Source organism: Rheinheimera sp. SA_1 (assembly GCF_001669775.1).
Classification (GTDB): domain Bacteria; phylum Pseudomonadota; class Gammaproteobacteria; order Enterobacterales; family Alteromonadaceae; genus Pararheinheimera.
The window spans coordinates 576,509-634,179 of the sequence record NZ_LXWK01000015.1 but is presented as its reverse complement, the minus strand read 5'-3'; the positions used below and the strand labels follow the sequence as shown (position 1 = coordinate 634,179).

The 57,671-nt window shown below is 47.6% G+C and carries 51 protein-coding genes and 1 tRNA gene (1 of these 52 cut by a window edge); 41 read left to right on the top strand and 11 right to left on the bottom strand.

Annotated features, from left to right (window positions below; all coding sequences use genetic code 11):
* The 3 genes in view from A5320_RS10145 to A5320_RS10135 are tightly spaced (at most 12 nt apart) and all read left to right on the top strand, a layout consistent with a single transcriptional unit that may run on beyond the window.
* On the top strand, positions 1-1,578 hold the 3' portion of the coding sequence (locus A5320_RS10145; protein ID WP_068064012.1) for an intermembrane phospholipid transport protein YdbH family protein. The gene continues 591 nt to the left of window position 1, outside the view; the window shows 1,578 of its 2,169 coding nt (coding positions 592-2,169); its start codon lies off the left edge, out of view; it ends in the stop codon at positions 1,576-1,578.
* An 11-nt stretch (positions 1,579-1,589) separates the two neighbouring features.
* Entirely contained in the window at positions 1,590-1,781 is a 192-nt protein-coding gene (locus tag A5320_RS10140) for a YnbE family lipoprotein (RefSeq protein ID WP_068064010.1), read from the top strand.
* 12 nt (positions 1,782-1,793) lie between these two features.
* A complete protein-coding gene (locus tag A5320_RS10135) occupies positions 1,794-2,132 on the top strand; it encodes a YdbL family protein (RefSeq protein WP_068064008.1) in 339 nt (112 codons plus the stop codon).
* A 187-nt stretch (positions 2,133-2,319) separates the two neighbouring features.
* On the opposite strand, the gene A5320_RS10130 is transcribed toward A5320_RS10135, so the two are convergent.
* On the bottom strand, positions 2,320-3,918 hold the full coding sequence (locus A5320_RS10130; RefSeq protein WP_068064007.1) for a S8 family serine peptidase: 1,599 nt from the start codon (positions 3,916-3,918) through the stop codon (positions 2,320-2,322).
* Between the two features lie 490 nt (positions 3,919-4,408).
* On the opposite strand from A5320_RS10130, the gene A5320_RS10125 reads away from it, so the two are divergent.
* The 9 genes from A5320_RS10125 to A5320_RS10085 all read left to right on the top strand — a co-directional run bounded on the left by A5320_RS10125 (position 4,409) and on the right by A5320_RS10085 (position 16,237).
* A complete protein-coding gene (locus tag A5320_RS10125) occupies positions 4,409-5,677 on the top strand; it encodes an efflux RND transporter periplasmic adaptor subunit (protein ID WP_068064005.1) in 1,269 nt (422 codons plus the stop codon).
* A 96-nt stretch (positions 5,678-5,773) separates the two neighbouring features.
* Entirely contained in the window at positions 5,774-6,472 is a 699-nt protein-coding gene (locus A5320_RS10120) for an ABC transporter ATP-binding protein (protein WP_068064003.1), read from the top strand.
* Positions 6,473-6,482: 10 nt separating this feature from the next.
* A complete protein-coding gene (locus A5320_RS10115; protein ID WP_068064002.1) occupies positions 6,483-7,781 on the top strand; it encodes an ABC transporter permease in 1,299 nt (432 codons plus the stop codon).
* A 4-nt stretch (positions 7,782-7,785) separates the two neighbouring features.
* A complete protein-coding gene (locus A5320_RS10110; RefSeq protein ID WP_068063999.1) occupies positions 7,786-8,979 on the top strand; it encodes an FtsX-like permease family protein in 1,194 nt (397 codons plus the stop codon).
* 56 nt (positions 8,980-9,035) lie between these two features.
* Positions 9,036-10,370, top strand: a complete 1,335-nt coding sequence (locus A5320_RS10105) for a sigma-54-dependent transcriptional regulator (protein ID WP_068063995.1) — start codon at positions 9,036-9,038, stop codon at positions 10,368-10,370.
* Positions 10,351-11,799 carry a sensor histidine kinase gene (locus A5320_RS10100; RefSeq protein WP_197490057.1) on the top strand — a complete coding sequence of 483 codons (1,449 nt, stop codon included), beginning with the start codon at positions 10,351-10,353 and terminating at the stop codon, positions 11,797-11,799. The genes A5320_RS10105 and A5320_RS10100 overlap by 20 nt, the downstream gene beginning before the upstream one ends.
* A gap of 70 nt (positions 11,800-11,869) precedes the next feature.
* Complete coding sequence (locus tag A5320_RS10095) at positions 11,870-12,601, top strand: dienelactone hydrolase family protein (protein ID WP_068063993.1); 732 nt, start codon at positions 11,870-11,872, stop codon at positions 12,599-12,601.
* A gap of 175 nt (positions 12,602-12,776) precedes the next feature.
* Entirely contained in the window at positions 12,777-14,759 is a 1,983-nt protein-coding gene (locus A5320_RS10090) for an alpha/beta hydrolase family protein (RefSeq protein ID WP_068063992.1), read from the top strand.
* A gap of 185 nt (positions 14,760-14,944) precedes the next feature.
* Positions 14,945-16,237 carry a hemolysin family protein gene (locus A5320_RS10085; protein ID WP_068063991.1) on the top strand — a complete coding sequence of 431 codons (1,293 nt, stop codon included), beginning with the start codon at positions 14,945-14,947 and terminating at the stop codon, positions 16,235-16,237.
* A 91-nt stretch (positions 16,238-16,328) separates the two neighbouring features.
* Here the strand turns inward: A5320_RS10085 and A5320_RS10080 are convergent, their stop codons facing one another.
* From A5320_RS10080 to A5320_RS10070, 3 genes are all read right to left on the bottom strand, one after another.
* Positions 16,329-19,061 (bottom strand): M9 family metallopeptidase, encoded by a 2,733-nt coding sequence (locus tag A5320_RS10080; protein ID WP_068063989.1) that lies wholly within the window; start codon positions 19,059-19,061, stop codon positions 16,329-16,331.
* A gap of 326 nt (positions 19,062-19,387) precedes the next feature.
* Complete coding sequence (locus A5320_RS10075) at positions 19,388-19,789, bottom strand: hypothetical protein (protein WP_068063987.1); 402 nt, start codon at positions 19,787-19,789, stop codon at positions 19,388-19,390.
* 112 nt (positions 19,790-19,901) lie between these two features.
* Positions 19,902-21,791, bottom strand: coding sequence for a DUF885 domain-containing protein (locus A5320_RS10070; RefSeq protein ID WP_068063986.1), 1,890 nt, complete (start codon positions 21,789-21,791; stop codon positions 19,902-19,904).
* A gap of 178 nt (positions 21,792-21,969) precedes the next feature.
* Between A5320_RS10070 and A5320_RS10065 the strand changes: the two genes are divergently transcribed.
* On the top strand, positions 21,970-23,190 hold the full coding sequence (locus tag A5320_RS10065; protein ID WP_068063985.1) for an MFS transporter: 1,221 nt from the start codon (positions 21,970-21,972) through the stop codon (positions 23,188-23,190).
* Positions 23,191-23,208: 18 nt separating this feature from the next.
* On the opposite strand, the gene A5320_RS10060 is transcribed toward A5320_RS10065, so the two are convergent.
* The 3 genes from A5320_RS10060 to yegD all read right to left on the bottom strand — a co-directional run bounded on the left by A5320_RS10060 (position 23,209) and on the right by yegD (position 26,979).
* Entirely contained in the window at positions 23,209-24,018 is an 810-nt protein-coding gene (locus A5320_RS10060) for a pseudouridine synthase (RefSeq protein ID WP_082971661.1), read from the bottom strand.
* Between the two features lie 11 nt (positions 24,019-24,029).
* Positions 24,030-25,406, bottom strand: coding sequence for a DEAD/DEAH box helicase (locus tag A5320_RS10055; protein WP_068063984.1), 1,377 nt, complete (start codon positions 25,404-25,406; stop codon positions 24,030-24,032).
* 241 nt (positions 25,407-25,647) lie between these two features.
* Positions 25,648-26,979 (bottom strand): molecular chaperone, encoded by a 1,332-nt coding sequence (gene yegD / locus A5320_RS10050; RefSeq protein WP_068063982.1) that lies wholly within the window; start codon positions 26,977-26,979, stop codon positions 25,648-25,650.
* 216 nt (positions 26,980-27,195) lie between these two features.
* Between yegD and A5320_RS10045 the strand changes: the two genes are divergently transcribed.
* From A5320_RS10045 to A5320_RS10030, 4 genes are all read left to right on the top strand, one after another.
* The gene (locus tag A5320_RS10045) at positions 27,196-27,789 is read left to right on the top strand and encodes a FlgO family outer membrane protein (RefSeq protein ID WP_068063980.1); all 594 of its coding nucleotides are present in this window, start codon (positions 27,196-27,198) and stop codon (positions 27,787-27,789) included.
* Positions 27,790-27,806: 17 nt separating this feature from the next.
* Positions 27,807-28,595, top strand: a complete 789-nt coding sequence (locus tag A5320_RS10040) for a FlgO family outer membrane protein (RefSeq protein ID WP_197490056.1) — start codon at positions 27,807-27,809, stop codon at positions 28,593-28,595.
* A gap of 1 nt (position 28,596) precedes the next feature.
* Positions 28,597-29,436: a FlgO family outer membrane protein gene (locus A5320_RS10035; protein WP_068063976.1), complete on the top strand. Its 840-nt coding sequence runs from the start codon at positions 28,597-28,599 to the stop codon at positions 29,434-29,436.
* A gap of 194 nt (positions 29,437-29,630) precedes the next feature.
* Positions 29,631-29,705, top strand: a tRNA-Arg gene (locus A5320_RS10030).
* A gap of 22 nt (positions 29,706-29,727) precedes the next feature.
* On the opposite strand, the gene A5320_RS10025 is transcribed toward A5320_RS10030, so the two are convergent.
* Entirely contained in the window at positions 29,728-30,912 is a 1,185-nt protein-coding gene (locus A5320_RS10025; RefSeq protein ID WP_068063974.1) for a flagellar assembly protein T N-terminal domain-containing protein, read from the bottom strand.
* A gap of 204 nt (positions 30,913-31,116) precedes the next feature.
* Here A5320_RS10025 and A5320_RS10020 point away from each other — a divergent pair, with 204 nt between their 5' ends.
* Positions 31,117-31,512 (top strand): LPP20 family lipoprotein, encoded by a 396-nt coding sequence (locus tag A5320_RS10020; protein ID WP_231916703.1) that lies wholly within the window; start codon positions 31,117-31,119, stop codon positions 31,510-31,512.
* Between the two features lie 77 nt (positions 31,513-31,589).
* On the opposite strand, the gene A5320_RS10015 is transcribed toward A5320_RS10020, so the two are convergent.
* The 3 genes from A5320_RS10015 to flgA form a co-directional block, all read right to left on the bottom strand.
* Positions 31,590-32,021 carry a flagella synthesis protein FlgN gene (locus tag A5320_RS10015; RefSeq protein WP_068063969.1) on the bottom strand — a complete coding sequence of 144 codons (432 nt, stop codon included), beginning with the start codon at positions 32,019-32,021 and terminating at the stop codon, positions 31,590-31,592.
* A complete protein-coding gene (gene flgM, locus A5320_RS10010; RefSeq protein WP_068063967.1) occupies positions 32,018-32,341 on the bottom strand; it encodes a flagellar biosynthesis anti-sigma factor FlgM in 324 nt (107 codons plus the stop codon). The genes A5320_RS10015 and flgM overlap by 4 nt, the downstream gene beginning before the upstream one ends.
* Before the next feature lie 78 nt (positions 32,342-32,419).
* On the bottom strand, positions 32,420-33,133 hold the full coding sequence (flgA, locus tag A5320_RS10005; RefSeq protein ID WP_068063965.1) for a flagellar basal body P-ring formation chaperone FlgA: 714 nt from the start codon (positions 33,131-33,133) through the stop codon (positions 32,420-32,422).
* A gap of 125 nt (positions 33,134-33,258) precedes the next feature.
* On the opposite strand from flgA, the gene A5320_RS10000 reads away from it, so the two are divergent.
* The 23 genes from A5320_RS10000 (at position 33,259) to A5320_RS09890 (ending at position 57,663) form a co-directional block, all read left to right on the top strand.
* A complete protein-coding gene (locus A5320_RS10000; RefSeq protein WP_068063964.1) occupies positions 33,259-34,188 on the top strand; it encodes a chemotaxis protein CheV in 930 nt (309 codons plus the stop codon).
* 17 nt (positions 34,189-34,205) lie between these two features.
* Positions 34,206-35,036, top strand: coding sequence for a CheR family methyltransferase (locus A5320_RS09995; RefSeq protein ID WP_068063960.1), 831 nt, complete (start codon positions 34,206-34,208; stop codon positions 35,034-35,036).
* Positions 35,037-35,113: 77 nt separating this feature from the next.
* Positions 35,114-35,554 (top strand): flagellar basal body rod protein FlgB, encoded by a 441-nt coding sequence (gene flgB, locus A5320_RS09990; protein WP_231916702.1) that lies wholly within the window; start codon positions 35,114-35,116, stop codon positions 35,552-35,554.
* The gene (gene flgC / locus A5320_RS09985) at positions 35,554-35,967 is read left to right on the top strand and encodes a flagellar basal body rod protein FlgC (RefSeq protein WP_068063953.1); all 414 of its coding nucleotides are present in this window, start codon (positions 35,554-35,556) and stop codon (positions 35,965-35,967) included. The genes flgB and flgC overlap by 1 nt, the downstream gene beginning before the upstream one ends.
* A gap of 10 nt (positions 35,968-35,977) precedes the next feature.
* Entirely contained in the window at positions 35,978-36,673 is a 696-nt protein-coding gene (locus tag A5320_RS09980) for a flagellar hook assembly protein FlgD (protein WP_068063952.1), read from the top strand.
* A 20-nt stretch (positions 36,674-36,693) separates the two neighbouring features.
* On the top strand, positions 36,694-38,022 hold the full coding sequence (gene flgE, locus A5320_RS09975) for a flagellar hook protein FlgE (RefSeq protein ID WP_068063951.1): 1,329 nt from the start codon (positions 36,694-36,696) through the stop codon (positions 38,020-38,022).
* A gap of 264 nt (positions 38,023-38,286) precedes the next feature.
* Complete coding sequence (locus A5320_RS09970; protein ID WP_157605764.1) at positions 38,287-39,366, top strand: thrombospondin type 3 repeat-containing protein; 1,080 nt, start codon at positions 38,287-38,289, stop codon at positions 39,364-39,366.
* 235 nt (positions 39,367-39,601) lie between these two features.
* On the top strand, positions 39,602-40,345 hold the full coding sequence (locus A5320_RS09965; protein WP_068063949.1) for a flagellar basal body rod protein FlgF: 744 nt from the start codon (positions 39,602-39,604) through the stop codon (positions 40,343-40,345).
* 23 nt (positions 40,346-40,368) lie between these two features.
* A complete protein-coding gene (flgG, locus tag A5320_RS09960; protein ID WP_068063947.1) occupies positions 40,369-41,157 on the top strand; it encodes a flagellar basal-body rod protein FlgG in 789 nt (262 codons plus the stop codon).
* Positions 41,158-41,173: 16 nt separating this feature from the next.
* Complete coding sequence (flgH, locus tag A5320_RS09955; protein WP_068063945.1) at positions 41,174-41,851, top strand: flagellar basal body L-ring protein FlgH; 678 nt, start codon at positions 41,174-41,176, stop codon at positions 41,849-41,851.
* Positions 41,852-41,866: 15 nt separating this feature from the next.
* A complete protein-coding gene (locus tag A5320_RS09950) occupies positions 41,867-42,970 on the top strand; it encodes a flagellar basal body P-ring protein FlgI (protein WP_068063944.1) in 1,104 nt (367 codons plus the stop codon).
* Between the two features lies 1 nt (position 42,971).
* Positions 42,972-44,234 (top strand): flagellar assembly peptidoglycan hydrolase FlgJ, encoded by a 1,263-nt coding sequence (flgJ, locus tag A5320_RS09945; protein ID WP_068063943.1) that lies wholly within the window; start codon positions 42,972-42,974, stop codon positions 44,232-44,234.
* An 88-nt stretch (positions 44,235-44,322) separates the two neighbouring features.
* Positions 44,323-46,353, top strand: a complete 2,031-nt coding sequence (flgK, locus tag A5320_RS09940) for a flagellar hook-associated protein FlgK (RefSeq protein WP_068063942.1) — start codon at positions 44,323-44,325, stop codon at positions 46,351-46,353.
* A 2-nt stretch (positions 46,354-46,355) separates the two neighbouring features.
* Positions 46,356-47,582, top strand: a complete 1,227-nt coding sequence (gene flgL, locus A5320_RS09935; protein WP_068063941.1) for a flagellar hook-associated protein FlgL — start codon at positions 46,356-46,358, stop codon at positions 47,580-47,582.
* Positions 47,583-47,927: 345 nt separating this feature from the next.
* Complete coding sequence (locus A5320_RS09930; protein WP_068063940.1) at positions 47,928-48,758, top strand: flagellin N-terminal helical domain-containing protein; 831 nt, start codon at positions 47,928-47,930, stop codon at positions 48,756-48,758.
* A gap of 236 nt (positions 48,759-48,994) precedes the next feature.
* Entirely contained in the window at positions 48,995-49,825 is an 831-nt protein-coding gene (locus tag A5320_RS09925) for a flagellin N-terminal helical domain-containing protein (RefSeq protein WP_068063938.1), read from the top strand.
* A 186-nt stretch (positions 49,826-50,011) separates the two neighbouring features.
* Positions 50,012-50,839 carry a flagellin N-terminal helical domain-containing protein gene (locus A5320_RS09920; RefSeq protein WP_068063936.1) on the top strand — a complete coding sequence of 276 codons (828 nt, stop codon included), beginning with the start codon at positions 50,012-50,014 and terminating at the stop codon, positions 50,837-50,839.
* Positions 50,840-51,307: 468 nt separating this feature from the next.
* On the top strand, positions 51,308-52,135 hold the full coding sequence (locus A5320_RS09915; RefSeq protein WP_068063934.1) for a flagellin N-terminal helical domain-containing protein: 828 nt from the start codon (positions 51,308-51,310) through the stop codon (positions 52,133-52,135).
* A gap of 66 nt (positions 52,136-52,201) precedes the next feature.
* Positions 52,202-52,606 carry a flagellar protein FlaG gene (locus A5320_RS09910; RefSeq protein ID WP_068063932.1) on the top strand — a complete coding sequence of 135 codons (405 nt, stop codon included), beginning with the start codon at positions 52,202-52,204 and terminating at the stop codon, positions 52,604-52,606.
* Between the two features lie 25 nt (positions 52,607-52,631).
* Positions 52,632-54,059 (top strand): flagellar filament capping protein FliD, encoded by a 1,428-nt coding sequence (gene fliD, locus A5320_RS09905; protein ID WP_068063930.1) that lies wholly within the window; start codon positions 52,632-52,634, stop codon positions 54,057-54,059.
* A gap of 9 nt (positions 54,060-54,068) precedes the next feature.
* A complete protein-coding gene (fliS, locus tag A5320_RS09900) occupies positions 54,069-54,509 on the top strand; it encodes a flagellar export chaperone FliS (protein WP_068063928.1) in 441 nt (146 codons plus the stop codon).
* Between the two features lie 9 nt (positions 54,510-54,518).
* Entirely contained in the window at positions 54,519-54,821 is a 303-nt protein-coding gene (locus tag A5320_RS09895; RefSeq protein WP_068063926.1) for a hypothetical protein, read from the top strand.
* 16 nt (positions 54,822-54,837) lie between these two features.
* Entirely contained in the window at positions 54,838-57,663 is a 2,826-nt protein-coding gene (locus A5320_RS09890; protein ID WP_068063924.1) for a motility associated factor glycosyltransferase family protein, read from the top strand.
* Positions 57,664-57,671: the final 8 nt, after the last annotated feature.

Genomic DNA, 57,671 nt, shown 5'->3' with positions numbered 1-57,671 from the left:
GGCCAGCAAGTTCAACTGCAGATGAACTTACGCACGCAGGAACAGCGACTGGCACAATTAAATATCAGGCAGCTAAACCTGCAGCTGGATGTGAAGGCATTGGCAGCTGCCGGTTGGATCCAGGGGTTACCGGCCGGGCTGGTGCCGGAAAATATTCAGCTGCAGTTGTCCGGATATTGGCAGACGGATGAAGTGCAGTTGACCTTATTACAACCCTTGGTGGTCGCTTTTAGTTTTTTAAGTCCGGCGGGCGAAGCGGCACAGTTGCAGCTGCCGGCGGCACAGTTGCAACTACAAACCGGTTCTTTGCAATGTGCTGGTGCACACTGGCAACAATGTCAGTTGCAACTGGACGCTAAAGCTGAAGTGCAGAAGTTACAACATCCGTTACTGAAAACAGCTGACTGGCAGTGGCAAGGCCAGGCGTTTGGGCCGCTGACGGCACTGCAACTGAGTGGAACTATCCAAAACCAACAGGCGTTGAAAGTAACATATCAGGCTACTTCGTCACCCACTGCCATTTCGATGCGGTGGCAGCTGGCAGATTTATTTTTTCTGGCCGGAAATCCATTGCAAATTACCCGGCTGTGGCCAGAGTTGCTGGAGTTACAGCGTGGAAAAATTTCCGCTGAAGGTGAACTGCAGTTGCAGTTACCGGGCGGGCAGCTCAACCAGCTGCGGGTAAATGCAAAGTTAAACGAACTGGCCGGTATTTATGATCGCACCGCATTTGCTGGTTTAACAGTACAACTGTTGCTCGAAGCTGATCCGCGATCTTTTACCCTGCAACTGCCAGAGTTGGGGTTGCGGCAATTGAATCATGGTTTTCAGGCCGGGCCGGCGCGATTAGCCGCACAGTATCGGGCGGACTGGTCAGCACCTGCCAGCGGTGATGTCAGGCTGGCTCAGGCACAAATCGGTATGTTTGGCGGTCAGCTCGCCTTGGGCGAAACGCAGTTTAACCTGCAGCAACCGAACATAGAATTCCGGCTGTTGGTGCGGCAAATGCAGCTGGCGGCACTGTTAAAACAACATCCGTCCGGGCAGTTGTTGGGCGAAGGCGTGTTTAGTGGCACCGTCCCGCTGCGTTATCAGCGAACACCGCCGGCTTCTGGAACTGCAGTGTCGTCCAAAGCGACTGCAGCATCGCTAGCGCAGTGGCAAGTGCTTGGCGGCAGTTTGCAGGCTGAAGCACCAGGCGGACGCTTGCAATATCAATATCAGCCAGTGCCCGGACAAAAAGCATCGGGGATGGATTTAGCCTTTGAAGCACTCAGTGATTTCCGGTATCAGACGCTGGCCAGTACCGTGGATTTACAGCCAGATGGTAAGGTGTTACTGCAGGTGAAGTTACATGGCTTTAATCCAAAACTACAACAAGGCCGACCGGTGCATTTTAATATCAATGTCGAAGAAGATTTACCGGCTTTGCTCACCAGTTTGCAATTGAGTAGTCAAATCAGTGACAAAGTTCGGCAACGGATCCAACAAAAAATTCAGCAACAAAATCAGCAAAAAGCTAAGCAACAAAATCAGCAAAAACCAGCCGCGAAACCGGCATCAGAAAAATCGCAGTGACAGGAGGAATTATGCAATCAACCAGCAGCATTGCCATTGTTTTCGGGCTTTGTACACTCATCGCCTGCACGCCCACAGTGCAGGTCGCGATGCCCAGTGAACCGATTAATATCAATTTAAATGTGAAAATTCAGCACGAAATATTGATCAAAGTGGACAAACAACTCGACCATCTGCTGGATGAATCCAGCGGCTTATTTTAAGGAGCGCCTAGCATGAGAAAAATAATCGGTTTAACTGCAATGTTGCTGTTATTGAGTCAGCCGCTGCAGGCGATGGATTTACAGCAAGCGATGACGGCGTTGCCTACCGCCAAAGCTCAGGGACTGGTTGGTGAGCAACCGGATGGTTATCTGGGGGTCGTTAAAGCCAGTGCCGACACTGCAACGGTGGTGCAATTGATCAATAACGCAAGGCGTAATGAATACCAGAAACTAGCGACTGCCAATGGTCTGCAGCTGGCCGATGTCGAAGTAATGGCTGGGCAGAAAGCACTGGACAAAACTCAGAGCGGGCACTTTATTTTGCGGGATGGTCAGTGGCAAAAAAAATAACAATACCAAGTGGGTCAAAAAAACAGCGACTCCAGCTGGAGCCGCTGTCAAACAGGTTTGCTGTCCGCAAAATCATTAAAAGTGCTGGTAGGCGGCAACTGAATGTGACCCCAGCAGCATAGACATCCTATGTGACTGGGGCCAGTGTGGCTGCCAACACCCCTGCTACTTCAAGGATGACGGGTCATTAGTACTGGTAGCTGAGTGTCACACCACTAAAAGCGGTATAACCACGGATCCCAACATGCCAATTACCGGCTTGTGGATTATTGATAGTGCAGACTTCATTGTTGCCGTTCAGATAAGGCCGGCAGTTATATGTGCTGGTGGTCGGTGCCGCACCAAAGCGGACATACAAGTCAGCATCACCAGTACCGCCGGCAATTGTAAAGGTCACTTTGGTGACGCCAGCCGGAATAGCGTAAGACCCTTGTAACCATTGTCCTGCAGAGCCTGAAAGATTAGGGAAGGTTGCGCCACCACCTGGAGGGGTAGTGCCGCCACCGCCGCTACAGCCGTTGTTGGTGATATCGTCGACTGCCGCTTTCGCCTGCACAATACCAAAACCAAAAGAAGTGTCGCGGCCAGCAGTACCACGGTCTTGCGCAGTGCGGTTTAAGGCGCTGCGAATTTGTGGCGCGGTACATTGTGGGTGGTTACTCCACACCAGTGCGGCAACAGCTGCGACGTGTGGTGATGCCATTGAAGTACCGCTGATGCTGTTGTAACCGCCGTTGTTCCAGGTTGAGTTGACAGCCACACCAGGGCCTGCCAGTTCAACCTGCGCGTTACGCTGTGAGAAACTGGCGAGATTACGGCTTGAATCTACGGCTGCAACGGACACCACAGCATCATAAGAAGCAGGGTAGGACAGGCTGGTATTGCCTGCGTTACCGGCAGCGGCGACTAATAACATGCCACCATTGTAGAAGTTGGCCATGGCGGTTTGTTCGGTGGTGCTGGAGCTACCACCACCCAGACTCATATTCACTACTTTGGCGCCGGCATCTTTACAGGATTGAATCGCCTGGATCAGATTGGATGCAGTGGTCCAGTTGCCTGAGTTATTGAAAATTTTCACGATATGCACACCGGCTTTGGCCGAAGGCAGTACACCGATGACACCGTCGGCATTGTTAAGTGCCACCATCGTACCGGCGACGTGGGTACCATGGCCGTTACCATCGCTGTTCCAGGTTCCGTGCCCGGAGAAGGCAAAACCACTAACGCCGGTATTCGGCAGATCAGCATGGCTTAAATGGTAACCAGTATCGATGACACAGACTTTAGTGTTTGTGGCATTGACATCACTGACCAGGTTGGCCTGTACCATGGTAATACCGTAAGGCGTGGTTTGGGCTTTGATTGAAGGCACATCCAGAATGTAGCGTTTTGGATCCACTTCAACATATTGGACAGCAGGATCATTTTTGAACTGTGCCAGTTGCGCTGGCGTCAGTTCCACGACGCTGGCGTTCACCTGTTGCAGATGCATCAGCGCATCTACATTGTATTTACGGAGCAAGCGGTTGGCTTTTTGAGTTGAAAATGCCACGTTATCTGCGACACCGGCTTCGATAGACGATGAACTGGCATCCAGCTCTGCCATCGAATTGTCATTTTTATACTTCACGATATAACGGGTTTTGGTGTCATCACTCAGATCTATCGGTGTAACCTGATCGAAGTCATGGTCAGCGATTGCTTGTGCAACAGCCATTGAAGCGGTAGTTAAAGTAAAGACAGCGGTGACGCCAAGCATGGCAAGTTTGGTCGAATTTTTCATTATAGTTACCTTGGATTATTATAATTACCTTGGATTATTGAAGTAGTCCCTGCTAGTTTTTTGCATCCTGCGGCGCCAAACTTAGTCCTTGGAATGTCAAAAACTTCATATTTTTGTGATAAAGACTTTATAAATTTCTTTATTAGTAAATTCTGCATTAAAAATCATTGCTTAAAAATCAACCGTTGCCACAGGCGAAAACCAAACCAATCTGCTTGATCGATCCGCATCTGAATTTTTCGTGGACTTGCAATTTTTGCAGGGTTCATGGCCGGTATTCGTTTCTGCTATTCGTCTCCGCAGTTTATTACCGGTTTTGGTGCCAGGTGACTGAGTGTCCGTTCCACAGTTGCGGACAGTCCGGCTGTCCGCGGACAGTTTTCAATGGCGTCGCTATGTCATAAAATCCATATAAAACAATAGGATAAATTATTTTCTGCGATGGCATGGCCTGTGCAATAACAGGCTATCAAGTCAGAAGGAACAGCAGATGATTCAAGGTACCGCACAACAAGATATCGCTATCAAAGCAAGCACCAAACAAAACCCAGTCCGGAAAATCCTGCTGGTTGGTGCTGTCGCCGGGACGCTGTGGCTAAGTTGGCAGTGGCTGTTTGCCGGTGGCGCGCAGGCATCGTTGGTGATCCCACGGCAGCAGGTGCAAATTGGCACCGTCAGTCGTGGCGATTTTGTCCGCGATTTAGCGGTGCATGGCAAAGTAGTCGCCGCCAATGCACCAACCTTATTCAGCCAGCAAGCCGGACAAATTCGATTATTAAAACAACCGGGAGAGCCGGTGACTTTGGGCGATTTATTGGCGGTGATTGACAGCCCGACGCTGGAAAACGAAGTCAAACAACAACAAGCCTTACTTGCCAGTATGACGTCCGATATTGAACGAGCGACTCTGCAGGCTCGTGAACAGCAGTTAGACATGGAACAAGTGCAAAACACCGCGCAAATTAATTTGTTGGCAGCAAAACGGGAACTCGCCCGGGCCAAACAATCGTTGCAACTGGGTGTACTGCGCCAACTCGATCTGGATATCGCCAACGACAAAATGACCCAGGCTGAACTGGAATTTGCCCATGCCAAACGTAAAGTGCAGTTGGCGCTGGATAAACTGGCGTTTGAGCAAAAATCCGGCCAACAGGCGTTGGAGCGCCAGCAACTGGTGGTGGCGGAATTGAACCGCAAACTGGCAGCGCTGCAAATTAAAGCGCCGGTGACCGGGCAAGTGGGTAACTGGCTAGTTGAGCAGCAAAACCACGTGTTGGAAGGCCAGGGCTTGCTCACCGTCATTGACTTAAGTCAGTACGAAGCTGAACTCAGCGTGCCGGAAAACTATGCTGCTGAATTGGCGACCGGTCTGGCGGTAGAAGTCAGTCTGAATGGCCAACTGCTGCAAGGCGCGCTCAGCCATGTGGCGCCGGAAGTGAAAGAAGGTCAGGTCAGCGCCCGCGTGCGTTTTCAAAGCCAGGATGCCGCAAGCTTAAGGCAGAACCAACGTTTGTCCGGCCGGATTATTTTCGAACAAAAAACCAATGTCTTAAAAGTGGCGCGTGGCGATTTTATCAGCTCAGGCGGCGGGCGCCAGGCGTATCGGCTGATCGACAACGTGGCGACCAAAACGCCGGTTGAATTAGGGGCTGTATCGGTGCAATGGGTAGAAGTGCTGGCTGGCGTGAACGAAGGCGACCAACTGGTGATTTCAAATCTCAGCGAATTTAAAGACCAGCCACAAGTGCGGTTGAATTAACTGTTTTAACTCGTGGGCTGTTAAGCCCGCAAACATAAATTTCGCGCAGTTGTCGGCAAATGAAGCTGCAGCGCCACCATGAAAAGGAAGAACTTCATGATCCAATTAAAAAATTTAAGCAAAATTTTCCGTACCGAACTGATTGAAACCCATGCCCTGCGCAGTATCGAGTTGCAGGTGAACGAAGGTGAATTTGTTGCCTTAACCGGGCCTTCTGGCTCGGGTAAATCCACCTTACTGAATGTGCTGGGAACGCTGGAACATTTTGATGAAGGGGACTATTTGCTGGATGGCCAGTCGGTGAAAGGCCTTTCAGATAGCGCTTTGTCCAAGTTGCGCAATGAGAAAATTGGCTTTATTTTTCAGGGCTTTAACCTGATTAAAGATTACAGCCTGCAAGACAATATCGAATTGCCGCTGCGGTATCGGGGTATTGCTGCCAGTGAGCGTAAACGCCGTGCTGAACAGGCTTTGGAGTTGGTGGGGTTAGCCGCAAGGCGCGATTATCACCCGTCGCAGTTATCTGGTGGTCAGCAGCAACGGGTGGCGATTGCCCGCGCTATTGCTGGTCAACCACGGATTTTGCTGGCGGATGAACCAACCGGTAACCTTGATTCATTGATGGCGCGTCAGGTGATGGAACTGCTGGAAAAAATTAACCAAGACGGCTGCACCATTTTGATGGTCACGCACGACCCGGATCAAGCACGTCGCGCTGGCCGCCAGGTGCAGATTGTCGATGGCCAACTCAGCGATGCGGCGATGTACGACCCACTGGCTGTGAAACGGGCATAAGGGGAATACCATGGAACAATTTCTGTATTACCTCAAAGTCAGTTGGGTCAGCATCAAACGCGCACCGCTGCCTTATGCGCTGACCATTTTTATCTTAAGTCTGGGGCTTGGCGTGTTTTTCGCTAATGCCACTTTTTATTACCAGCTGAACTCCGATCCGCTGCCGCATAAAAGCGATAAGTTATTTTTTCCGATGACGCTGATGGTGCCTAATGAGTGCAGAGACTGTCAGCCTCCCAGAGTATTGAGTTACACCAATGTGCAAAAACTCAGTCAGACCGATATACCCTCGGCCAAAGCCGGGATGTATAGCGCCGATGGTTATTTGCGGCTCGATACTAAACAAGCGCCAACCCCGGTCAGTATCCGCATTACCCAGCCGGATTTTTTCAAAATGTTTGAAGTACCGTTGTTACACGGCAGTATCTGGGCCGATGATAAAGCCCGTCTTGAGTTGATTTTATCTAAACCAACCGCCGAAAAAATGTTTGGCCGCAGTGACGTTGTCGGTGAAAAAATTCTGCTGGATGATCGCGATTTTACCGTGGTAGCGGTGCTGGACGACTGGCAAATGTTGCCAAGGCTCTATGATGCCAACAACGGCGGCCAGTTGTCGGAAGCGGATCAGGTGTATATGCCGTTGGAAACTGGCTACGATTTCAACTACATGTCCAATCGGCAATCGCATACTTATGATTACACCGACTATCGCCAACTGTCGACGCAAGGGCGGACCGGTGCTTTAAACCAACTGCAATTTTGGGTGCAGCTGGATACTGAAGCGCAACAACAGGCCTATCGCCAGTTTATGAGCAACTTAGTGGCCGATGAACAGAAAGCGGGTCGTCACCCAAGTGCACCGAACAATCAACTGGTGCCGATGCGCAATATCGTCAGCTACTTCGGCGGTGAATCAGCCGATATCAAAGCATTTGCTTTAGTGACGTTATTGTTTTTAGGCGTTTGTTTGTTTAATGCCAGCCATTTGTCGCTCAACCGCTATATCAGTAACCAATATGAATTCAGCCTGCGCCGCGCGCTTGGCGCCAGTCGTGGTCAGCTGCAGCAACAAATGCTGGCGGATGTGCTGTTAATGGCGACTTTTTGCTGTGTCTGTGGCTTGCTGATTGCCTGGGGCGGGGTGACTTTGCTGAATTTCCTGTGGCCGGCGAACAGCCTGTTTGGGCGCTGGGATCTGACGTTATTATTGCTGTTATTAGTTGTCACATTCACCACGAGTTATCTGGTGACTTTGTATCCATCGCTGCGCGCATCATTTGGCGGCTTAAACCAGCAATTAAAGGAATAACACTATGTCATTGCATTTATTAATTAAATCGTTGCTGCGGCGGAAAGTGGTCACAGTATTGTTGCTGGTTCAGCTGGCGATGACACTGGCACTGTTGGTGAATAGTTTGTTGCTGGCAGGTCAAACGCGCGACAAGCTAAATGAACCGACCGGGCTGAATTTGCCGCATACGCTGCAGGTACAGTTAAAACCAACCACACCGGATTTACGGGTTTATCCATTATTAGGTGATTTGCTGGAACGGCAAATGGCTGCGGTCCGTGCCTTGCCCGGCGTGCAGGCCGTGGCTTATGCCAATCAGGGACCGGTACGGCATGGCGGCAACAATGGCAATTTGTTTGATGCCGATGCTGAAGAACGCACCAATATTCCAACCATTCCACAGTATATGGTGTCGCCGGACTTTTTTGCTGCACTTGGTTTAAATCTGGTCGAAGGACAATTGCCGGTGACGCCAATTGCTATAGACATCAAAACGCCTTCGCCGTTGGTGTTGACCCGCAGTCTGGCCGAAAAATTGTTTCCCGGACGCTCGGCAATCGGTTTGAAGACCAATCGGGCGCCAGTGGCCGCAGTGGTCGATGATTTTTTTGGTCAAAGCGAGGCAACTAAAGAAACCTTCAATATGATTCAGGTCGCACCATTGTTTGGCGTGGATTGGGGTTATGCGTTATTGGTCAAAACCAGTGAAGGCAGTACTGAACAAGTACGTCAGCAATTACCGGATTTACTGCGCCAAGTCGACGCCAATATTGAGGTTTTTTATGTCCGTACCCTGCAAGAGCAGCATCAACAGTTATACAGCGACGAGTTTGGCCTCGCGACCTTACTCGGCATCTTAAGCGGTCTAATGTTGTTAGTGGCGATGGTTTCCAGCTACAGTAATGCGCATTTCCATGCCTTAAAACAGCAGCAGGAAATAGGCATTAAACGGGCGCTTGGTGCCAGTAAGCAGCTGATTTTATTAGAGCTGCTCAGTGAAAACTGGCTGACCACCGCCGTTGGCGCTGTGCTTGGGGTGTTGTGTGCGCTGGCGCTAAACAAGCTGTTGGCCAGTGTCATAAGCCTTGAAGCACTGAATTGGTGGTTACCATTGTTATGTAGTGCAGTGTTGCTGGTTTGTGTCACGGTGGCCACATGGTATCCTGCCAGAATAGCAACAAAGGTATCGCCAGCGACAGCTACCAAGACTCTGTAATGATTGAATTAAAATGGTTCTGAGATCAGCGTCAACATAGGAAGATCCGATAACCCATGGCCACTGTTTTAGTCATTGATGACAACGAGGCAGTTTGTACCGCCTTGCTCACGCTGTTTCATATGCAGGGCTATCGGGTCTGGACTGCGACCGACCCGACAGCTGCTCTGTCTTTGTTGGCGCAGCAGAACATCGATTTAGTGCTGCAGGATATGAATTTTGCCAAAGGTGAAATGCAGGGGCTACAAGGCAAAACCTTGTTTTACCAACTACGCCAGCAATATCCGGCAATACCGGTGATATTAATGACAGCCTGGACCCAGCTCGATATGGTGGTGGAATTGGTGAAAGCCGGTGCCAGCGACTATATCGCCAAACCCTGGGACGATGCACGGTTGTTGCTTACCGTGCAGAATGTTTTAAAAATAAAGCAGTTACAGGACAAACAACAACAAGCCGAGCGCAAGCAACAAGAACGGCTGGCGCAATTTGTCGGTAAAGACTTGTGTGGCCTGGTGTTCGCCAGTACTGCGATGGAGCAATTGTTGCAAATGGCATTGCAACTGGCGCCGTCCAATGCGGCGGTGCTGATCACCGGTGAAAATGGTACTGGCAAAGAAGGCATAGCGCAGGTACTACACGCCAACTCTGCCAGGGCCAAAAAGCCGCTGATCAAAGTGAATATGGGCGCTTTACCCACCGATTTGATGGAAGCCGAACTGTTTGGTGCCGATGTCGGCGCTTACAGCGGGCTGGGTAAAACCCGCATCGGCCGGTTTGAAGCGGCCGATGGCGGCACTATTTTCCTTGATGAAATTGGTAATTTGTCATTGTCTGGCCAGATGAAATTGCTGCGGGTGCTGCAAACCGGCGAGTTTGAGCGGTTAGGCTCAAGCTTAACGCGCAAAGTCGATGTGCGGGTGTTAAGCGCCACCAATACTGATTTAACCAAAGCTATCGCAACAGGGCAATTCCGGCAGGATTTGTATTACCGGCTGAATGTGGTGCAACTGCATTTACCTGAACTCAAGCAACGGCCGGACGATATTCTGCCGTTGGCCAGATTGTTTTTAGCTGGCCAAAAAGCCTTGTCTGCTGGAGCTGAACAAGCGCTGTTGCAGCATCAATGGCCTGGCAATGTGCGGGAATTGCAGAATATCTGTCAGCGCGCTGTATTGCTGGCCAGTGGCAGCGTCATCGAAACCACTGATTTAGGCTTGCAGCTGGAAGAGCCGCAATCGAAACGGATGCTCGATGATTTTGACCGGGTAGAGATTGAGCAGGTATTGGCGCAACATGGTGGCATTATTGCCCGTGCCGCCAAACAGCTTGGGATTAGCCGGCAAGCATTATATCGGCGGATGGAGTTTTATGGCATCGCCACGCCTTAGTTTTTTGTTGAGTCAAGCGAGCGGCCAGTCCATCGGACAGCGCTTCAGCCTGCTGCGGTTATTTAGTTTCAGCGGTCAACTCGCTTTGGTGCAACTATTGGTACTAATGCCGTTACTGGCGTTGGCTTTGCTGTTGCCGTGGCTGCTTACCAAACCTCAGCAAACCAGCACTTTGTATCTGTTATGGGCATTGTTTTTGCTGCTGGCGGTGTTACTGCATTTATTGCTGCAGCGGGTGAGCAATGGTTTGCAGCAGGAAATCGCCGCGCTGAATTTGCATGCCGATAATCTGCAGGATCAGGCGTTTAATAGTCGTGCCAATCGGCAACAGATCCGGATGTTAACGCCGCTGGCCGACGCTTTGGATACGATGTCGGCTGAACTCAGCCGGCAACGGGCAACTTTATACCAACGCGAATTACTGCTTGATACGGTGCTGCAATCGAGCCCCAGTGCTTTAGTGCTGACTGACGAACATAACCGGGTTTTGCTGACGAACCCGGCGGCGCGACAGTTGTTTTTGCATGGCCAGAAGTTTGATGGTCGTCTGCTGGACGACGTGCTGGCACAGTGGCCGGAGCTACAGCATGCCTTTAGTGGTTATTTACAGCAATCGCAGCAAGGCTTGTTGCATCTGGAGACGCGTGATGCAGCCTTCAACGGTAGCCAGGGCGCCGCTATCTGGCACCTGTCTTCCAGTCAGTTTATGCTCAATCAACGCCAGCATTTTTTGTATTTACTCAAACCGATGACCGCAGAAATTCAGCGGGAAGAACTCAATGCCTGGAAAAAACTACTGCGGGTAATTGGCCATGAACTGAACAACAGTTTGGCGCCGCTGTCGTCGCTGGCGTATTCAGGGCAGCAATTGCTGGAAAAACAGGCAACCGACTTAACAACATTGCAGCCACTACGACAAATCCTGGCAACCATCAGTGAGCGTAGTCAGCATCTGAATCAGTTTTTACAGGCCTATATTCAGTTTGCCAAGTTACCACCGCCGCAGCGCGACATGGTTAACTGGCCGCGGCTGATTAACCAGTTACATGACCATTTTGAATTTGAACTGGATGGCGAGTTACCAACCCTAAATTGGCTGCTGGATCAGGCGCAGATAATGCAGTTGTTGCTGAATGTGCTGAAAAACGCCCATGAATCTGGTTCTGATCCCACACTGATCCGCCTGTGTTTACGCGAATCGCCGCAGCTGTTAACCATTGAATTGCAGGATGCCGGTGGTGGATTGTCGGCCGAAGTACTGGAGCATGCCTTATTGCCGTTTTACACTACCAAAACCCAAGGCTCGGGTATTGGTCTGACGTTATGCCGCGATGTGGCCGAAGCGCACGGCGGCTGGTTAAGTCTGCGCAATCAACCGCCAGGGTTACTGGTACAGGTTAGTTTGCCCTGGTTTGTAAATACGGTATGATGCATTTTAATTTTTAGACGTTTAGCCATCCGATTTACAGATCGTGTATGGCCTTGCAGGACAACCCTAGATGCAAATTCAAACCACGACCATCACCTTGAGCACTGCCACTGGCCCAATGCGTTGTTTGCAAATCATACCGCAAGCGTCTGGCAAAAGTTTCGGTGCGGTGTTGTTTTACTCTGAGATTTTTCAAATTACCGCACCCATCTCCCGGGCTGCTGCGATGTTAGCGGGGCAGGGGTTTATCGTGCTGGTGCCGGAAGTGTTTCATGAATTAAACCCGGCCGGTACTGTGCTGGGGTATGACGATGTCGGCAAAGACAAAGGCAACCAGGATAAGTGGACTAAACCTTTAGCCTCCCATGATAGCGATACCGTGGCGATGCTCGCTTATTTACAGACGTTGGCCGAATTTAACGGCAAAACCACTAGTTATGGCGTCTGTATTGGCGGCCATCTGGCGTTTCGGGCAGCGTTAAACCCAGCGCTTACTGCGGCCTGTTGTTTATATGCCACCGATTTACACAGCGATACGTTACCCGCAGCCCCGGGTGATCAGACGCTCGCACGCGCTGGCGACATCAAAGGCGAGTTGATGCTGATTTGGGGCAAACAAGACCCGCATATTCCCGCTGAAGGCCGCTTGAAAATTTATCAACAACTCAGCGCGTCCGGTTGCAATTTCAGTTGGCATGAACTCAATGCCCAACATGCTTTTATGCGTGATGAAGGCGAGCGATACGACCCGGCACTGGCGCTCTGGGTGTATCAGCAGGCAAGGCAGTTGTTTTGCCAATAGCCGGTGACTGGGATTGAAATGGGTAAAAAGGTATTATTTGTAATTTATTTGAATTTTATTTGTGACTAGTTGCAAACTGTATGATATGGTCTGGACGTTTTTATTAGCTCCAGGTTCCGGAGCTGTCACCATATCCCCTGTTGGTTGACGCCTGGCCGCAACAAGGAAATGCACAATGCAATCACTGGTTTTTAAACTGGCTGTGGCCACGATCCTTTGTAGTTCTGCCACATTGTACACCCCAATATCTTATGCCCGCAGTCAATTGATCGACACTGCAATGATTGAGTTGTTGGCAAAACACCCTGCGATCACCGACGTCAAAATAGCGCCAGATGGCCGCCATCTGGCAATTCGCGTATTTGTTGAAGGCCATCAGTCACTAGCCTTTTATGATGCGGCTTCGATGAAAATGGTTGGTTCTTTTCGGATGCAAAAGCCAATGCAAGTTGGTGAATTTCATTGGGTCAATAATGAGCGAGTCGTGTTTAAACTCACTGAAACGCTGGCGTGGCAACGTGAACCTGTGTATTACGGTGAGTTATATGGGGTGAATTATGACGGCAGCAAAGGTGAATTGTTATTTGGTTTTCGGGCCGGCAAAAAACAAACTGGGACCCGGCTAAAGCAACGGGAAGGTAAAAGTGCCTGGGCAGATTTTGTATTTAATCAGGCGAATGAAACGGATCGGATTTTGCTCAAAGCAACCCCGTCCAGTGAAGGTGGTGACAGATTGCCAGATCTGGTGGCGATGGATGTGTACAACGGCGAATTAAAATCTAAAGGGCGTGCCCCGATTGCTTATGCAGATGTGGTGGCAGATCAGCAAGGTGAACCCCGTATCGCTTCCGGTATCGACAACAAATACGACCGTCAGGTTTATTTAAAAGATATAAAAACTGATCAATGGCAACAACTACCAGCTCGCAATTATGGCCATTACTTTTCGCCAATAGCAGTGACTGCTGACAACCAGGGACTACATGTCCTTGATAATTTCGAGCAAGATATTGCCGGCATCTTTGAATATCGTTTTGCCGATGGCAGCTATAAGCCGGTATTTACCGACGACACCGTCAGCATCACCAATACTCTGCTGACTGCAGACACCCAAAGTGTCTACGCGGTGCGACTTGATGACGGTAAACCATCTTTCGTTTTTTTATCTGACCAGCTACAAGAAGCAACAGTGTTCAGTAATTTGCTGGAGACTTTTCCTGGCGATGACGTGGCCATCACCAGTAAAAGCCGAGATGGCAAAAAGTGGGTGGTGAAAGTGAGCTCAGATAAAGCTGCCGCGATTTTTTATTTATACGATCATGAAAAAGTGACGTTAGCTAAAATCGCCGATAGCAGACCCGAATTGGCCGGAAAGAAATTTGCGACCACAGAGCCGGTGAAATTCAAATCCTTTGATGGGTTGGACATTCATGGCTACTGGACGCAAAGTCCGGTTCAATCTGAACATAAACCGACCATAGTGCTGGTGCATGGCGGCCCGCATGGTGTTCGCGATTATTGGGGTTTTGATACTGAACTACAATTTTTAGCCTTATCCGGTTATAACGTGTTGCAGGTGAATTTTCGGGGGTCCGGCGGCTATGGTTACAAGTTTCAGCAGCTGGGACATCGGCAGTGGGGCGATGCGATTCAGCGGGATATTATTGCTGGGACTGAATGGGCGATAGCGCAAGGAAAAGCAAAAGCGGGAAACCTGTGCATTATGGGCGGTTCCTTTGGTGCGTATTCGACGGTTCAGTCGGCAACGCTGGCACCGGATCTGTTTAAATGTGGCGTCGCAGTGGCGGGTGTTTACGACTTATCACTACTGGCGGGCAAAGGTGATATTCAGTATTTGTCCTATGGTAAAGCGTACTTAGATGAAGCGGTAGGGACTGACGAAGCGCAGTTGCAGCAATATTCGCCGATTCATCATGTGAGTAAGCTCAAGGCACACCTGTTGATAGCTCATGGCAAAAAAGATGAACGGGCACCTTATATTCATGCTGAACGGTTACAACAAGCCTTGGATAAAGCGGGTAAACCTTACCAATGGTTGGAATTTAACGACGAGACTCATGGATTTTATGATCCAGTGAACCGCACTAAATATTTTAATGAACTGAAGGTTTATTTTTCAAAACATTTGGTGTTATGAAATAACCCCGCCTCGATTTGAGCTTTGATCATTTGCACTGAGTTGCGGAATCAATTGCGCTAAGCAGCTGAAATAAAACGCCCGACAGCCTATACTGTCGGGCGTTGTCATAAAAGTTTCAGTAATCCACGGCACCATACGCAGCTAAATGTAACTGCGGGTGCCCATGCCTGGTGAGTGATCCAATGTCTTTGTTTGAACATGTCCTTATTATCGTGCTGCTGATTAGTGTCAGTGCATTTTTTTCAATGTCAGAAATCGCGCTGGCTGCATCGCGTAAACAGCGGTTACGACAGCTGTTCAGTGATGGCGAACTCCGCGCCAAACAAGTGCTGGCGCTACAAGAACATCCCGGTGGTTTTTTTACCATTATTCAGATTGGCCTGAACGCTGTCGCCATTTTGGGCGGCATTTTGGGTGAAGCTGCTTTTACGCCGACCTTTGTTGAATTGCTGCAATTCATCTACGATGGCCCAGCGCTACAGTCGCTTGGCTTTGGTTTGTCGGTATTTTTTGTCACCGCTTTATTTATTCTGTTTGCTGATTTAATGCCAAAGCGCCTGGCGATGCTGGCGCCGGAGCAAGTGGCGGTGGCTGTGGTACGACCGATTTTGTTATTGTTAATTGTGCTGAAACCGCTGGTCTGGCTGTTTAACAGCATCGCCAATCTGGTGTTTAAAGTTTTTAATGTGCCCATTCAGCGCAAAGACCAAATCACCCCGGAAGACATTATTTCGATGATGGACGAAGGCGCAGAAGCCGGCGTGTTGCAACAACAAGAACATAAACTGCTGGAAAACGTCTTTGATATGGACCAGCGCACCGTGACATCCGCAATGACGCCACGCGAAAGCCTGATCTATTTTGTACTGAAAGAAACCCCGGAAAGCATCAAAGCGAAAATTGCCGAACACCCGCACGCGAAATTTATCGTTTGTGATCAAGCGCTTGATCGGGTGGTCGGTTATGTTGATACCCGCGATATTCTGATGCAGGTGCTGCATGAGCAATCAATTTCGCTCAGTAAAGAAGGCATTTTACGCACACCATTAATCATTCCGGATACCTTGTCGTTATATGAAGCACTCGCGCAATTTAAAGCCAGTGGTGTGGATTTTGCAGTGATTTTAAATGAATACGCGCTGGTGGTTGGCATGATCACGCTTAAAGATGTGATGAGCATTGTGATGGGCGAACTGGTGAATTCGGAAGAAGAACAAATCGTTAAACGCGATGACGATTCCTGGTTAGTTGAAGGCTTGACTCCGCTCGATGATGTGATGCGGGTATTGTCGATAGACCAATTTCCGGACCAGGAGAACTACGAAACCATCGCCGGTTTTATGATGTATATGCTGCGTAAAATCCCCAAACGTACCGACTTTGTCTTGCATCAGGGTTACAAATTTGAAGTGGTCGATATCGACAACTACAAAATTGATCAGTTACTGGTGACCAAAGTGAAGCAAGACCTCTAACTCTAAATTCTATCCAAATGTAAATTTCGGGGTCAGAGTCAATTGTTAACAGATTTCTGTTAACAATTGACTCTGACCCCGATGTTAACAATTACTGCAGACTAACCACCAATGTGGTCTGTCCTTTGGTTGGATTGCCTTTCACCCCGATATAACTCCAGCCAACCGGCAGCGGATTCGTCAGGATCTGCTCAGTGCTGTCGCTGTTTTCTGAGCGCTGCTGATAACTGCTATTGGTTGGCCAGTTCAGCGCACTGAAATACAAATCAGCGTTGCCGGTGGTCGGGCCGTACAGGTTCAATTTTAACCGGGCGTTGGCGACGTTGTTGTAATAGTAGAAATAGGTGTAGCCATCATTTCCTGCCACCACACAATACATTTGTCCCGCCTGCACCGAAATATAATCGACCGGCGCTTGATTGGCGCAGGCATCCGGTTGTGGCGGCCTTGGTGTGTAAGTCGCCGTCAGACTGAGGTTACTAAAGTTGGCATAAGCATAATTGCCGACATACCAGCGACCAGCTGCCGGATTGTTGACGGTGCAAGTTTCGCTGTTGCCACCGACATAAGGCCGACAGCTATAGGTTTGTAACGTCGGTTGCGAACCATGATTCAGATACAAATCGGAGTCGCCGCTGCCACCATTTTGTGCCACCACCAGTTTCGCCTGATTGGCCGGCACATCAATATAATGCTGCAGCCAGTTGCCCTGAGCGGCACCAAGCCCGGTTTTGGCCTGGCCATTCACCAGTGCCGCGCCATTGCCGGTTTGGCCGATGGTCACTTGCGGGATAGTGTCGTTGCTTTGCACGTTGCCAAGCCAGGTCGACCATTGACTGTCCAGACTGGTACCGATGGCGTTGATGGCGCTTAAATAGGCATCGTAGTCGCCGTCGCGGAAATGTGTCAGCAAATTAGTGACCGTGGCAGGCTGGGTTTCAAACATAAACCGCACCGCCAGATAACCCCAGCGATACACTCTGTCCTGGCCACTGCTGTAGTTGTTAGCGAGAATTTCACTGAGCTTAAACTGCTTGGTGCGCGCTATGGTGATAGCCGTATCGTTGCGGTTTTTCTTTGACACATATTCGGCCAGACCTTCAATCCACCATACGGTCTTATGGGTGTCGACTTTGGCCGCACCAAAATCGCCCTCGAGGTTAAAGCGGCCGTCGAGGTAATGCACCATTTCGTGCGTCAGGTTCCAGACATGAAATTCCGGACGTAACCATTCGGCTTCATAAGCAATAAAGCGCGCTTGATTGGTCGCAGTTGCCGGATTTCCTTCCAAATACATGCCGCCATTATTAGTATCGATGCCAAAAAATAATCCGGCGTATTGGCCATAGTCGGCACTTGAATCAAACACCACCATTTCCAGATTGCTGTTGAGATCGGCAGTCACCGGTTGCTGGTTAGTGCGTAAAAACTGGTGGAAATATGTTTCCTGCGCTGTTACCGCATTACAGGAGTCGGTAAGCTCTGCGCTCGTCATATCCTGGGCGCGAAACTTCATCGAACCACTACAGGCATGCTGTTGAGACAGTACCTGTTGTTCCAGCTGTTCCTGAAAACCACAGATATTGTAAGTGGCGCACTGGCCGTAATAATCCACCGCAGCGGCTACCCGTAGCCACACCGCTGAACCGTTGCCGGACATACTGTATTGGCTCAAAATCGCCGTGACATGCGTTTTCACATCATTGTATATGGCCGCATTAGGGTACTGTAAAAACCGCGCCAGTTCAGCGGCGGCATTTTCCTGCAAAAATGATGCTTCTGTGCCAATCATCCAGCTTTGACGGGCGAAATTGCCGAGCCGGTTAATCAGAACCGTATCGTTGGCGGTGGCTGCAACAAAAGCGTTGTCCTGATGGCCGCGGAACAAAATGGTGAAAATCTGATTCACCGCACCACGCATATCCCAGTCGGCGGCGTAGCTGGTGTTCCAGCGTTGCAGCCATTCTTTGACCACATACAAATAGCGGCTGTTTTCACCGGCGCTGTCGACCAGCGTCAAGGCATCCTGGATGTTGCGACCATTCAGCGATGAATTCTGATAAAACACCGGGTTGCTGAACAGATTATCCAACGCGGCCCGTACGGCTGTTTTCACAGCGGCCGGGTAGTCCGGGATCAGCGTGTCGTTGTAGTACTGTACAAAAAAACCTGCGCGCAGGAAGTAGTACAGTTTACCGATTGTGACTTCGCTGCCACTGGCGTTGTAGCTGCTGGCAAGGCTGGCAGTCGCGTTGGCGACAAAGGTCATTTTGCTGGCACTAAAGGCAGCAATGGAATTGGGCTCGCCATTAAAAAGATCGTTAATACAGTGATTTGGCGTCGCCAGAATATGGTCAACCAACGCCTGACCAGATTTGCTGCCATATCCGGTCACTGCTGTCGTGCACTCGTCGGCTGCTTGCGCTTGCTCGGCCAATAATTGCTGCGAGTGACTGTGGGCGCGGAAATAACTTTCTTCGTCCTGTACTTGCTGCTGCAGATGTTCTGGTTTTGGCTCAACCGGCGCATTGATCACGGCCGGTTGAGTTTTTGATTTAGGTACCCATTGGTGCTGCTGCGGAATTTGGTGCCGCTGGTGTTGATTGGTAGCTTGTAATAATGAAGTTTGTTGTTGAGAAGCTTGTTGCTTGGGTTGTTGTACAAGCTGCCCGGTTTGCTGCTGAGTTTGTGGCGGCTGCAGCTGTCGGTTGTCTGCTGCCAACATTTGTGGACTGAACAGCGCAAGGCTGACGGCCATCGTCAATAAACCAGGGGCGAGGGTTGCGCTTGAACTAAGTTGCCGCGCTTTAGTGTTTTTTTGCATGTCATGTTCCTGCGAAGATTATTGTTGTATGTCATTTATGTTACCCGAAGGCAAAGGTATATTAGACTATTGAATAATGTATACAATATATCCTTGATTCTATTTGGGAATATCAAATTAGAAATTGCTTAATTTTTAGACTAACTAAATTAGGAACTTATGCGGGAAGGTTGACGGCAGTTTATGGTGATTGGCGCTGGGGTGACATTAGTGGGAAATTTCGGGCGCTGCGGTAGATGCAGCTAACAAGATAAGCAGAACAACAGGCGGCACTTTCGCTGTATTTTCGCTGCTTGCAGCAATGGAACAGCTGCCGCCCTCTGGACTTAGTTAAAATGGCGGGCGAAGGTCGCCGCCAGCAGCACCAGATAAGTAATCGCAACCGTCGGTTTAAAGCAGTGTTTCAAATACGACAGTGCCAGACTAACAGCACCACCGCGTTGTTGTAACCAGCTTTGATGCCACTGACAACCGATGTCTTGGCCCTGTGACAACGCCTGTTCCAGCGCTAACAACCGCTCGGCGGTGCGGCTTTGTTGGGTTTTCCAGATGGCTTCATGCAACCAGAACACGCCAATTAACCCCAGTTGCAACACCAGGCTACTTTCGGTTTGCACCAGCCATAACCACAGAACTATGGCGACCACTTTCAGCCACAGCGCTTGTTTTTCCATCTGATCATAACTTTGTTGCTGTAACAGCCATTCGGCCTGATTGCGATCGGTCATCGGGAATTTTCCTTGTTGAATAAACGCTGCGGCTAATTACCGCAGCAGTGGATTATTGACGCAAATTACCAAATTAAGTTGTTCTTTTAATTCAGTAAATTGAGTCCTTAACTTAAGCTGGAACCGGCTGCTTTTGCAAGATAATCCAATCTCGCACTTTTTGCTCCAGCACTTTCATTGGCACGGCGCCCGATAACAGCACTAAATCATGGAAAGCGCGAATATCAAATTGCGCACCCAGTTCGGTGCGCGCGAGTTCGCGCAGCTCGACAATTTTCAGCATGCCGAGTTTGTAACCCAGTGCTTGGCCAGGCCATGCCATATAACGTTCAATTTCCGAAATGACATCAGAAGAGGCCGTACCGGTGGTTTGCGCCATATATTGTACCGCTTGCTCACGGGTCCATTTTTTGGCGTGCATACCGGTGTCGACTACCAACCGCACTGAACGGAACAGTTCAGCTTTTAACCGGCCTAAATTGCCAAATGGGTCATCTTTGTACATGCCCATTTCATAAGCGACCAGTTCAGAATACAAACCCCAACCTTCGGCATAAGCGTTGTAAGGTGCGATGCGGCGTAACAATGGCAGTTGATCCTGTGCCAGATTCAACGCAATTTGCCAATGATGGCCTGGGTTGGCTTCATGATAAGTGAGTGTTTTTAAATCGAATTTTGAGTTGGCTTTCATATCAGCCAAATTGATCCAATAAATCCCTGGTTTACTGCCATCCATCGCTGGACTGGTGTATTGACCACCTGCGGCGCTGTCTTGCACTTCTACCGGAATGCGGCGGACTTCTACTGCATAAGGCGGTTTGGAGGCGAATTGCTCCGGCATCCGTACGTCCATTTCGGCGATATAGCGGTTTAAATCCGCCAACAACGTCGCTCGGCCTTGGTCTGAATCTTCATATAAAAAGCGTGGTTCTTCCGCCAGAGCCGTCATCCGATCGCCGACCGAACCTTCGCTGTAGCCGTTGGCTTTGAGGATGCTGTCCATTTCTTTACTGATCCGCGCCACTTCAGCCAGACCAAGCTGGTGAATTTGATCCGGCGTTAAATCAGTATCACCAAGCTGACGCACTGAATAGGCATAAAAATCGCTGCCGTTTGGCTGCGCCCAAATCCCGGCTTCACTGCGGGCATGCGGTAGAGTGGCGACTACATCAGCGAGTAACTGCTGATAACCTGGCGCTACGACACTGCTGATGTGCTTAGCTGCTTGCTCCAGCAAGGGTTGTTTTTGTTCGGCAGTGAAGGTGGTAACTTTGTCGAGTTTTGCTGCAAAGTCGCGGTACAGCGGATGCTCAGTCGCGTTGCTATTACCATAATTTTTCAGGATATTTTGCGCTTTATCTAGCAGCACCCGTGGCGGGATCCAACCGGCTTTTACATCGGTATTAAATTTGTCGCTAATGCTTTTCAGTGCAGGTCCGAATAGGGCTAAGCGAGCGAGATAATCCTTGGCATCCTGCTCGTTATTGATTGGATGTGAGTTCACCATCGAGCCCGGCATATCGATAGTCGGCCCATTGATTTGGTTAATGATAAAAGCTGAATGGCCCATCCAGGGGTCGATATAACCGCCAGCAAAACGGCTATCACCGGCGTAATAACCGATGATGTTGGCCATCACGTTTTGGTTATCTGCATCCACCGCGTCGGTAGGCAATGGCATCGCCACCAGTTCTGCGGCAATTTTACTCAGCGCCAGACGTAAATCGCCTTCAGTTTTACTGTCGAATAATTCCAGCTGCGCTTTGTAGTTCTGGCCAACCTGCTGCTCGGTCAGGCCGTAGGCGGAAGCACTTAAGGCGCGCGCCTGAAACAGCGTCTGGGTGGCCTTTTCATACAAGGCTTTGGCGGCGGCAACGTCAGCCACTGGTTTTGCGGCTGGCAGTGCGGCAGCCGGTGGTGTTTCAGATGTTTTTGGAGCTTCGGTACATTGCGTCAGCAACAAACTGCTGGCAATGGCCAGACTTAATAGGGACATGCGCATTGATAAAAATCCTTAACGGCAGGGAGATATTTCATAAAGCGTTATCATACACAGAATATATTGGATACGGCAGGTCAAAAATCGATACGCAGAGGTGCTGCAGCAAAACCTGCTTTGCTTTAGAATCAGTGTAGTTTCTTGGCGTTATAGCAATTTGAGTATTGCTACAGGACCTTTCTTGTCTCATCACTTCTCAGCAACACCGGCAGAGCCGTACGCCAAAAATAGCCCGCGCTATCGGCAGATCACCTGGATCTTAAGTTTTGCCGCTGTGGTGGTGTTCGCCAACCTACATGCGCTACAGCCGCTGCTGCCTGAACTCAGTCGCAGTTTTGCACTGAGTGCTTTGCAAACTAGCTGGAGTTATGCCATTGGGACGCTGGCGCTTGGCGTCAGTCTGTTGTTTTATGGCGCTTTGTCTGATGCCTTTGGCCGGCGGCAGTTGCTTGGGCTGACGTTGCTCGGCATGGCTGCAGCGACTGTTGCTATTACTCAGGTCGAAACTTATCCGCAGTTATTATTCTGGCGCGCTGTACAGGGTTTTTTCCTTGGCGGTTTGCCTGCCATCGCTATTGCCTATATGGGTGAGGAGCTGAGCAAACCAGCACTACTTGCGGCAGTTGGGTATTACATCAGTGCCAGTTCGCTGGGTGGTATTTCTGGTCGGGTGCTGGCCGGTTTTTGTGCTGAGCTTGGCCATTGGCAATGGGCGTTTTGGCCAATGGCGGCGCTCAGTTTGCTGTTAGTGGTGATGTTCTGGCGTTTTTTGCCGCCGTCGCAGCATTTTGTTGCCAAACCTTTTTCGTTGCGTCAGGCGCTGGCGGATAACGGGTTTCATTTGCGACAGCCGGTGTTATTACTGTGCTTTCTGATTGGCGGCTTTAACTTTTTTGTTTATTTAAATCAATATACTTACATCAGCTTTGCACTGTCCCAAGCGCCATATGATCTGAGCAGTGGATATATTGGCTTGCTGTTTCTGACTTATCTTACCGGTACTTTAGGCTCGGCCATTTCGGGGCGGATCAGTAAAAAACTGACAGCGCCTGAAGGCATGGCGCTTGGCATTGCCATTATGATGCTGGGAACTGTCGTGACGTTAATCCCACAAATTTGGGGCATCGTACTGGGTTTTTTTATCAGTGCTTTTGGTTTTTTCCTGACGCACAGTCTGGCGACCGGTTTTGTCAATCAACATGCAACCCGCGCCAAAGCGAGTGCCAGTGCACTTTATCTGGTGTTTTATTATGTCGGCGCCAGTAGCGGCGGTCTGTATCTGCATCCATTCTGGCAAGCCGCCGGTTGGCCTGGTGTGGTGATGGCTTCGCTGCTGATGTATGGCGTGACGCTGGCAATGAGTTGGTATTTGCGCCGTCGTACGCGCGATATCTCGGCCTGACTCACTAGATAACACAGGTTAACTCGATGCAGTCAGCAATAACATTTCATCTGCAGTTAAAGGCCGGCAACAACCGACAGCGTCGCTGAGTTGCAGCTGATTAATCCGTACCCGATGTAATGTCAGCACTTTTAGGCCAACAGCGCGGCACATATAACGGATTTGCCGGTTTAAGCCTTGCGTTAGTACAATCGTCAGCACCGTATTGTCGGCCAGAACAATACAAGGATCTGACTGATAAAGCGTAGTACCAAGCTGCCAGCTAACGCCCGAAGCCAGTTGCTGCAGTTGGGCTTCAGTCACCAATTTATCCACTTCCACCCGATATTCTTTTTGCTGCAGCTGATCGGCGTGCATCAGCCGATGCGCCAAAGCGCCATCATTACTCAGCAGTAACAAACCACTGCTGTCTTTATCCAACCGCCCAAGCGGAAACAACCGCAACGCCAAAGTTGCCAGTAGCTGCGCAATGCTGCTGGGATCGTCCATTTTGACATTACAATCAACACCCACTGGTTTGTGATACAACCAGCATTGGCGGGGAGCTGCTTGCGGCAAAGCTTCGCTATCGACCTGGATCAGGTCGCCGGTTTTTACAAGGTAATGATGAGGTTGTTGCTGGCCGTTGACCAGGACTCTCAATTCGCTAATCAGCCGGGCTGCCGCTTTGCGCGAGCATAAACCACTATGGGCAATCGCCTGATTTAAACGAAGCCCGACCAAAGTGGCGGGGTTATCGTTGGTTGATGAGGATTCCTTTACTGTAGCAACTGCAGTTTCAACAAAAGGCTCTGTTGAAGCTGCAGACGCGGCGAATGGAATCGTCATCCAAGCGACTGTTAGTTATTACCCTGACGCTGTGGCGCCGGGTTGCTCCGACGTGGTGCCGGGCGTTGACCCTGACCATTGCCGCCAGCATTGTGTTGCTGAGCTGGGGCACCAGCTGGGCGTGGCCGACGTGGTGCTGCTGGCTTGGCGCCGCCTGCTGTGGCTGGTTTTTGACCGGCAGCTACAGGTTTTTTCGCTTGTGGCCGTGGCGGACGCGGCGGACGTACTGTTAAGTCGTGATCGTTGTGATTGCTTGACGGAATACCGCTCAGCTCTGCCACCGGAATTTTCATTCCAATCAGCTTTTCCACTTGTTTTAACTGTGGAATTTCATCCGGGCACACCAGTGATACAGCAAGGCCCGTCATACCAGCACGACCAGTCCGACCGATACGGTGGACATAATCAGCAGCTGAACGTGGCAGCGCGAAGTTCACCACAAATGGCAGCTGCGCAATGTCGATGCCACGGGCAGCAACGTCTGATGCTACCAATACCCGCACTTCGTTACTTTTAAAACCAGCTAAAGCAGCGGTACGGGCGTTCTGGCTTTTATTACCGTGAATAGCGGCGGCCGTAATACCAGCGGCTTCTAATTTTTCGGTTAAACGGTTGGCTTCGTGTTTGGTCGCCATAAACACCAGCACTTGTTGCCAGTTGTTTTGTTCAATCAGCGAAATTAAAGCGCCGGTTTTTTGACCTTTAGTCACATGGTAAACTTTTTGCTCGATTTTCTCGGCGGTGCTGTTTTCCGGCGCCACGTTGATCATCAGCGGATCTTTTAAAAGTTTATTGGTCAGGCTTTTGATTTCGTTGTCAAAAGTGGCCGAGAACAATAGGTTCTGCCGCACTTTTGGTAATAAATTCAGGATTTTCTGAATGTCGCGGATAAAACCCATATCCAGCATGCGGTCGGCTTCATCCAGTACCAGCACTTCGACTTCATTAATTTTCACCGCGTTCTGGCCAATTAAGTCCAGCAAACGGCCAGGCGTTGCGGTCAGAATGTCGACACCGCCGCGTAAACCCATCATTTGCGGGTTGATATTGACGCCACCGAACACCACCAGGTGTTTCAGTTTTGGCTCAAGGAATTGGCTGTATTTGGTAATTTGTTCACTGATTTGCGCGGCAAGTTCACGCGTTGGCGTCAGGATCAAAGCGCGGGTAGGGCGCGGGTGTTTGCTTTTGGTCTGGCTTAAACGTTGCAAAATTGGCAACACAAAACCAGCGGTTTTACCAGTACCGGTTTGCGCGGCGGCCAGTAAATCCCGACCCGCCAGCACGGCAGGAATAGCCTGCTGCTGAATTGGGGTCGGTTGGGTGTAACCCGCCTGTTCGACTGCTTTTTGAATGGCTGGTTGTAACCCTAATAACGAAAATGACATCTAAAACCCCACATATTGTCAGCCTGCCGGAATGGGGGGCTGTACAAAAAAGTCGCGCATTCTAACCGGTATCGCCGCCAACTACCATCTTTGCCTGTCCATTATCTAAAACGAATCTAAAAGGAACTGGAAAACGGTGAAGATTGGCGACAGAAACAGCGGTGATTGCAGGAATTGTCTGCAATCACCGCTGTTGTTGGGCTTCGCTTGGCTGATTGGCAATACCTTTTGCGAAATACCTTTAGCGAAAGGTGCGCGCAGCAATACTACACAAACCTTTGCCAACTGATCCAAAGCGGTCACCATGCACCAACGGAATATCCGGCAACATCGTTTGTAATAACGCTCGGATCCCTTTCGCCGCCGAAGCACCGCCAGTTAAGAAGATACAATCGGGTTTGCTGCTGGCGTCCGACATACTTTGACTAATCAGTTTCTGAATACCGTTTAATTCCTGATAAATCGCTTGATCCAGCTGTGCGCTGCTGATCAGTTGTGCCAGATCCGGTTCCACCCTTGACAGCGACACTTCGGTATCAGTTTGATCCGCCAGATTAATTTTGGCCTGTTCTGCTGCCTGCACCAGGTAATAACTTAAATGCTGTTGATAAAGCTGGTGCAATCGGGCTACTTTGGCCGGCTCTTTCGCCTGTAACAGTAATTGCTGAATTTCAGCGCTAGTTTGTGGCCGGTAGAAATTCTCTTGCGCCTGAATATCAATAATATTCACCGCATCGCTAAATAACGAATTTGGCAGCGGTCGGCCGGTAAGGGCTTGTGTGCCGCGGCCTAATAATGGCATCAGGCTGTAAATGGCTAATTTAATGTCCATATCAACACCGCCAATCCGCCGACCGGCGTGGCCAAGCAAATCGCTACTTCGATCCAATTGCGCCATGCGTTGTGGACCAAGCCTGATCAAACTGATATCGCTGGTACCACCACCAATATCGACTACCAGTACCAGTTGTTCTTTGCTTAAACTCCGTTCAAATTCCATTGCAGCCGCGACCGGCTCATAAGCAAACTGAATTTCGCGAAAACCAACATCGGCCGCAGCCTGGCGCAAAATAGCTTCAGCGCGTTCATCGCCCAAAGCGCCATCAATGCCCTGAAAATGCACCGGACGACCTAAAACCGCGTAGTCCAGGGCGGCTGCTTCGGTAATTTGCTTGTGTTGCTGGGCTTTATGTTTGATTTCTTTGAGTAATAAGGTACAAATCTGCCGATATATCAGACTTTGTGCCGGGGTGAGCCGTGATCCCAACATTGATTTTGGCGATCGGATAAATACGCCCGCCAACGGATCCGAGCTGTAATGCTGGTGCGCCGCCTGGCCCAGAAAGACTTTGGCATCCTGCGCCAGCAGCCGATGCAGGCTTTCATTGATATAAGGCTCATCGCTGTCATGATGCTGATCATTGTCATCTGCTTTACGTCTTTGGATGTAAAGCGCAGAACTCAGATAGCGGCTGTCGCCATCCATCAATGCCAGTTCTGGTTCATTGCCATTCAGCCAGCCGGCGGTACAGTTGGAAGTGCCAAAATCAATACCACAGTAGTTCTTCGTCATCATCAGCGCCTGTTGTTGCGGAATTTGCCGTCAAGGTAAAAAAGCGGCGCAGTATATCGTGGTTATCTGCCGGCGTCAGTGCTAATGCTGGCATTGATTTTGCTCAAGTCGAACTATCATCAACAGTTCGACTTGCCGCTATAGATTGATGTATGCGGTAATAAAGTCGGGTGTAACCGTCGTGCGCAGCAGCGGCAACCCAAGGGGAAGCTTAGAATGATCCAGCTTAAATCAATGTTATCGGTGATCTGTTTACTGCTTATCAGCAGTTGTGCGCAGGAACCGCAGCGGCAGCATTCTGCCCGTACTGAGCAACAAGTTGCCATCACGCCGGTGCTGTATTACACCGAACGCATAGCCGATCGGCTGTTTCAGGATTTGGGCCCTATTCCGGATGGCACTATTGCGGTCGTTAGTTTCACCGAGCTGAAATCATTGGCACCGGATCCCTATAATCTGTCGATGAATTTATTAGGGCTGCAGCTGCAGGAAAGCATGCTAACCGTGGCCAGTCAGCGCGGTTACAAGGTGAAAGAGCTTCGTTTAGCCTCGCAGGTGAAGGTGTATAGCGACCATGAACGGATCTTAAGCCGTGATATCACTGAACTTGCCACGCAGCAATCGGTACGTTACGTCATTGCCGGGACACTCAATCAAGCCGAAAATTACACTACAGTGAATGCCAGGTTGGTCGATATCCAAAGTAATACCATTATTGCCGCTGCATCGGATCTGGTGCCGGCCAATGTGCTTGGCAGTGCCGAAAAAGTGCAGTTACGCCAGCAACAACTGTATCGCAGTGGCGACTAACACAGGATTTCAGCCTTATGAAAACTCATTTAACTAAGCATCTCGTCATCGCCGGTCTGAGTCTGGCCGTTGTCGGTTGTTCTTCTTTTAGTGCTTTTGATGAAGCGCAACAGGCGCAAATGGAAGCTGAAGGCCCGCCAGCTCGTCATGATGTAGCTTTACAAGGGGCGCCACAACCGGCCAAGCCAGCTGGTGCAGTGGCAGCGCCAGTACTGCCTTCAGTTCAAAACAGTTCGCCGCTCTATGTGACACCGGGTCTCTATGACGGTGCCGCCTATCAGGCAACCCGCATGAGCGCGCAGAAAATGCAGCAGCATTATCAGCCGCAGGTTGGCGTGAATGTAAATCACTATGTGCAGGGCATGATGCACGACCTGGTGGCGAATCTGGATATGGTTAAGCAGGGCATGATCATTGGTGTCACCAGCTTTGTGTACCTTGATGGTGCTTATGATCAAACCGATTTATTCGGCAATCAGCTATCTGAAGGATTTATGCATGAAATTCATCAGTTTGGATTAGATGTCGTCGATTTCAAAACCACTGATTTTATTCGGGTGACGCCAAAAGGCGATTTTGTGTTCAGCCGGGATTTTATGGAGTTACGAGAAGAGCAACCGATTGAATATGTGCTTGGTGGCACGTTAGTGCAGCACCAAGGCGGTACTTTGGTCAATGCACGGATTGTATCGGTCGCCAGTAAAAAAGTGCTGGCCAGCGCCCAGAGCTTTGTACCCCAACATGTGGTCAGCGCGATTCAACCGTCGGCACTGCCAGGTAAACTTTATCTGAAACAAGGTGAATAATATGCGTAACCTTGGAATGGTTTTGCTGTTGACGCAGTTAGCCGCCTGTAGTCAGTTGTGTGATTGCCAGCCGGCCAAAACTGCCGGCACCAATCAAACTACGTCGGACAATACGGCAGCTACTTCTATCGCCGATGAAATGCAGGCTGAAAGTATGGCTTCAGCAGAAAATTCGCAGCAGGTCGGTAGTTCAGGGTTAGAAGTGATTAATTCCAGACCAATGCAGGAAGCAACACCGGTCAATAGTGCCAATGAGCCTTCCCAGTTTGATCAATTGCTGGCAGACCCAAATGCAAAACCTATTATGCAATTGACCGCTGGACGCCTGCAGCGCCGGGTACTGCCTTCAGAATCCGGGCAGGTATTTGCACCTGAACTACCAGCCTCGCCTTATCCGCAGCTGCAGCACAGTCGTAAAGAATTGATGGATTATGCAGCGCAGGCTGCATTTAAGCTGGCTGGTTTTGAAGCTTTACGTGGTGCCAAAGTGGGTGTGACCAGTTTTGTTGAATTTGATCCAACGCTGCGACAAACCACAGCCGTAGGCAACCAGTTCGCTGAAGCGATGGTTAGTTTGTTGCCGCAATATGGGGTGGATGTGATTGAATACAAACTAACACGAGGTATTACCATTGGCCCGGCCGGCGATCTCGCATTATCACGAGATATTAAAGAATTACAGCAAAACGTTGGGATGGATTACATCCTGACCGGAACCGTGGTAGCAACCAAACGTGGCTTGCAAATCCATAGTCGGGTGGTGTCTGTCTCTCAGCACAAAGTAATAGCCGCCACTTCAACCCTTATTCCGCATTTGGTGCTACAACAAATTCAGCCGTAATCGGTGTAATTGCTTGGCAGGATCAACCTTCATCTCAGGCAACGTTCGCCAGTTGCCTGAATTTCATACAGAAAATAAAAGCTTCGATTGACAACTGCGTGGAATTTTAGCAGCATGGCGACCGCTGACTGGCATGTAGCTTTGTGCTGTTGGCGGAAGAAGTTGACCGCGAAAACTGAAAAATTTACTTCACCGGCCCCATAGTTAAATGGATATAACGGCCCCCTCCTAAGGGGCAGTTACAGGTTCGATTCCTGTTGGGGCCGCCATTTGCCTGGGCTGGTTGCTGATTTACTGCTGAGCTTCCGGAAACACTGAATCGTTTTCTTCGGTTTCGGCTTGTGCTGCAACAGAGGCCAAATCACCAGCCTGAATATTTGCCAGCAATTCATTATTGATACTTTGTGCCCAGGCAGTTTCATGACTCAATTGGGTCACCTGAACGACCAGTGGCGTCAGCGTTAATAATTCCTGTGCATTGCCAAAGTTATCCGTCAGTTCACGTCGATGAATGAGCGTAAAACTATCACCAACTTTCACACCATGCGCCGAGCCAATACTCAGCAGTACCTGATTTTGCCGCACTTGCTTCACATCGGCTAATAATGGCTCACAGCGAATTGCTTCTTCAACATCCATCACTGCAGCATCTAAAATCCGCTCCGCAGCTTTACCGTAATCGGTACGCCAGAACCGTTGGTACTGTGGATCCAACGCTGTACTTTTTCGGACAGACCAAATGGCTGAGGTCTGGTATTTTTGCTGAAACACCATCCGTTCATCAACCAGATCAAACAGCGCCACATCAATGTGGAAAAACCTTTCCCGATCAGCATTGGACCAGAACTGCCAATTGGTGCCACTGGTTTCTCCCAGAGACACATCATCCAGCGTTGCTGACAAAATGTAACGGGCACCATATTGCTGCTGAACTGCCTGGCGTTCCTGATAGCTTAAATTTTGGCCGTTGATTGGATTATTGAGTTGCTGTGGCCAGCTGCTTTGACTGATTTCACTGAGTTTGTCACTGAACAACTTGCTGCTGACTTTGCCGAGTTCAAATAATTCACCAACCACCGCTTGTTCGGGTAGTTTTAGCTTAAAAGGCGTGATGAGTAATTTTTTCTTGTAAGAGAGGGTGGGGCAAGCCGGTTCCGTCTGAAAGATATCGGCTCGAATGGTCACCTCAAACACACCATTGTGCGCTCGCTCGGTGACCAGCTGCACTTGTTGGATTTCACCAAAACTTTTAACCTGGGTGCTTTCTTGCGTCAAAAGTCCGTCAGTTACCTGCTGTACACTGCGAATAGAAACGCCAGCAAACAACAGCGCCCGTTTGACGGCGTCTTCCGTGGCTTGAGCCCGGGCAGCGGCCTGATCGCCATTGCGGATGGTCGCCTGGCCGGTCGTTTCGTACCACTGCCCCTGGGCTTGTCCGGCCAGCATGACCAGCATTAAACCACCAATTGTCCGCATGTTGCTACTCTCCACATTATCTTGAACAAGCTAAAGCAATTTACGTGCCTGCTGTATATCTAGTGAATTTTGGCTCGATTTCTGCAGTGGATTGATAGCCGGTAAATGCGAACAATACTACCGATATTTTCCCACGAGGTCAGAATGAACAGATCCATGTTAATACTCCTGAGCGCAGCACTTTTATCTGGTTGCAGTGTATTTATGGACAAAGAAGTGCAGTGGGAATCGGTGCCGCCAGAGCAATTTCCAGTGTTAAAAGCCATTGGGTATGCGCCGGTTTCAGCGCAACAAGCAGAGAGTGACGATCAAAAAATGCTGATGGCGATGAAAGCTTCAAAACTTGAAGCGTACAAAGAGCTCGCAGAGCAAGTGTATGGACAAAAAATAGATTACAAAGTAACGATGGCCCAGGCTGCAATGGGTAACGAGCAACTCAAAGCCTCTTTGCAGGGGGTCATCCGTGGTGCACGTGTGGTGAAAACCTATCCTGTCGGCCAGTTCTATGCGACAGAGATGGAGTTAGATTTCAAGCAAGTTTATGATTTATATCAAAATGCGCAGCCAGTGCGGCGAGTCAAAGCAGTGAAGTATTATTAATACAATTTAGGTTCACTGAGTATTGCAGGATGGTTCGATGGCGGCGGAGCTAAAACGTTGATTTGAGCTAATTCAATTCAGGCTTTGATACCTTTACCAATACTGTCAACAGCAGGCTTGCCTTTGGCGGTATAGGTCAGTCCGGCTTTACCGCGATTCTGTAGAATTTCATGTTTAAATCGTTCCACAACTAACTGGCTTTGTTCAACACTTTGCCGGTTTACTTCATTTTGTTCTTTGCATTGCTCAAGCAGATTATCTAACTGACTGACAGCATCACTAAACCAGCTTTGGTTTTTTAGTTCAGCAAGTTGAGGCAGTTCGGAAATTTGCTGGTCAAGTTGTTGGATCAATTCCAACTGTTGCACTTTTGACACACAACCTTGATCCAGTCTCTCTACGTCGCGACTAGAAATGGCAGCTAACTCAGATTTTAATAACGACAAAAGCACCTGGAGGTGCTCTTGTTGTTTGTTTAACAAAGACAGGATGAGGGAGGGTTCAATCATCTTTTATTAAACAACTCGCCTTCAAACTGAACGATGCGTTTCGCCAGTTGTTCGACATTAATTTTGTATTTGCCTTCAGCAATCGCCTGCTTGATGTCATCGATTTTTTTCTGATCGATGCCAGAGCTGCCGCTGGCTTTTTCTTGTGCTTTCGTAAACTGCTGAGCCTGAGTGGTCAGAGATACTGAATCCTGTTTTTGTGTCGGTGCATTCAACGTCGCTTGTTGCTGAGCATCTTGCTGTTTTTGAATGTTTTGATCGATTTTATCGGTTTTCACCGCAGGTGTGGTTTGCACACCTTGATTTACATTGATAGCCATAATTTACCCCCTCATCAGACCCACTGGTCTATTCCTTGATCATTTTAACGGCAGCAGTCAGTAAAACTTTAGGATTTTTTATAATTTAATTTCAACTCGTTTTACTGCGGTAATTTGTGCTGTAACAACCCGTTTTGACTGTAGGTTCTGCACTCTGACTTCATCGCCTAAAGTGCCGTCCTGTAAGGCGGTAGCCTGTGTTGTCACTGAGAGTCCGTTTGATACTCCTGCAATTGTAACAACATCTCCCTTACATACAAGACAAAGATCGTTTTGGGTTATTATTTGACCGGAATTTAGCGCTTTTTTTGTTCTGGCCCCAACAATAAGTTGAGCTTCCTTTACTAAGGCGCCACGGCTTTGCAAAAGTTCGGTTTCGGTTTGAACCAGTAAGTCATTGCTTAAGTAACTACCGGCTGCTAATTGCCGGGTCACTGCCACCGCATTTACCAACTGGCTAACTTTCACTGATACGAACAATTGCCAGCCACCGGTGTCCGGACATTGAATTCTGACAGTATTTTGACGCTGCAGTTGTACGTTCACTAAAGACATTTGCAAAGATTGTTCACAGTTTTTATCCGGTAGCCGATTGTCCAGTGGATAGACCTGAATTTTTAACTTATTGACAGACGGATCCGGTGCTTGCTGCTCCAGCCATGTTGTGGTGTGTGTCGTCAAATCCGACATTGAATAACTGGTTGCAGAGACTCCCCAACTCAGCAAAGCAACGCCAGTAAACAAGGCCTGCAAATGGCGGAATTCCGGCAAAAATTTATCGTACATTTTCATATTGTTTCAGCTATGCTTTATCGGCAAAGGGTTATAACATACCAAGTATGTCAATTTTTCAGTGACTTGCCGCTTTCAATTATCTGCTGCAAGAATCGATCCTGAACTTCTCTGGGGAGTCACAAATGGCCGGTATTCTTGATTCTGTCAACCAACGAACGCAGTTGGTTGGGCAAAACCGATTGGAATTATTGCTGTTTCGGTTAGCTGGCAGGCAGCGGTTTGGTATCAATGTGTTTAAAGTCAGAGAAGTATTGCAATGCCCCCCGCTGACCGCTATTCCTAAAAGAAACAAATTTGTACGCGGTATTGCCCACATTCGTGGCCAGACTATTTCTGTCATTGATTTAAGTCTGGCAACAGGTGGTCGTCCGATCGAAAATACGAAAGACAGTTTTATCGTTATTGCTGAATACAATAGATCCGTACAAGGATTTTTGGTGAATTCGGTCGAACGCATCATCAATATTAACTGGTCAAGCATTATGCCTCCGCCAAAAGGTACAGGTGGCCGGCAAAGTTATCTGACTGCAGTCACTGAAATCGACAACGAACTTGTTGAAATTATTGATGTAGAAAAAATCCTTGAAGAAATTTCACCATCACCTACCACGATTACCGGCAATATTGAAACTGAAAGTATCATGGCCGATCTTGGTGAGCGCACTATCTTGATTGCTGATGACTCTGCAGTAGCTCGTAATCAGGTCAAACGCGCATTAGAAAGCCTCGGTGTCACGATGCATCTGGTGAAGAATGGACGTGAAGCACTCACTTATCTGCAGGAAGTTGCCGCAAGCTGCCAGGATTCAGTGACTGAAAAAATTGGTCTGTTAATTTCAGATATTGAAATGCCCGAAATGGATGGATACACATTGACTGCAGAAATCCGCATGGACCAAAAACTCAAGAAACTGCATGTTATATTGCATACATCATTAAGCGGGGTCTTTAATCAGCAAATGGTTCAAAAGGTTGGCGCTGATGATTTTATTGCCAAATTTAACCCGGACGAACTCGGGGATTCGGTACGTAAGTGGTTACATGCTGATTAAACAATGGTGGTGCTGTCTTGAATAAAGAGCTGCATGACAGTGAATATAAGTTGTTCCGGGACTTTCTGGAACAGCAGTGTGGCATCGTGCTTGGTGATAATAAACAGTATTTGGTGAAAAGCCGCCTCGGCCCTTTGATGTTGCGGTTTAATCTGGCAAGTTTGTCAGATTTAGTCTCAAAAACACTCAGTCCTTTTGAGCGGCAACTTCGTTCCGCAGTGATCGATGCGATGACCACGAACGAGACATTGTGGTTTCGTGATACCTACCCATATGAACTGCTAAAGAAGCAAATTCTTCCAGAGTTGGAAAAAGATCATCGAACCGTCAAAATTTGGTCGGCAGCCAGTTCTTCCGGGCAGGAACCCTATTCGATTGCGATGACTGGTCTTGAATATCAGCAGCTTAAGCCTTCAGCATTTAGTTTGGGCGTGCAAATTCTTGGCACTGATATTTCCAATGCCATGCTCGAACATTGTCAACGGGGCGAATACGATGGTTTGGCTTTGTCTCGCGGGTTATCTCCGGAACGGCGTAGCAAGTTCTTTGAGGATAGTGGAAATGGCATGATGCGGGTAAAAGATCCAGTTAGGAAGAATGTGTCGTTTCGTCATTTAAATTTGCTCGACAGCTATACCTTATTGGGCAAATTTGACATTATTTTCTGTCGTAACGTATTGATTTACTTCTCACCTGAAGTCAAAGCGAAAATTATCCGTCAATTCGCGCAAGCGTTAAATCCCCGTGGTTATTTGTTTTTGGGCGCTTCTGAATCCTTATCCAGCATCAATACCGATTTTGAAATGATCCGCTGTAATCCAGGGATTATCTACCGCCGCAAAAACTAGCGATCATCCCCCAAACATCTGCATTTAACCAGATAGTTTTTCTTCCCCATAGTCTTTTGTAACTATTGGCCTAAGTTTTGCTAATAATTCTTATCGAGATTCGACGAGAGTGCAGCAACATGGCAATTAGTTTTGAAAAGGCGTTCGGTCTTCACCCTGAAGGTATGCTCCTGAGAGAAAAGCGCTCAGCGATATTGGCGGACAATATTGCCAATGCCGATACGCCGGGTTACAAAGCCAAAGATCTGGATTTTGGTACAGCGCTGGCGAATGCGCAGTCCAGACAATCTTCTTCTATTAGCCGCACTCATGAAAAACACTTTCAAATTTCCACTGACATGCAGCAGGAAGTGAAATTCCGGAATGTCGAACAAACTGACACTGGTGATGGGAATAGCGTAGATATTCATCGCGAGCGAAATGCGTTTAGCCAAAACAGCATGGAATATCAGGCGTCGTTGAATTTTTTAAATAGCAAAATCAGCGGCTTGAAAAAAGCAGTTGGAGGGCAATCCTAATGAGTTTATATCGGGTTTTTGATATAGCCGGCAGCGGACTGACAGCACAAGCGCTGCGTTTGAATACCACCGCCAGCAATATTGCTAACGCTAATACCGTTAGTAGCAGCATTGATCAAACATATCGGGGCAGGCATCCGGTATTTGCTGCTGAATTTGACCGTGCCAAGGAAGAGCAGGGCGCAGGGGTGAAAGTATTGGGTATTGTAGAAAGTGATGCCCCTTTGACCACTGAATACAATCCAAGTCACCCGTTAGCAGATGAAAAAGGGTTTATCTACAAACCCAACGTAAATGTGATGGAAGAGATGGCCAACATGATTTCCGCCAGTCGTTCCTACGATGCGAATGTGCAGGTTGCTGATGCAGCGAAGCAGATGCTGAGCCGAACTTTGACACTCGGACAACGATAAGGAGTAAATCATGTCGACAATTAATTCAACGACCACACCAAGTTATATTGATAGCCTGAAGCAAAGTACTGCCAAAGAGAAGACCGATGCCGAAAAAGCCGGAGCACTGACTCAATCCGATTTTTTTGCGTTGCTAACTCAACAACTAGCTTTTCAGGACCCGACCAAGCCGGTTGAAAACGACCAGATGATTGCGCAAATGACCAGCTTTACCATGGCCGACGGGATTAGTTCGCTTAATACCAACTTTAAAGAGTTTGCCAGCGGTATGAATTCAAATCAGGCTTTGCAGGCTTCAAGTCTGGTTGGCAGAACAGTGCGGGTAAGCTCGGATAAAGTGCCATTTGATGGCACTAATATGGCGATGGGGTCAACAGAAGTACCAGCCAATACCAGTTTAATGACGGTGAAAATTTATAACGCAGCTGGGGAGCTGGTTCGGTCAGAGCCCGTGGAAAACCCGGCCAGTGGTAAGTTCGATTTTGTCTGGGATGGGAAAGACGACAACGAAAAAGCGCTGCCCAAAGGCATGTATACAGTCAAAGTTGAAGCCTCCATTAACGGCAAAACCGAGGCGCTGCCAACTTCTTCTTATGTACCTGTGACCAGCGTGACGCTTGGCAAAGGTACAGGTGACATGACATTAAATCTGTACGGTTTAGGCGCGAAAAAACTGGCAGATATTTTAGAAATTGCAGCGGGCTAAGTCCGTCAACGAGGTGAACTATGAGTTTTAATATTGCATTAAGTGGTCTGGCAGCAGCCCAGAAAGACCTGGATACCACGGCAAATAACATTGCCAACGTCAATACCACCGGTTTTAAAGAATCCCGTGCTGAATTTGCCGATGTGTATGCAGGCTCCATTTTTTCATCCGCCCGTACCAAGGTGGGGGACGGTGTGTCAACCTCAATGGTGGCGCAACAATTCAGTCAGGGGGCGCTGAAATTCACCAACAACTCGCTTGATTTAGCCATTACTGGTGATGGTTTTTTTGCCATGACTCCTAGTATTGCCGACCGCGATATGTCGTACACCCGTGCTGGTGCTTTTAAGTTATCTAAAGAGAACTTTATTGTGGATAACAACGGCAATTATTTGCAGGGTTATCCGGTCGACGCAAGTTCAGGAGCAGTCAGTTCCATTAGTTTAAGTACCACTAAACCAGTGCAAATTCCGAGTACAGCCGGTGCGCCAAGGTCAACGTCGAATGTGTATTTGACGATGAACCTCAATTCAAAAGACGTGGCACCAGGCGGTGGTTGGGCAACATTCAACCCATTGGACAAAACTACCTATAACAACACTGCGGGCACTTCGACCACAGTGTATGACAGCTTGGGTGAACCACATATATTGTCGTTTTACTTTCGTCGTACTGCCACCGCGACAGACAACGACTGGGAAGTATATGCTGTGTTTGATGACAAGACCGCGATTCCTCCAGCGCTTGGCTCGTATTTTGGTCCAACTACGATTCGTTTTGACGCCAATGGTGTGCCGGAAGTTCCTACTACGGCATCGTTACCCGATCTGGTAATCCCTCAGGCAACGTTAAACACGGTTAACTACTTGCAGAATGGTGCGCAGTTTACCACTCCATTGACAGTAAACTTTAATGATCAGGCAGCAACACGGTTGCCTACGCAGTATTCTTCAAAGTTTGAAGTGGGCTCGTTGAGTCAAGACGGTACCACTGTCGGTCGTTTAACCAGTATCGATATTGATGCTTCCGGAAAAGTGATGGCCAGCTACAGCAACGGTGACCAGACTTATCTGTCACAAATTGCCATGGTGAAATTCGCCAACCCGCAGGGTTTAACCCAAACCGGCAATACGTCCTGGAAAAGCAGTCTTCGTTCAGGTGAACCTCTGGCAGGTGAAGCCAACACCGGGACTTTAGGTGCTATTAACTCGTCAGCGTTGGAAAACTCCAATGTCAATCTGACGAATGAATTGGTTGACCTGATTTCAGCACAGCGGAACTTTCAGGCCAACTCGCGGGCTCTTGAAGTCAACAGTTCGCTGCAGCAAACCGTGTTACAGATCCGCTAAATCTGCTTTATCTTTTATCTATTGCAAATACCGGCCTTTGTGCCGGTATTTTTTTTGAGCAACTCTGTAATAACATCACTTTAAAATTAGAGGCGGCTAATTAAGTTGTTACAAATCAATCTGTTACGCATATAAATTCATTGTTATCTGTCTGATTTTTATGTATAAAGTCGTTTTTTATGTAAATGGAGAGTAACAATGGAAATGAAATTGGGCTTTGGTACTTTGTTAGCTCTGGCTGCTGGTTCTGTCAGTGCCAGTACCATGGATCAGCTACAACAACATGTATTTTCACTACCAAAAGGTGAACGGAAAATTGTTCGTTTTGACGTAATGAAACCGTCCAATATGGATGCTTTTGTGATGCTTGGCGTCAATAATGCAGGTGTTGCTGGCGTGAACTGTGATTTAGCACTTGCCGATTCAGCAGGTAAGTCCTTAGGAACCTTTAACTGTGCCGGTAGTTTTTTCCAACATTTTAAAATGCCAACTTCGTCGCCTTCAGTTATTCATGCCACGATGGAAGTTTATAATGCTAACTTTAGCCAGCCGCAATCGAGTGTTACAGTCCAGTCCATTTTCCGTTTTGGCACCCTGATTGATGCCGATGGTGATGGTATGCCATCCTGGTTTGAAACCAACTGGGCTTTTAATGATGCTAATTCAGCGGATGCATTGCTCGATAAAGATGGTGATGGTTATAGCAATTTGCAAGAATATCTGCACAACACGGACCCGACTAAGGTCAATAGTCCAGTACCACCAGATGGCGGCACTCCTCCGATTTATCCTCCAGCGGCCAGTTCATTAAAAAAAGTGAACGTCAGCCAATACAAACAGTTTCCGCTGAAAGGTGGTTCGCGCCAATTTAGTATGTTGGTGAATGTGCGCGCACCCGAAGCACCTTATACCGCATTTGTCGGTTTGAAACCGTTAAATGGTGGTGTTGGTGGGTTAAACTCTCAAATGAGTTGCCAAATGGTGGTTTCATATGTTGAGCCTGCTAAAGCGCCTGTTCAGTTGAAAACAGCGGCATGCAAAGATATGGGCACATTGTTTAGTAAAACCCCGAATATACCGGTCAATGCCGCATTAACCGTTTCAACTAATGGCTATAATTCAAGTGCTTATAATCTAAGTCTTTCTTACGCCGCGGAAGCCATTTATGGTGATGCCAGCGATAAAGACCTCGATGGTTTACCTGCCTGGTACGAAGAACTTCATGGCTTGTCCGATAGCCTGCTGACGGATGCCGATCTGGATACAGACGCTGATGGTTATTCAAATTTGCAGGAATATTATGCTGGCACAGATCCAAAGATTGCGAGCAGCAAACCAGAATAAATCTTTCAGATCATCATGGTTCTGATTTCTGAAAAGCTGCCACAATTATGGTAGCTTTTTTTTGCCTAGTTTCTAAATTAAATTTTTTAATTTCAATTACTTGAGCGTTAGTAAGCCTTCTCCTACTTTTTTTCTCTCCCAAATTAAATTCTTGAAACAAGATCTGGCATCTTCTTTGCTTTAATCCTTTATCACAGGTTTTTTAAACCTTATTTCTTCAACCACGGAGCAGCACATGGACCACTTACTTTACATCGCGATGAGCGGCGCTAAAGAAAATATGAATGCGCTGGCTGTGCGGGCGAATAACCTCGCCAACGCCAATACCAATGGCTTTAAGGCAGATCTGGAACAAGCACGCTCGATGCAGGCGTTTGGTGATGGTCTGCCTAGTCGGGTGTTTGCGATGACCGAAATGCCTAGTCAGAATTTTGACGCTGGGGAAATTAAAATCACTGAAAATGAGCTGGACGTTGCCATTCAGGGCGATGGCTGGTTTGCAGTGGAAGATGCTGATGGTCAGGAAGCCTATACCCGTAGTGGCAATTTGAAAATCAGTGTTGAAGGTTTTTTACAGACAGCTTCTGGTCTGAATGTGTTAAGTGATGGTGGTCCGGTGCAACTGCCGGTGCCACTGGCGAAAATTGATATTGCTGCAGATGGCAGCATTCAGGCGGTACCACAAGGCGCTCCGGCGACGGCAATGGTCGAAGTTGGGCGGATCAAACTGGTCAAGCCGGAAAACCCGGACATGTTTAAAGGCAACGATGGTTTATTCCGTCGAAAAGACGGTGCTATTGCAGAACCAGATGCCAGCGTAAATTTACTAAGTGGTGCGCTGGAAGGCAGTAATGTCAATGCCGTTGGTGAAATGACGTATCTGATTAGTCTACAGAAACAATTTGAATTACAAGTAAAAATGATGAAAACCGCTGAAGAGATGGATCGTCAGCAAAACCAGCTTTTACGCATCATCTAGAGCATTAAGCTCAGGAGGACACCATGCATCCAGCTCTTTGGATCAGCAAAACCGGTTTAGACGCCAAGCAGCGTGATATTTCGGTGATATCAAATAACCTGGCTAACGCCAGTACTGTCGGCTACAAGAAAAGCCGTGCAGTGTTCGAAGATTTGTTGTACCAGAATGTAAATCAGCCCGGTGGCCGATCCTCACAAAACTCGGAATTGCCGAACGGTCTGATGCTCGGTGCCGGTACCAAAGTGGTGGCGACACAGAAGAACTTTACCCAAGGTAATCATATGACAACCGACAATGCGTTGGACGTGATGATTCAGGGATCTGGCTTTTTCGAAATACTGATGCCGGACGGTAGTATTTCGTATAGCCGCAACGGCCAGTTTACCACTGACAGTGAAGGCAACCTGGTCACTTCCGGTGCGGGATATCAAATTCAACCCACCATTACAGTTCCGCCTGAAGCAACTGACATTAACATTTCTCAGGACGGTGAAGTATCGGTGAAATTGCCGGGTCAGCCTGAGAATGCGGTACTTGGCCAATTGATTGTGACGAACTTTATTAATCCGGCCGGACTGGAACCAATTGGGCAGAACTTATTCCGCCAAACCGGAGCCAGTGGTGACCCAGTGCAAGGGGTGCCAGGCCTTGAAGGGATTGGCTACATAGTGCAGGGCGCGCTGGAGTCTTCTAACGTCAATGTCACTGAAGAACTGGTCGGTTTAATTGAAAGTCAGCGGGTTTATGAAATGAATTCGAAAGTCATTTCAGCAGTTGATCAGATGCTCAGTTTCGCTATTCAGCAACTGTAACGGCGTGGAGGTTGTTATGCGTCTTGTTATTGCTTTGTTCGCGTTGTACTTAATGCAAGGATGCGCCAGTTATGTGCCGGAAGCCTTTCCGGATGACCCGGCGTTTGCTCCGTTGCCGCCGGAACCCGAGCCACAACCTGTGCTGCAAACGGGTAGTTTATTTGCTGCAGGTATGTCCAATGGCTTGTATTCGGATAACAAAGCGCGTCGGGAAGGCGACATTATTACCGTGGTGCTGCGCGAAAATACTCAGGCATCAAAAAAGGCCAAAACCGAGTTTGGCAAAGATAGTTCCAACTCTATTGATCCAATGATTGGTTTAGATGGACGAAATGTCAGCATCGCTGGCAATGCGTTGCAATTAGGGATCAATTCCAGCAGCGATTTTAAAGGAGATTCTAAAGCAGATCAGAGCAATAGTCTGACTGGCGACATCTCTGTCAATGTGCTGCGGGTGATGGCCAATGGCAACTTGGTGATCCGCGGTGAAAAATGGCTGACGCTGAACACTGGGAAAGAATATATCCGCTTAACCGGTGTGATCCGGCCAGAAGATATTGATGCAAAAAATACGGTGGAATCAAGTAAGATCGCCAACGCCAGGATTGAATATAGTGGCACTGGCGCAACTCATGGCGGACAAGGGCCTGGTTGGCTCAGTCGGTTTTTTTCTACTGTGTTGTGGCCGTTTTAGGCTGAGGGAATTCCCATGAAAACAACATCCTGGATTGCAGTATTGAGCCTGATTGTCTGCGTCGGAAGCAGTTTTCAAGCGCAAGCGGCCAGAATTAAAGACGTCGCCTCGGTCGAAGGCGTGCGTTCCAACCAGCTGGTTGGTTATGGTCTGGTGGTTGGTTTACCCGGAACAGGGGAACAAAGTCCGTTCACCGAACAAAGTTTTAAAACCATGCTGGCCAATTTTGGCATTAACTTGCCGGCCGGTATGAAATCACAAATAAAGAATGTTGCGGCTGTTGCGGTGCATGCTGAGTTACCTGCCTTTGCCAAACCAGGCCAGAATATTGACGTGACGGTATCTTCTGTTGGCAGTTCGAAAGGACTTCGGGGCGGCACTCTATTACAAACTTTTCTCAAAGGTCTGGACGGTCAGGTATACGCAGTAGCGCAAGGCAGTTTGATTGTCAGTGGTCTGGGTGCAGAAGGTGCTGATGGTTCAAAAGTCGTGGTGAATACGCCAACTGTTGGCCGCGTGCCGAACGGCGGAACTGTCGAGCGTGAAGTGGTCACACCTTTTGCTCAGGGCGATTACATCACTTTTAACCTGAATCGTGGTGATTTTACCACCGCCAAAAATCTGGCTGCCGCCATTAACACCTTTATTGGCGATGATACCGCACGTACGCTGGACGCGCGTTCAATTCAGGTTCGTGCACCACGGGACGTCACGCAACGGGTGTCCTATTTATCGACTCTGGAAAACCTGACATTTGAGCCTGCATCTGACGCCGCGAAAATTATTATTAATTCCCGTACCGGCACCATTGTCATCGGTAAAGAAGTGCGGTTGTTTCCTGCGGCAATTACCCATGGCGGTATGACAGTCACTATTGCTGAAAATCCAACAGTCAGTCAGCCGAATCCACTGGCGGAAGGTGAAACCGTCGTGGTGCCAAATACCATTATTGATGTGCGACCAGACCGTTCACGGATGTTCAAATTTGATCCCGGCACCACACTGGACGAATTGGTCAGCACTGTAAACGCTGTTGGCGCCGCGCCTGGCGATCTGATGGCAATTCTGGAAGCGTTAAAAGAAGCCGGTGCCATTCATGGTGAGCTGGTGGTGATCTAAGATGACCACGCCTGATGTGAATGCCTCTTACCATGATTTGTCGAGCCTCCATCAACTGCGGGCAACAGCAAAAACGGATGAGACAGCCGCCATCAAACAAGCGGCGCAGCAGTTTGAGTCAGTATTTATGGGCATGCTGATGCAAAGTATGCGCAAAGCCAATGCCTCTTTTGAAGCCGATAATCCGTTAAACAGTCAGGCCACTGAATTTTTCCGTGATATGCATGACAGTCAGATGTCGGCAGAATTATCCAAGAAAGGGGCTTTGGGGCTCGCCGATCTGATGGTGCAACAATTAGCACCACAGCATAGTGATACCAAAGCTGCCAGCCAAATTAGTGCGCCGTCAAGATTTGATCCGCCGAAAGAAAAAAACTTCAAACAGCCGGGTGAGCAGCAGATGATGGCATTGCCGGTTGCCCGAACAGGATTCCGTCAGTTAGATCCGGAGCGGATCATCGCACCAGCGCCCAAAGCGGTAAGTCCGGTTGAAACAGTATCCCCGATGAGTGCAGCAACTCAACTTGCGCCAGAACATTCACCATTGCAGTCCGGATTGCAGCACAAAATATCCCAACCCGGTGTGCAACAACTGGCTGCCGAAGTTATTTTTGGCTTACCAGCGACTTTTTCAAAGCAATTGCCGCAGCTAGCGCCGCAGTCTATTGGCACTGGGAAACCGGCATCAACTGAAGTTGTGGTCGTGCCGGACACTGCTCACTTGAAGGCAAAGCAATCCGCACAAAGCATCGATAGTCCTGCAGCCATTGATAGCAGCGATCCAGTAGCGTTTATTCAAAGCTTGTTACCGGCAGCAGAAAAAGCTGCAGCCAGTTTAGGTCTGGAGCCGCTGGCACTGATTGCGCAAGCAGCGTTGGAAACCGGCTGGGGACAGCGGATGTTTAAAAATACTGCGGGTCAGAACAGCAATAATTTGTTTGGGATCAAAGCCCAGGCAAATTGGCAAGGGCAGGTTGCGGTGGTTGATACACTGGAATATCGTGAGGGAGTAGCCCAAAAGGAAAAAGCTAAATTTCGGGCATACGACAATGCAGAGCAAAGTTTGCATGACTATGTCGATTTAATTCAATCGAATCCGCGTTATCAAGCTGCGCTGTCAGTAGCCAGCGACACCAAAGCTTATTTTCAGCGTCTGCAGGCTGCCGGATATGCTACAGATCCGAACTATGCTCAAAAAATATTGTCGGTATTGGAAGGCAGCTCGTTTAAAGAGGTGCGAAACTTGCTAGGAAAACAACAGTAAGTCATCAGTGTAGCAAAGTTGATGAAACCAATAGATCACTCAGAGCCGTTCGCGGTCGTTCGTATTGTTGAAGTAGCAGGAGTTCACCATGTCCGACAATTTGCTTAGAATAGGCACATCCGGTGTACTTGCCAGCAATGGTTTGCTGAGTACGACGTCAAACAATATCGCTAACCTGAACACCAAAGGCTATATCCGGCAATCGACGGAATACGATTCAGCTATCTTAGGCATGGGTGTCGGGCGCGGGACGACAGACCGTATCGTCAACGAGTTTACGTTGCGTCAACTGCGGCGGGATACGTCAAATGTTGGTTTTACCAGCCAGTACTTAGCAGAAGCAACCCGAGTCGATACCTTGTTTGCCAATTCCGCCAATAGTATTTCTACCGGCGTTACCGACTTATTTAAGCAGCTTCAGGCCGCCAACAACGACCCAGCGAATAATTCTTCAAGGCAGTTGGTTCTGGGGAGTGGGCAAACTTTAATTAATAAATTTAATACCTTATCTAACTTAGTGCTGGAACAACGGACCTATATCAACCAACAGCTTGATACCTATGTCAACGAAGCAAATTCTGCTGTTGGCACCGTGGCACTGCTGAACAAAGAGATAGCCAGTTACGGAAGTGGGATCAATACGCCGCCCCCGCTTGATTTATTGGATAAGCGTGATGAAGCACTGCGTAAACTTTCCGAGCTGATGGAAATCACGACCCTGGATGCAAACAATGGCGAAAAACTGGTGTTTCTGGCAACTGGTCAGTCTCTGGTACTTGAGCAAGGCAAATTTAATATGCTCAGTGCCGAGGGTGATCCGGAAATTGATCGTAAGGTTGTAAAGCTGCAGTTAGATTTTAACAGTAACGTGAGGTTGGATGTCGACAGCAACGAACTGGGTGGAAAAATTGGCGGTTTGCTGGAGTTTCGGTCAAAAATGCTGGAACCAACCCAAAACCGGTTGGGGCAGTTGGCGTTGGCGTTCGGTGATAGTTTTAATACCCAAAATAAATTGGGTATGGATGCGAATGGTCAGCTAGGGAAAGATATTTTTACTTTTCCAACGTTTGGCGGAATGGCATTGGATCTGAATACCGGCGCTGGTCAGGTGACTGCGAAAATTGAGCCTGGTCGAGGTGTTGATATCCCGCCCAATGATTTTATCGTTACGTTCACCGCGCCAGACCAATTCACCATGGAAGCTCTGGATGATAACGGTAAAGCAATTGCTGGATCTGCTGTGACCAGTACCATTACCGGCTATCCAGCGACCTTTAATACCGGGAATGCCACTGGCGGTTTTTTGTATGGTTTTGAAGTAACGCTGGATAACTCTGTTGGTGCTTTTGCCGACGGAGACCAGTTTATCCTGAAGCCATTAACTTCTGCTGCGCAGAATATTCAACTGGCCACGACCCGTGGTGAAGATTTGGCTCTGGCCGGTCCGTTGCGCGGGGACTTTAATATCAACAACTTAGGTAATGGTAAGTTTGGGGATATCAAAGTAACTGACACGGATCCTGCGACGTCAGAATTCAGCGCGCCAGGCACACTGGATGGTGCACCATTTGAAATACGGTTTATCGGTGGCGACCAATTTGAAATCCGAGACAGTGCCAACACTTTAGTTGGCACCACTGCAGTGATGGCCGGCGGGCAATACAACAATATTTTGGCGTCAGCCGGCCTGAATAATTATGGATTTGATTTTTCGATTACTGGTGTACCCAAAGCTGGCGACACTTTTACACTGGGTTATAACGACGGCGGCTTTAAAGACAATCGCAATGGTCTTAAACTTGGTCAACTTCAAACAACAGATACCATGAGAAAAACTGCAGTTGCGTCGGCGACTGCCGATAACAAATATAGTTTTAACGAAGCCTATGGCGCGATGGTTGGATTTGTTGGTGAAAAAACCAGTCAAATCAGAGTTGCCGCTCAGTCTTCTAGTTCATTGTTAGAGCAATCGACTGCTTGGCATGAGTCAGTTTCTGGCGTTAATTTGGACGAAGAAGCGGCAAATTTGATCCGGTTTCAGCAATCTTATGCCGCTGCGGCTAAAATCATTTCAACATCGCAATCGATTTTTGACACTTTACTGGCTGCGGCGAGGTAATTATGCGCATTTCATTTAATCAGAAGTATGAACACGGTTTGTCTGCCATTTTACGGGCACAGGACAAACTGCTTACTGCAAGTGCGCAATTAGAAAAACAAACCAAAATTTTGACTCCGGCTGACGATCCATCAGGTTCGGCACGCGTCGTGGCACTCGATCAACAAATCACCCAAACCGACCAATATCAGGCCAATAGCATCGGTTTGAAAAACAGCCTGAACATTGAAGAGACAGTTTTATCTGGTATTCGCAAATCAATGGATCAGGCGCGGTTACTCACAGTGTCGCTTGGCGATGGTGCATACTCGCAGTTAGACCGTAGTGCGGTGGCTAAACAGCTGGAAAACATTCGTTCTGAAGTCTTTGATTTAATGAATCAAAAAGATGCCAACGGCGGATATTTGTTTTCTGGCTACCAAGAACAAACCCAAAGTTACAGCATTGACGTTGCAACTGGCTATTACAAGTTTAATGGTGATGAGGGACAAAAATCATTGCAGGTGTCACCATCAGTTGCCTTGCCAAGCAACGACAGTGGTAAAAACATTTTTGAAGATGTCAATGCACGTAATAAAACAACCCTACCAGTAGCTGGTGGCAGCGTCACTTCAGCAAAAATTGTGGTGAAAGATCAAAGTGCTTTTGATCAGTTTTATCAGAAAAATTATGATGGTGTGACTGCTGCAAATAACAACTATCGAGTGCAGATTGCTGCAGGCAATACCTATGAGATTTTCCGTAATGGCGCAAGCCTGACTCCGGCTGTCACCGGTGGTTATACACCGGGCGAACCTATTAGCTTTAAAGGGTTAAGTATAACCGCTAATGGACCGGCGCCGGGTACTGTTGATTTTTCTCTTCCTCCGCCATCGAAGAGCAATATTCTCAATACTTTAACCGATATTATCAATGCGGTTGAGCGCGATTTGCAAAGTGGCGATGCATTGGCAGAAAAGATTGCGGATGCACTGGTACAAATTGATAGTGCAGCTCTAAAAGTTGATGGTACCGTGTCTGCCATTGGTGGCCGCCAAAATAGCATTGATAATATTTTTGACAGTAACGAAGATTTGCAATTGTCCAATAAAAAATACCGTGCCGACATCTATGAAGTCGATTATGCATCGGCTATTACCGAACTTACCAAACAAGAAACCGCATTACAGGCGGTTCAGGCGACTTTCAACAAAGTGACCGGAACTAGTTTGTTCGATTACATCCGTTAGCACATTATTGGGTTTCTATTGATGGTAAACATCTGACGTTACGACAGAAACGTCAGCGTTGAGCTGCTGTCCAAATTCCCACCGATGCCCATTTTCTTGAATAACGACGCTATAGCAAGTGGACATTCCACCTGTTTGAGCAAGTTTGGAAAAAAATTTAAATATCTCTCAAGTTGTAACAGCGTCTGCCGATACATAACGCACGATAAAATAAGTATTAATTATTGTTGTTTATTGGCATGTTTTTTAAAAAATATCTAAAGTTTATGATTTCTGAGTCGATACATTAATTAAGCCGGAACAAACAATAAATAACCGGTAAATTATAACTCAGGAGATAATATCATGGCTTTATATGTAAACACCAACGTATCGTCGTTGAACTCACAGAGACAATTAATCAATTCAGGTAAATCATTAGATACTGCGTTTCAACGTTTATCTTCTGGTTTACGGATAAACAGCGCTGCGGATGATGCCGCAGGCTTACAAATCAGTAACCGTTTGACCAGCCAGATCCAGGGTTTGGATCAAGCAATCCGTAATGCCAATGATGGTATTTCGCTTGCGCAGGTTGCTGAAGGTGCGATGGACGAGATTACCGGTGCACTGCAACGGATCCGAGTTCTGTCGGTGCAATCACAAAACGGTATCAACAGTTCCAGTGATCGTCTGGCTCTGCAAAAAGAAGTATCGGCATTAAAGGCAGAAATCAGTCGGATCGCTTCTACAACTCAATTTGGTGGCGTGAAGCTGTTAGATGGCAAATATTCGTCAACTTTTCTGGTTGGTGCAAACGCTGGCCAAACTATCAGTGTCAATATTTCACGTACCGGCGGTGGTTTTGGAACTTCAGGCTTGGGTTTATCTAATTTATCTATCAGCAGTCTGGCCGGTGCGTCACGGGCTTTAGCGAGCATCGACAGTGCGATTGGTATTATCGACTCAAAACGTGCTGATCTGGGTGCGATTCAAAACCGGTTTCAGTCAACAATCCGCAACTTATCAAACATTGTTGAAAACGTGTCTTCAGCAAGAAGCCGAATCAAAGATACTGATTTTGCTAAAGAAACTGCAGAACTAACTCGTTCGCAAATTCTGCAGCAAGCAAGTACCACGATCCTTGCGCAATCGAATCAAAGACCACAATCAGCATTATCATTGTTACAAGGTTAATAAGTTTAGTAGACCGGCTTTATATTTAACAACGACTCCTGAGCTTTTTGCTCATTGGCCACGCTTTATTGTGTGGCCTTTTTTATTTATTGAATTAAATATCTGTCGTTTATTTAATTTCAAATAATATTGAATATATCTCTAAAGTATAAAAATCCTGTGCCGATACATTAATTAAGCGAAATTAAAATAAAAGAAGTATTCGCTGATTACTTAAATAGCTCAGGAGATATACTATGGCTTTATATGTCAATACCAACGTTTCGTCGTTGAACTCTCAGCGGCAATTGATTAACTCAGGTAAAACACTTGATACATCATTTCAACGGCTGTCGTCAGGTTTTCGCATTAACAGTGCTGCTGATGATGCGGCAGGTTTGCAGATCAGCAACCGTTTAACCAGTCAAATTCAGGGCCTGGATCAAGCCATTCGTAACGCCAACGATGGTATTTCACTCGCGCAGGTTGCTGAAGGTGCAATGGATGAAATCACCAGCGCGCTGCAACGTATCCGTGTGTTATCGGTGCAGTCACAGAACGGTATCAATAGTTCCAGTGACCGCTTGGCGCTTCAAAAAGAAGTGTCTGCACTTAAAGCAGAAATCAGCCGAATCGCTTCTACAACGCAGTTTGGTGGTGTGAAGCTGCTGGACGGTAAGTATTCGTCGACCTTTTTGGTTGGCGCCAATGCTGGCCAGACGATTAGTGTGAATATTTCACGTGCTGGTGGCGGTTTCGGTACTTCAGGGCTTGGCCTTACCCAATTGTCGATCAGTAGCCTGGCTGGTGCATCACGTGCGCTGGCAAGTATTGATAGTGCTATTGGGCTTATAGATTCAAAACGGGCTGACTTAGGTGCGATTCAAAACCGGTTCCAGTCCACCATCCGCAACTTATCAAACATTGTTGAAAACGTATCGGCAGCTCGTAGCCGGATTAAAGACACCGATTTTGCCAAAGAAACTGCTGAACTGACACGCTCGCAAATCCTGCAGCAGGCCAGTACCACTATCTTGGCGCAATCAAACCAGAGACCTCAATCAGCATTGTCGTTATTACAGGGCTAATCCAGCCGCGGATTAATGCTTTAGACATGCTGATGTAGTGACAAATTGACAGAGCCGGCGCATTCAGATTTACCGGCTTAACAACCAACTTTATGGCACGACCCTGAATGACGATGTCTCGGGTCGCACCAATTAATAAAGAGGAAAGCTTTTATGGCTAAGATAATGTAACCGGAGGATGACACTATGTCATTATATGTAAACACGAACGTCTCGGCGCTCAATGCACAACGTCAGTTAATTAATTCTGGCAAATCACTGGATACGTCGTTCCAAAGATTGTCATCAGGTTTTCGCATTAATAGTGCAGCTGATGATGCGGCGGGATTACAAATCAGTAACCGTTTAACCAGTCAGGTCCAGGGATTAGACCAGGCCATCCGAAATGCCAATGACGGTATTTCGCTGGCTCAGACTGCCGAAGGTGCAATGGATGAAATTACCACTGCACTGCAACGGATCCGGGTGTTAGCGGTGCAGTCACAAAACGGTATTAACAGTTCATCTGACCGTGTGGCGCTGCAAAAAGAAGTGTCAGCTTTGAAAACTGAAATTAGCCGGATCAGTACGACCACGCAGTTTGGTGGTGTGAAGTTGTTGGATGGTAAATATTCATCAACATTCCTGGTGGGTGCAAACGCTGGCCAGACCATTAGTGTCAATCTGTCCCGTACTGGTGGTGGTTTTGGTGCTTCTGGTCTGAAAATTAACAATCTGTCGGTTTCGTCGATCACTGGAGCATCAGCCGCTTTAGCGAGTATCGATAGTGCGATTAAAACGATTGATAGTAAAAGGGCCGACTTGGGTGCGATTCAAAACCGCTTCCAGTCAACTGTTCGTAACCTGAGTAATATTGTGGAAAACGTGTCAGCTGCACGAAGCCGAATCAAAGACACTGATTTTGCTAAAGAAACTGCAGAATTAACACGTTCGCAGATCCTGCAACAGGCCAGTACTACTATCCTGTCTCAGGCAAATCAGCGGCCACAGTCTGCTTTATCGCTGTTAGGTTAATATACTTTACAGCTGCTACCTTCGGTGCCACATGTCAGAACAACCGGGCTCTTATCCAGTCCGGTTTTCTTTTTTTGACTATAGTAAATAGTCGTTCGTCCCCTGATGTCGGACGCTGCCCATCCCGATGTTCTCAACTTTAATTCTTCTGAAATAGCCTGAGTCTACACGTCAATTCCAATTCAATTACGCAATTTTTTAGGCATCGGAGTTCGTTTTAATGCCGCTTTAGCGAAAACTTTAATTTATTTTAAAAATAATTTTTGACGTAACTTGTTGAAAATAAATGTCTATTGCAAATAATTGCCGCTTTGAGGAAAAAAAGTGCCTTTTTTTATTAAAGTCCTGAAGTTGGTTGCCGATACCTAAGTTAAGCCAGATTGCAGTCTGGCGTAAATTGCGGAATTCCGCGTAACAAAACCAAGTTGAATGTGGCTTGCAGGCTGCTGAAAACTTAAGGAGTGGCTCATGGCTTTAGCAGTAAATACCAACGTATCCTCATTAAATGCCCAACGGCAGTTATTAAATTCTGGTGGCGCGCTGGATACCGCCTACAAACGTTTGTCTTCTGGTTTTCGGATTAACAGCGCCGCTGATGACGCTGCTGGTTTGCAAATCAGTAACCGTTTAACCAGCCAGGTCAATGGTCTGAACCAAGCAATCAGTAATGCCAATGACGGTATCTCTGTAGCCCAGGTTGCTGAAGGTGCAATGGACGAAATTACCACTGCACTGCAACGGATCCGGGTGTTAGCGGTTCAGTCACAAAACGGTATTAACAGTTCTTCTGACCGTTTAGCACTGCAAAAAGAAGTATCAGCGTTAAAAACGGAAATCAGCCGTATCGCTCAAAACACACAGTTTGGTGGTGTGGATCTGCTTAAAGGCGATTATTCAGCGAAGTTTCTGGTCGGTGCCAATGCCGGTCAAACCATCAGTGTCAATATTTCACGGACAGGCGGTGGTTATGGCGCATCAGGCCTGAAAATTAATAACCTGTCAGTATCGTCTGTGGCAGGTGCGTCAGCAGCATTAGCCAGCATCGATAGCGCAATCAAAGCTGTTGATGGTGCACGTGCCGACTTAGGTGCGATTCAAAACCGGTTCCAGTCTACTATCCGTAACTTAAGTAACATCGTGGAAAACGTATCCGCTGCTCGTAGCCGGATCAAAGACACTGACTTTGCGAAAGAAACGGCTGAACTGACCCGGGCACAGATATTGCAGCAGGCCAGTACAACGATTCTGGCTCAGGCCAACACCAGGCCACAATCTGCACTATCATTATTAGGCTAATCTTAATGCTGAAGGCGGAGATTAATTCAAGTCTCCGTTTAAGCAGCCGATAAAAGGTAAGTGCATATGAGCTCAGTAATCACCGGCAGTTTCAGCAACACAAATGCGACTCAGGTTACTCAAGGTAACACCGCAGTTGACCTGAGAAGCACGAAAGTGACTGATATCATTGCTAAGCAACAATCCGAAGCCGACAAAGTTGAGGAGCAGCCTGAAGAGCAGGTTACACCAAAGCAATTAGGTGAAGCTGTTGAACGTATTAACCAGTTTGTTAATGCAGAAATGCGTACGTTAAATTTCTCAGTCGATGAAAACTCTGGCAAAGCTGTAGTCAAAGTGATCGATTTTGAAACCAAAGACGTGATCCGGCAAATTCCGGGCGATGAAGTATTACGAATGGCAAGTGCAATCAAAAGGTTGCAAGAAGACTTAGGGTCGGCAACAGGCTTGTTGATCGACAGTAAAGTGTAGTAAACATAAATACGGAGAGTGAATCATGGCCATAACCGCATTAGGTACCGCTTCTGGTCTTGATCTGGAATCGCTGGTTAAACAGCTTGTTCAGGTTGAGCGTGCAAGCAAAGAGTCGCGGTTAGAAAAAGTAAGCAAAGGCCTTGATTCATCTCTTTCCGGTTTTGGTAAACTGAAATCCGCGTTGTCGAAGTTTCAGGATTCAGTAAAAGCGTTAAGTACAGAAAACCTGTCGGCCCGTACCACCACCGTTAAACAACCCACCGACGATAAAACCTATCTAGAAGCGAAAGCAAAAACAACTTCAGCAACAGGTTCTTTTGATATCAAAGTGAATGCTCTTGCAGAAGGCAGCCGGCTCGAAACCGCGGGGGGAGCCTTTGCTTCTGCCAGCAGTATAGTCAGTACCACAGCAGGAAAAATGACCTTCAGTGCTGGCACAAAAAGCTTTGAAGTCAACGTTACCGCGAATATGACGCTTGACCAGCTCAGACAGAAAATTAATAGCACCGGTAGCAATTTCGGCGTCAGCGCTAACTTAATTAATAGTAGTGATACTGGTACTAAGCTGGTATTAACTTCCAATGTGACTGGTCTTGGTAATAATCTAAGCGTCACCAATAACAATGCCGAATTAAACAATGTCTCCACTGGCGGTCTAGTTGTTGCCAAAAATGCTGCTGATGCGGTGATTACTATAGATGGCATTCTTACAAAAAGTAAAACCAACGTTTTTAGCAATGCTATCCAGGACACAGAGCTTACTGTTAGTAATATCACTCCGGACGGCAATAATGCCCGGATGACAATTGCCACTGATAAAAAACAAGCCGAAGATAAAATTAAGACGTTTATGGATTCTTACAACGCCTTAGTGACAGAAGTCGAGACTTTGAGCCGTAACCGGATGCTGTCGACAGATGGCAAAACCGTTATTCTGGAAGGTGGTGATTTAAACGGCGATTCGATGGTCCGAGGCATCATGAGCCAGGTCAGTTCGATCATGACTGGGGCTGTCAAAACTGCCGATCCCAAACTAAATAACCTCTATGCGTTGGGAATTACCTTTACTGACCAGGGCAAAATGGAGATTCAAGCCAAAAGTTCATTCGGTAATTTATCTGGTCGGGAGCGCCTGGATAAAGCTCTGAATGAAAATTACGATTTGATTGGCAGTTTATTTACCAGCAAGGACGGTTTGGGTACGCTTTCAACGAAGTTGTCGACTGAATTCACCCAGCGTGGTGGTTTATTAGCCGGCAAAGAGGAAGCCTTAAAAGCTGAAATAAAAAAGAACGGTAAAGATAAAGAAGCGTTTGAACTTTATATGTTTAGTTTTGAAAGTACCATGCGTCAGCGTTACGGCGCACTCGATAGTCAGTTAGGTAGTTTGCAACGTACCTCTTCATTTTTAACATCACAATTGGCGTCTTTACCGAGAATCGGTGGTTAGGAGTAGGACATGAGTTACGGCATCAAAGCATATAAATCGGTGGGCGTTAAGAATGATCTGGCTGTTGCCGATCCACACCGGGTGATCCAGTTGCTTATGCAAGGCTCACTGGAGAATATGGCATTAGCCAAAGGTGCAATTGAGCGTAAAGATTTTGTAGTGAAATCAAAATCAGTGTCCAAAGCCATGACCATTATTGCGGCGCTGCAAAACTCGCTGGACATGGCCGCTGGTGGAGAAGTTTCTGAGAACCTGTGGTCACTTTACGATTTTATGGTGAACCATTTAATGCAGGCGAGTCGTGAAAGTAGCGTGGCTAAAATTGATGATGTGATGGACATCATGTTAAAAATCAAATCGGCTTGGGATCAAATTTCAGTGGCCGACCGTGAAAAAGGCTTCGCTTTACTGGCTGAAAAAAATGGTCAGGCCAACCTGGCGACAGCCTGAGTATTTGTTTTGACTTTGTCTTGGTCCGTCCAACTGCAGCAACAACGCGATGATATCGAGATGTTGCTGCAAACCGAAGCTTACCCCATCGAACTTTTTGCCGAACTTTGGCAAACCTATCAACAAAGCCTTGAAAGCTGCTGCAGCGAAAGCACCGATCCTGCTGATTTAGAAAGTATATTGGCAGATAACTTGCAGTGGGTTACTCTGATAGTACAACAAGTATCTTCTGAAAAAGACGCCGTAGCGGCGAAAGTATTGCAACTGCAAAAAGGCAAAAGAGCTCAGCAAAGCTACGGCGACAACAACTAAGCAAAAGCTGGCGGTTATGCTGAAATACATCAATTACCAATTGCTGGACGACGAAGAACAGCAAAAGCAACTTGAACGTGCTGTTGCCCCCTTGATCAGCCGGAATATCCGGCAAAATATTGACGCCTTCAGACAGTATATTCCCTCCGTATTACAGATGCTCGAAGAGCATGAAGTGCAGCAATTTTCAATATTTTGTACCGCACAACAACAGCTTAATATTGTCGACTTTGCGACCGGCCGGGTATTTTATACGGCAGATCCGATGCAGGAAGTCGCGAATGAATTGTCGGATTATTTTCAGCATGCCAGTTATTTCTGTCTTAAAAATGGCGCTGACCAACAAGCGTGGCGGGATCAGCCCTTGCCAGCGAAAGTCGATGTAATGTTGGTGTTTGGCATGGGGCTGGGGTTGCATTTGCTCGAGTTAATTTCCAGTAGCCGTATCCGCTTTATGGTGATTTACGAGCCCAGTGCTGATGTGTTTGCCTGTTCAGCTCAAGCCGCTGATTGGCGTGAAATTCTCGACACAGCACATGCAGTTGGCACCCACATTTTTCTGCAAATTGGTAGCGAGGCGAATGCGTTACCGGCAGAATTGCAAGAACTTCTCGATTTTGATCCTGAACTTAATGAAATTTTTGTCTATCGCCACCAGTTTCACCCGATGATGGATGACGTTATCGCTTATGTGATGAAAAACCATGGCAACAGCGAAGCGCTGCTGCAAAGCTCACATATTTTTACACCCTACAAAGATTATGCGGACTATGTGGCGGAGCGTGCAGGGAATGTGCTTGGAAATGGTTATGTTAGACCTGTTGATAACCCACAAGCGAAAGCATTGTACGAAAAAAATATCGCAGCTTTTGAAAAGTTCTATCCAAAAGTTCACAAAGCGCTGATTGAGCATAAAACGAGAGCCTGGCAACTGGTTGTTGATTCTGCTGGGCAAATGAATTTGTATCATCAACAGCGACGCGCTTTATTTCATCTTGATGAAAAATCTGAGACGGCGCAATTGGTTGAATATTTTGTCAATCACCCTTATAAAGATGATGTGATACTGAACCAGCGGGTATCGCGTAAGCTTATGAAATATCTTCACTTTTCAAAGGTTCAGGAAATGCAGCCTTTGATCGAACAGATTTTAAACACTCAAAGTCAGTTGCCACAAAAAGTTGATTCGTTAATCATTTTTGGCGTTGCTCTAGGCAAACATATTGAGTTGCTAAGCCAGGCACATCAAATCCAAAATTTATTCATTTGTGAACCTAATCTGGATTTTTTCGCTGCAAGTTTATATGTCACAGACTGGGCCGATTTATTCAATCGGGCTGATGAGCAGCAAAGCAGGGTATATCTAAATTTAGGTGGCGACGGCAGTCATTACTTTTATGATCTAATGGCTCAGTTTTATCAGGTTGGTGCCTATTCTATAGCTAATACATATATGTTAAGCACTTACTACAACATTGGTATGCAAAAAGCTATTTCCGAGCTGCGTTCAGAATTAAAAGTTGTACTTGCACTTGGTGAATATTACGATCACGCGCGATTCGGAATAGCGCATACGTATCACAGTCTGGTCAATCATCATCGGTATTTAAGACATGATAATAGCCAATATAGTGATTTGCCGATATTCGATATGCCGGTTTTTATTATTGGTAATGGTCCTAGTTTAGATAATAGCTTTGAATATATAAAAGAATATAGAGACCAGGTAATTGTAATCAGCTGTGGAACCGCACTTCGCTCTTTGTATAAAAATGACATTCGTCCCGATTTCCATGCGGAAATCGAACAAAATCGTGCAACTTATGACTGGATTACCCAAATCGACGATCCGGTATACCTCAAAGCAATTACGTTGCTCAGTGTAAATGGGATCCATCCGGATACTGCTGCATTATTTAAAGAAACTTTGTTGTGTTTTAAAGACGGCGAAGCATCGACCTATGTATTTAATAATGGATTAAAAAAGCGCGGAATTAAAGCCGCGTCATTGTCATATGCCTATCCGACGGTGACGAACCTAGTGTTGAACTACACCCTTAAAATGGGTTTTAAGCTGTTTTACCTCTTCGGTGTTGATTTGGGATTTATTGATATTAATCAGCACCATTCGCAACACTCATCTTATTATAAAGCTGACGGTTCTCAGGCATACAACTATCTTGCACGACATGGCGGCGGAGTGCCGGCGACGGGCAATTTCCGAAGTATGGTGTACACCAAACCTGAGTTTGATGTTTCCCGGAAGCTGCTGGAACAGGCGATATCAAAGGCGGGTCGCAAAGTTGAAGTTTACAACTGCAGTGATGGTGTAAAAATTGCTGGAACAGTAAGCTTATATCCAGAGAATATTTTACTGTCACAAAACGATATTGATAAAAACACATCTTACACCGAGTTGCTTGAACAGGCTTATTATCCTGAAGTGAGCCACTTTGCTGATGAGATTTTAAATCAATTCAAACCTGAAGTATTTAGTGAAACCATGTCCGAGTGGCAATCACTGTTATCCGAAGACGTCACTAATCAAGAAGAAGCGAAAGCGTTGATTGCGGCTCAGTGGAATCTGCTGAAACAACGAGCTGTTCGTGATACGGACGCTACTTTTTGTTTGTTTCATGGCAGTGCCAATTATATGGCCGGCATCCTGACCAAGCTCGCAGCAAATATCAATGAAGAAACACCAGATTTTCTGAATACATTTAATCAGGTTTTAGTTCACTGGCGCGATTATCTGCAACAAGGCGAGGAGCTGTATTTGAACCATGCTTTAGAATGTGATGCGGTTGATGTCAACTACTTATTTACGCCTCCGGCCGCTTAAGGAGTCAG

Bases quoted from the DNA above. Each gene is read 5' to 3' on its own strand.
- A5320_RS10115 (WP_068064002.1), top strand. From the start codon at position 6,483: ATGGAACAATTTCTGTATTACCTCAAAGTCAGTTGGGTCAGCATCAAA.
- A5320_RS09970 (WP_157605764.1), top strand. From the start codon at position 38,287: ATGGATCAGCTACAACAACATGTATTTTCACTACCAAAAGGTGAACGG.
- A5320_RS09890 (WP_068063924.1), top strand. From the start codon at position 54,838: ATGCTGAAATACATCAATTACCAATTGCTGGACGACGAAGAACAGCAA.
- A5320_RS10000 (WP_068063964.1), top strand. From the start codon at position 33,259: ATGGCCGGTATTCTTGATTCTGTCAACCAACGAACGCAGTTGGTTGGG.
- A5320_RS10140 (WP_068064010.1), top strand. From the start codon at position 1,590: ATGCAATCAACCAGCAGCATTGCCATTGTTTTCGGGCTTTGTACACTC.
- flgM (WP_068063967.1), bottom strand. From the start codon at position 32,341: ATGGCTATCAATGTAAATCAAGGTGTGCAAACCACACCTGCGGTGAAA.
- A5320_RS09950 (WP_068063944.1), top strand. From the start codon at position 41,867: ATGAAAACAACATCCTGGATTGCAGTATTGAGCCTGATTGTCTGCGTC.
- flgG (WP_068063947.1), top strand. From the start codon at position 40,369: ATGCATCCAGCTCTTTGGATCAGCAAAACCGGTTTAGACGCCAAGCAG.
- yegD (WP_068063982.1), bottom strand. From the start codon at position 26,979: ATGACGAAGAACTACTGTGGTATTGATTTTGGCACTTCCAACTGTACC.
- A5320_RS09915 (WP_068063934.1), top strand. From the start codon at position 51,308: ATGGCTTTAGCAGTAAATACCAACGTATCCTCATTAAATGCCCAACGG.
- A5320_RS10020 (WP_231916703.1), top strand. From the start codon at position 31,117: ATGGACAAAGAAGTGCAGTGGGAATCGGTGCCGCCAGAGCAATTTCCA.
- A5320_RS10105 (WP_068063995.1), top strand. From the start codon at position 9,036: ATGGCCACTGTTTTAGTCATTGATGACAACGAGGCAGTTTGTACCGCC.
- flgA (WP_068063965.1), bottom strand. From the start codon at position 33,133: ATGAAAATGTACGATAAATTTTTGCCGGAATTCCGCCATTTGCAGGCC.
- A5320_RS10135 (WP_068064008.1), top strand. From the start codon at position 1,794: ATGAGAAAAATAATCGGTTTAACTGCAATGTTGCTGTTATTGAGTCAG.
- flgK (WP_068063942.1), top strand. From the start codon at position 44,323: ATGTCCGACAATTTGCTTAGAATAGGCACATCCGGTGTACTTGCCAGC.
- flgL (WP_068063941.1), top strand. From the start codon at position 46,356: ATGCGCATTTCATTTAATCAGAAGTATGAACACGGTTTGTCTGCCATT.
- flgE (WP_068063951.1), top strand. From the start codon at position 36,694: ATGAGTTTTAATATTGCATTAAGTGGTCTGGCAGCAGCCCAGAAAGAC.
- flgC (WP_068063953.1), top strand. From the start codon at position 35,554: ATGAGTTTATATCGGGTTTTTGATATAGCCGGCAGCGGACTGACAGCA.
- A5320_RS10045 (WP_068063980.1), top strand. From the start codon at position 27,196: ATGATCCAGCTTAAATCAATGTTATCGGTGATCTGTTTACTGCTTATC.
- A5320_RS10055 (WP_068063984.1), bottom strand. From the start codon at position 25,406: ATGTCATTTTCGTTATTAGGGTTACAACCAGCCATTCAAAAAGCAGTC.
- A5320_RS10015 (WP_068063969.1), bottom strand. From the start codon at position 32,021: ATGATTGAACCCTCCCTCATCCTGTCTTTGTTAAACAAACAACAAGAG.
- fliD (WP_068063930.1), top strand. From the start codon at position 52,632: ATGGCCATAACCGCATTAGGTACCGCTTCTGGTCTTGATCTGGAATCG.
- A5320_RS10130 (WP_068064007.1), bottom strand. From the start codon at position 3,918: ATGAAAAATTCGACCAAACTTGCCATGCTTGGCGTCACCGCTGTCTTT.
- A5320_RS10025 (WP_068063974.1), bottom strand. From the start codon at position 30,912: ATGCGGACAATTGGTGGTTTAATGCTGGTCATGCTGGCCGGACAAGCC.
- A5320_RS09920 (WP_068063936.1), top strand. From the start codon at position 50,012: ATGTCATTATATGTAAACACGAACGTCTCGGCGCTCAATGCACAACGT.
- A5320_RS10070 (WP_068063986.1), bottom strand. From the start codon at position 21,791: ATGCGCATGTCCCTATTAAGTCTGGCCATTGCCAGCAGTTTGTTGCTG.
- A5320_RS10035 (WP_068063976.1), top strand. From the start codon at position 28,597: ATGCGTAACCTTGGAATGGTTTTGCTGTTGACGCAGTTAGCCGCCTGT.
- A5320_RS09965 (WP_068063949.1), top strand. From the start codon at position 39,602: ATGGACCACTTACTTTACATCGCGATGAGCGGCGCTAAAGAAAATATG.
- flgJ (WP_068063943.1), top strand. From the start codon at position 42,972: ATGACCACGCCTGATGTGAATGCCTCTTACCATGATTTGTCGAGCCTC.
- A5320_RS10095 (WP_068063993.1), top strand. From the start codon at position 11,870: ATGCAAATTCAAACCACGACCATCACCTTGAGCACTGCCACTGGCCCA.
- A5320_RS10120 (WP_068064003.1), top strand. From the start codon at position 5,774: ATGATCCAATTAAAAAATTTAAGCAAAATTTTCCGTACCGAACTGATT.
- fliS (WP_068063928.1), top strand. From the start codon at position 54,069: ATGAGTTACGGCATCAAAGCATATAAATCGGTGGGCGTTAAGAATGAT.
- A5320_RS09910 (WP_068063932.1), top strand. From the start codon at position 52,202: ATGAGCTCAGTAATCACCGGCAGTTTCAGCAACACAAATGCGACTCAG.
- A5320_RS09980 (WP_068063952.1), top strand. From the start codon at position 35,978: ATGTCGACAATTAATTCAACGACCACACCAAGTTATATTGATAGCCTG.
- A5320_RS10100 (WP_197490057.1), top strand. From the start codon at position 10,351: ATGGCATCGCCACGCCTTAGTTTTTTGTTGAGTCAAGCGAGCGGCCAG.
- A5320_RS10080 (WP_068063989.1), bottom strand. From the start codon at position 19,061: ATGCAAAAAAACACTAAAGCGCGGCAACTTAGTTCAAGCGCAACCCTC.
- A5320_RS10075 (WP_068063987.1), bottom strand. From the start codon at position 19,789: ATGACCGATCGCAATCAGGCCGAATGGCTGTTACAGCAACAAAGTTAT.
- A5320_RS09925 (WP_068063938.1), top strand. From the start codon at position 48,995: ATGGCTTTATATGTCAATACCAACGTTTCGTCGTTGAACTCTCAGCGG.
- A5320_RS10110 (WP_068063999.1), top strand. From the start codon at position 7,786: ATGTCATTGCATTTATTAATTAAATCGTTGCTGCGGCGGAAAGTGGTC.
- A5320_RS10040 (WP_197490056.1), top strand. From the start codon at position 27,807: ATGAAAACTCATTTAACTAAGCATCTCGTCATCGCCGGTCTGAGTCTG.
- A5320_RS10060 (WP_082971661.1), bottom strand. From the start codon at position 24,018: ATGACGATTCCATTCGCCGCGTCTGCAGCTTCAACAGAGCCTTTTGTT.
- flgH (WP_068063945.1), top strand. From the start codon at position 41,174: ATGCGTCTTGTTATTGCTTTGTTCGCGTTGTACTTAATGCAAGGATGC.
- A5320_RS09930 (WP_068063940.1), top strand. From the start codon at position 47,928: ATGGCTTTATATGTAAACACCAACGTATCGTCGTTGAACTCACAGAGA.
- A5320_RS10085 (WP_068063991.1), top strand. From the start codon at position 14,945: ATGTCTTTGTTTGAACATGTCCTTATTATCGTGCTGCTGATTAGTGTC.
- A5320_RS10125 (WP_068064005.1), top strand. From the start codon at position 4,409: ATGATTCAAGGTACCGCACAACAAGATATCGCTATCAAAGCAAGCACC.
- A5320_RS10090 (WP_068063992.1), top strand. From the start codon at position 12,777: ATGCAATCACTGGTTTTTAAACTGGCTGTGGCCACGATCCTTTGTAGT.